This is a genomic window from Flagellimonas sp. 2504JD1-5 (genome assembly GCF_053618295.1).
The window spans coordinates 1,912,841-1,970,511 of sequence record NZ_JBSIOU010000001.1; the positions used below are offsets into that span (position 1 = coordinate 1,912,841).

At 42.5% G+C, this 57,671-nt stretch carries 48 protein-coding genes (2 of these 48 running past the window's edge); 34 read left to right on the forward strand and 14 right to left on the reverse strand.

All coding sequences use genetic code 11. From position 1 onward, the window contains the following. The 8 genes from ACULLG_RS08500 to ACULLG_RS08535 all read left to right on the forward strand — a co-directional run. Positions 1 to 1,732, forward strand: partial view of a DUF7933 domain-containing protein gene (locus ACULLG_RS08500; RefSeq protein WP_452126326.1) — the 3' portion only. It extends 518 nt beyond the left edge of the window; 1,732 of the gene's 2,250 nt are visible here — the last part of the coding sequence; its start codon lies beyond the left edge, outside the window; it ends in the stop codon at positions 1,730 to 1,732. Positions 1,733 to 2,158: 426 nt separating this feature from the next. After that, a complete protein-coding gene (locus ACULLG_RS08505) occupies positions 2,159 to 12,718 on the forward strand; it encodes a hypothetical protein (RefSeq protein WP_452126327.1) in 10,560 nt (3,519 codons plus the stop codon). 83 nt (positions 12,719 to 12,801) lie between these two features. Then, positions 12,802 to 14,763, forward strand: coding sequence for an Ig-like domain-containing protein (locus ACULLG_RS08510; protein ID WP_452126328.1), 1,962 nt, complete (start codon positions 12,802 to 12,804; stop codon positions 14,761 to 14,763). A 29-nt stretch (positions 14,764 to 14,792) separates the two neighbouring features. Continuing rightward, the gene (locus ACULLG_RS08515) at positions 14,793 to 15,725 is read left to right on the forward strand and encodes a PorP/SprF family type IX secretion system membrane protein (protein WP_452126329.1); all 933 of its coding nucleotides are present in this window, start codon (positions 14,793 to 14,795) and stop codon (positions 15,723 to 15,725) included. Positions 15,726 to 15,795: 70 nt separating this feature from the next. Next, entirely contained in the window at positions 15,796 to 16,329 is a 534-nt protein-coding gene (gene idi / locus ACULLG_RS08520; RefSeq protein ID WP_452126330.1) for an isopentenyl-diphosphate Delta-isomerase, read from the forward strand. Further along, complete coding sequence (locus ACULLG_RS08525; protein ID WP_452126331.1) at positions 16,326 to 16,733, forward strand: 6-pyruvoyl trahydropterin synthase family protein; 408 nt, start codon at positions 16,326 to 16,328, stop codon at positions 16,731 to 16,733. Before idi ends, ACULLG_RS08525 begins: the two co-directional genes overlap by 4 nt. A gap of 10 nt (positions 16,734 to 16,743) precedes the next feature. Continuing rightward, positions 16,744 to 17,706 carry a type I phosphomannose isomerase catalytic subunit gene (locus ACULLG_RS08530; RefSeq protein WP_452126546.1) on the forward strand — a complete coding sequence of 321 codons (963 nt, stop codon included), beginning with the start codon at positions 16,744 to 16,746 and terminating at the stop codon, positions 17,704 to 17,706. Between the two features lie 25 nt (positions 17,707 to 17,731). Beyond that, entirely contained in the window at positions 17,732 to 18,004 is a 273-nt protein-coding gene (locus ACULLG_RS08535; protein ID WP_452126332.1) for a hypothetical protein, read from the forward strand. Positions 18,005 to 18,011: 7 nt separating this feature from the next. Here the strand turns inward: ACULLG_RS08535 and ACULLG_RS08540 are convergent, their stop codons facing one another. From ACULLG_RS08540 to ACULLG_RS08560, 5 genes are all read right to left on the reverse strand, one after another. Then, positions 18,012 to 18,707: a DUF4369 domain-containing protein gene (locus tag ACULLG_RS08540; RefSeq protein ID WP_452126333.1), complete on the reverse strand. Its 696-nt coding sequence runs from the start codon at positions 18,705 to 18,707 to the stop codon at positions 18,012 to 18,014. Between the two features lie 108 nt (positions 18,708 to 18,815). Continuing rightward, complete coding sequence (locus tag ACULLG_RS08545) at positions 18,816 to 19,700, reverse strand: tetratricopeptide repeat protein (protein ID WP_452126334.1); 885 nt, start codon at positions 19,698 to 19,700, stop codon at positions 18,816 to 18,818. Between the two features lie 155 nt (positions 19,701 to 19,855). Then, on the reverse strand, positions 19,856 to 21,118 hold the full coding sequence (locus ACULLG_RS08550) for a DUF819 family protein (protein WP_452126335.1): 1,263 nt from the start codon (positions 21,116 to 21,118) through the stop codon (positions 19,856 to 19,858). 36 nt (positions 21,119 to 21,154) lie between these two features. Next, positions 21,155 to 21,952 carry an HAD family hydrolase gene (locus ACULLG_RS08555; RefSeq protein ID WP_452126336.1) on the reverse strand — a complete coding sequence of 266 codons (798 nt, stop codon included), beginning with the start codon at positions 21,950 to 21,952 and terminating at the stop codon, positions 21,155 to 21,157. Position 21,953: 1 nt separating this feature from the next. Beyond that, a complete protein-coding gene (locus tag ACULLG_RS08560; RefSeq protein ID WP_452126337.1) occupies positions 21,954 to 24,155 on the reverse strand; it encodes a DUF5916 domain-containing protein in 2,202 nt (733 codons plus the stop codon). Positions 24,156 to 24,323: 168 nt separating this feature from the next. Between ACULLG_RS08560 and ACULLG_RS08565 the strand changes: the two genes are divergently transcribed. Continuing rightward, positions 24,324 to 25,091: a S1/P1 nuclease gene (locus ACULLG_RS08565; protein ID WP_452126338.1), complete on the forward strand. Its 768-nt coding sequence runs from the start codon at positions 24,324 to 24,326 to the stop codon at positions 25,089 to 25,091. Here the strand turns inward: ACULLG_RS08565 and ACULLG_RS08570 are convergent, their stop codons facing one another. Further along, positions 25,092 to 25,688: an alpha-ketoglutarate-dependent dioxygenase AlkB family protein gene (locus ACULLG_RS08570; protein ID WP_452126339.1), complete on the reverse strand. Its 597-nt coding sequence runs from the start codon at positions 25,686 to 25,688 to the stop codon at positions 25,092 to 25,094. A 1-nt stretch (position 25,689) separates the two neighbouring features. Further along, positions 25,690 to 26,577, reverse strand: a complete 888-nt coding sequence (locus tag ACULLG_RS08575) for an AraC family transcriptional regulator (protein WP_452126340.1) — start codon at positions 26,575 to 26,577, stop codon at positions 25,690 to 25,692. Between the two features lie 191 nt (positions 26,578 to 26,768). Here ACULLG_RS08575 and ACULLG_RS08580 point away from each other — a divergent pair, with 191 nt between their 5' ends. Further along, positions 26,769 to 27,119 carry a hypothetical protein gene (locus ACULLG_RS08580; RefSeq protein ID WP_452126341.1) on the forward strand — a complete coding sequence of 117 codons (351 nt, stop codon included), beginning with the start codon at positions 26,769 to 26,771 and terminating at the stop codon, positions 27,117 to 27,119. A 54-nt stretch (positions 27,120 to 27,173) separates the two neighbouring features. On the opposite strand, the gene ACULLG_RS08585 is transcribed toward ACULLG_RS08580, so the two are convergent. Both ACULLG_RS08585 and ACULLG_RS08590 read right to left on the reverse strand, forming a co-directional pair. Then, the gene (locus ACULLG_RS08585; RefSeq protein WP_452126342.1) at positions 27,174 to 27,806 is read right to left on the reverse strand and encodes an MOSC domain-containing protein; all 633 of its coding nucleotides are present in this window, start codon (positions 27,804 to 27,806) and stop codon (positions 27,174 to 27,176) included. A gap of 63 nt (positions 27,807 to 27,869) precedes the next feature. Next, a complete protein-coding gene (locus ACULLG_RS08590; protein WP_452126343.1) occupies positions 27,870 to 28,223 on the reverse strand; it encodes a DUF6249 domain-containing protein in 354 nt (117 codons plus the stop codon). A 135-nt stretch (positions 28,224 to 28,358) separates the two neighbouring features. Here ACULLG_RS08590 and ACULLG_RS08595 point away from each other — a divergent pair, with 135 nt between their 5' ends. Then, positions 28,359 to 28,937: an RNA polymerase sigma factor gene (locus ACULLG_RS08595; protein WP_452126344.1), complete on the forward strand. Its 579-nt coding sequence runs from the start codon at positions 28,359 to 28,361 to the stop codon at positions 28,935 to 28,937. Further along, a complete protein-coding gene (locus tag ACULLG_RS08600; protein WP_452126345.1) occupies positions 28,930 to 29,343 on the forward strand; it encodes a hypothetical protein in 414 nt (137 codons plus the stop codon). The genes ACULLG_RS08595 and ACULLG_RS08600 overlap by 8 nt, the downstream gene beginning before the upstream one ends. A 69-nt stretch (positions 29,344 to 29,412) precedes the next feature. Here the strand turns inward: ACULLG_RS08600 and htpG are convergent, their stop codons facing one another. Further along, on the reverse strand, positions 29,413 to 31,299 hold the full coding sequence (htpG, locus tag ACULLG_RS08605; RefSeq protein ID WP_452126346.1) for a molecular chaperone HtpG: 1,887 nt from the start codon (positions 31,297 to 31,299) through the stop codon (positions 29,413 to 29,415). A 500-nt stretch (positions 31,300 to 31,799) separates the two neighbouring features. On the opposite strand from htpG, the gene ACULLG_RS08610 reads away from it, so the two are divergent. Beyond that, on the forward strand, positions 31,800 to 32,807 hold the full coding sequence (locus ACULLG_RS08610; protein WP_452126347.1) for a 3-oxoacyl-ACP synthase III family protein: 1,008 nt from the start codon (positions 31,800 to 31,802) through the stop codon (positions 32,805 to 32,807). 6 nt (positions 32,808 to 32,813) lie between these two features. Next, positions 32,814 to 33,350 (forward strand): pyridoxamine 5'-phosphate oxidase family protein, encoded by a 537-nt coding sequence (locus ACULLG_RS08615; RefSeq protein WP_452126348.1) that lies wholly within the window; start codon positions 32,814 to 32,816, stop codon positions 33,348 to 33,350. A 101-nt stretch (positions 33,351 to 33,451) separates the two neighbouring features. Here ACULLG_RS08615 and ACULLG_RS08620 read toward each other — a convergent pair whose 3' ends face one another. Beyond that, positions 33,452 to 35,905 carry a TonB-dependent receptor domain-containing protein gene (locus ACULLG_RS08620; RefSeq protein WP_452126349.1) on the reverse strand — a complete coding sequence of 818 codons (2,454 nt, stop codon included), beginning with the start codon at positions 35,903 to 35,905 and terminating at the stop codon, positions 33,452 to 33,454. Positions 35,906 to 36,230: 325 nt separating this feature from the next. Between ACULLG_RS08620 and ACULLG_RS08625 the strand changes: the two genes are divergently transcribed. Continuing rightward, positions 36,231 to 36,590, forward strand: a complete 360-nt coding sequence (locus ACULLG_RS08625) for a CoA-binding protein (protein WP_452126350.1) — start codon at positions 36,231 to 36,233, stop codon at positions 36,588 to 36,590. Here ACULLG_RS08625 and ACULLG_RS08630 read toward each other — a convergent pair. Then, on the reverse strand, positions 36,574 to 38,055 hold the full coding sequence (locus tag ACULLG_RS08630; protein ID WP_452126351.1) for a sodium:solute symporter: 1,482 nt from the start codon (positions 38,053 to 38,055) through the stop codon (positions 36,574 to 36,576). The two genes, ACULLG_RS08625 and ACULLG_RS08630, sit on opposite strands and share 17 nt — an antisense overlap. 76 nt (positions 38,056 to 38,131) lie before the next feature. Here ACULLG_RS08630 and recR point away from each other — a divergent pair, with 76 nt between their 5' ends. From recR to ACULLG_RS08725, 19 genes are all read left to right on the forward strand, one after another. Next, positions 38,132 to 38,752 carry a recombination mediator RecR gene (recR, locus tag ACULLG_RS08635; RefSeq protein ID WP_452126352.1) on the forward strand — a complete coding sequence of 207 codons (621 nt, stop codon included), beginning with the start codon at positions 38,132 to 38,134 and terminating at the stop codon, positions 38,750 to 38,752. Positions 38,753 to 38,846: 94 nt separating this feature from the next. Beyond that, positions 38,847 to 40,205: a dihydrolipoamide acetyltransferase family protein gene (locus tag ACULLG_RS08640; RefSeq protein WP_452126353.1), complete on the forward strand. Its 1,359-nt coding sequence runs from the start codon at positions 38,847 to 38,849 to the stop codon at positions 40,203 to 40,205. Positions 40,206 to 40,271: 66 nt separating this feature from the next. Further along, positions 40,272 to 41,054, forward strand: coding sequence for a carboxylesterase family protein (locus tag ACULLG_RS08645; RefSeq protein WP_452126354.1), 783 nt, complete (start codon positions 40,272 to 40,274; stop codon positions 41,052 to 41,054). A 4-nt stretch (positions 41,055 to 41,058) separates the two neighbouring features. Next, a complete protein-coding gene (locus ACULLG_RS08650; protein WP_452126356.1) occupies positions 41,059 to 41,835 on the forward strand; it encodes an exonuclease domain-containing protein in 777 nt (258 codons plus the stop codon). 21 nt (positions 41,836 to 41,856) lie between these two features. Next, on the forward strand, positions 41,857 to 42,468 hold the full coding sequence (locus ACULLG_RS08655; protein ID WP_452126357.1) for a fumarylacetoacetate hydrolase family protein: 612 nt from the start codon (positions 41,857 to 41,859) through the stop codon (positions 42,466 to 42,468). Next, positions 42,468 to 42,806 carry an Hpt domain-containing protein gene (locus tag ACULLG_RS08660; protein WP_452126358.1) on the forward strand — a complete coding sequence of 113 codons (339 nt, stop codon included), beginning with the start codon at positions 42,468 to 42,470 and terminating at the stop codon, positions 42,804 to 42,806. The genes ACULLG_RS08655 and ACULLG_RS08660 overlap by 1 nt, the downstream gene beginning before the upstream one ends. Beyond that, positions 42,807 to 44,054 carry a competence/damage-inducible protein A gene (locus tag ACULLG_RS08665; RefSeq protein ID WP_452126360.1) on the forward strand — a complete coding sequence of 416 codons (1,248 nt, stop codon included), beginning with the start codon at positions 42,807 to 42,809 and terminating at the stop codon, positions 44,052 to 44,054. 73 nt (positions 44,055 to 44,127) lie between these two features. Then, the gene (gene rpmB / locus ACULLG_RS08670) at positions 44,128 to 44,355 is read left to right on the forward strand and encodes a 50S ribosomal protein L28 (protein ID WP_452126361.1); all 228 of its coding nucleotides are present in this window, start codon (positions 44,128 to 44,130) and stop codon (positions 44,353 to 44,355) included. Positions 44,356 to 44,381: 26 nt separating this feature from the next. Continuing rightward, a complete protein-coding gene (gene rpmG, locus ACULLG_RS08675; RefSeq protein ID WP_073181589.1) occupies positions 44,382 to 44,564 on the forward strand; it encodes a 50S ribosomal protein L33 in 183 nt (60 codons plus the stop codon). Positions 44,565 to 44,608: 44 nt separating this feature from the next. After that, positions 44,609 to 44,761: a DUF4295 domain-containing protein gene (locus ACULLG_RS08680; RefSeq protein WP_073181591.1), complete on the forward strand. Its 153-nt coding sequence runs from the start codon at positions 44,609 to 44,611 to the stop codon at positions 44,759 to 44,761. Between the two features lie 143 nt (positions 44,762 to 44,904). After that, positions 44,905 to 45,861: a signal recognition particle-docking protein FtsY gene (gene ftsY, locus ACULLG_RS08685; protein ID WP_452126362.1), complete on the forward strand. Its 957-nt coding sequence runs from the start codon at positions 44,905 to 44,907 to the stop codon at positions 45,859 to 45,861. Positions 45,862 to 45,924: 63 nt separating this feature from the next. Next, entirely contained in the window at positions 45,925 to 46,704 is a 780-nt protein-coding gene (locus ACULLG_RS08690) for a hypothetical protein (protein WP_452126363.1), read from the forward strand. Further along, the gene (locus tag ACULLG_RS08695) at positions 46,704 to 48,848 is read left to right on the forward strand and encodes a GDSL-type esterase/lipase family protein (protein ID WP_452126364.1); all 2,145 of its coding nucleotides are present in this window, start codon (positions 46,704 to 46,706) and stop codon (positions 48,846 to 48,848) included. The genes ACULLG_RS08690 and ACULLG_RS08695 overlap by 1 nt, the downstream gene beginning before the upstream one ends. 11 nt (positions 48,849 to 48,859) lie before the next feature. Next, on the forward strand, positions 48,860 to 50,260 hold the full coding sequence (locus ACULLG_RS08700; protein WP_452126366.1) for a sialate O-acetylesterase: 1,401 nt from the start codon (positions 48,860 to 48,862) through the stop codon (positions 50,258 to 50,260). 8 nt (positions 50,261 to 50,268) lie between these two features. Continuing rightward, a complete protein-coding gene (locus ACULLG_RS08705) occupies positions 50,269 to 51,123 on the forward strand; it encodes a DUF2911 domain-containing protein (RefSeq protein WP_452126367.1) in 855 nt (284 codons plus the stop codon). Between the two features lie 80 nt (positions 51,124 to 51,203). Beyond that, positions 51,204 to 52,862 carry an amidase family protein gene (locus tag ACULLG_RS08710; RefSeq protein WP_452126368.1) on the forward strand — a complete coding sequence of 553 codons (1,659 nt, stop codon included), beginning with the start codon at positions 51,204 to 51,206 and terminating at the stop codon, positions 52,860 to 52,862. Between the two features lie 56 nt (positions 52,863 to 52,918). Continuing rightward, positions 52,919 to 54,226, forward strand: a complete 1,308-nt coding sequence (gene rimO / locus ACULLG_RS08715; protein WP_452126369.1) for a 30S ribosomal protein S12 methylthiotransferase RimO — start codon at positions 52,919 to 52,921, stop codon at positions 54,224 to 54,226. An 88-nt stretch (positions 54,227 to 54,314) separates the two neighbouring features. Next, positions 54,315 to 54,782, forward strand: a complete 468-nt coding sequence (locus ACULLG_RS08720) for a DoxX family membrane protein (RefSeq protein WP_452126370.1) — start codon at positions 54,315 to 54,317, stop codon at positions 54,780 to 54,782. A gap of 16 nt (positions 54,783 to 54,798) precedes the next feature. After that, positions 54,799 to 56,421, forward strand: a complete 1,623-nt coding sequence (locus ACULLG_RS08725; RefSeq protein ID WP_452126371.1) for a Gfo/Idh/MocA family protein — start codon at positions 54,799 to 54,801, stop codon at positions 56,419 to 56,421. Between the two features lie 64 nt (positions 56,422 to 56,485). Here the strand turns inward: ACULLG_RS08725 and ACULLG_RS08730 are convergent, their stop codons facing one another. Both ACULLG_RS08730 and ACULLG_RS08735 read right to left on the reverse strand, forming a co-directional pair. Beyond that, positions 56,486 to 57,382, reverse strand: coding sequence for a hypothetical protein (locus ACULLG_RS08730; protein WP_452126372.1), 897 nt, complete (start codon positions 57,380 to 57,382; stop codon positions 56,486 to 56,488). A gap of 29 nt (positions 57,383 to 57,411) precedes the next feature. After that, positions 57,412 to 57,671: the 3' portion of an SRPBCC family protein gene (locus ACULLG_RS08735; RefSeq protein ID WP_452126374.1), read on the reverse strand. It continues 253 nt past the right edge of the window; the window shows 260 of its 513 coding nt (coding positions 254-513); its start codon lies off the right edge, out of view; its stop codon occupies positions 57,412 to 57,414.

Consider the following 57,671-nt stretch of genomic DNA (forward strand, 5'->3'; position numbering starts at 1 on the left):
AATTGACGATGTAGTCGTTGATGAAGATGCAGGGACGGTCTCGCTAACGGCAACACATTCAGGGCCGGATGCCTCCGGTGCATTTACCGTTGATTATCAAACCAATAACGGGTCTGCTTTGGCTGGTTCTGATTACACAACAAATACGGGCACCCTCAGCTTTAATGGTACCTCAGGGGATACTGAACAGATTATTATCACCATTTTGGATGATCTGATTTTTGAGTCCAGTGAAGACTTTACCGTTTCCTTCACCACAACCTCAGACCCGTCGGTCGTAATAACAGATACGGCAACAATTACCATCAACGATGACGATAATGACCCAAACTCAACTCGACCTTATGAGGAAAGAGTGGCGGTAAACCTCATGGGTAACTTTAAAATGCTAGGGAATACCAATTTATTGTGTACTTCAGGATGTCCAGCTACACCGGTAACCAATAACCCTTCAGTTGTAATGGGATACGCTGATGTAGATAGTGATGGCTCAACAGTAAATTCCAGTAGCAGTAACCTTAATTTGCCTGCAGGGTCCACGGTAGAATGGGCAGGATTGTACTGGGGGGGAGTTTATAATAGTACAAATGGGGGCATCACTAACCCAGCAGGGACATTGAATATAGATCAAGTCAAATTTATGGATCCCGCTTCGGGGTTGTATAGTACAATAAACTCAGATGTTAGAAATATTGAAACAACCACTTTTGGGGGGTGGAATACATTTATGTCTTACGCAGATGTTACTTCCGTTGTACAATCAGGAGGAAATGGAAATTATTTTGTGGCTGATATAGCCCTGGTTACAGGAAGCTCTTTTACAGGACCTCATGGTGGATGGACACTAGTGGTTGTTTACAATGACCCTGCAGATACTTCAAGAAATGTTAGTGTTTGGGACGGATTTGACTTCTTTGGCTTTGGTGCCAACGATACTTTTACCGTTACCGGACTTTTAACCCCTTCAATAGGAGCTTTCGAAACCCATGTAGGGTATTATGGAATGGACGGAGAAGCAAGTAATACAGGTGATTTTGTAAGTGTGGAAGGAACATCGCTGTCCAATGCGCTGAACCCTGCAAACAATACATTAAATGGTACAATTTCAGAATTCGGCGTGGATTTGGGAACAAGAAACCCCAATTTTACTTACAGCTGGGGTGTCGATATTGATGTATTTGATGCCTCTGGATTGGTTCCTAATAATGCTACCGACATGGATGTTGTTTTAGGAAGTAGTAGCGAAGGTATATGGGGAGGGGTATTCGTTACCTCAAATGAAATTGCCTTTCCAACGGTCGCCACATCATCGTTCAATCCCACCAGTATTTATACCGGAGAGGAATCCACAGTGACCATTACTATAGAAAATCCATCAAATGGGGTGTCTTTGACTAATTTGGCCCTCACCAACAACCTTCCTACCAATATGGTAATAGCTCCCACGCCAGATGCTTCATCTACCTGTGGAGGTACAATCTCGGCAATTTCTGGAGCTACTAGTTTTTCCATTACAGGCGTTAGTTTGCCTGCGGGAACCACATGTACCTTTACTTTTGATGTGACTGCATCCACTGCCGGGGTGTTTACAAACACAATTTCCCCGTCAGATATAACAAATGATCAGAACATCCCACTTTCAGGTACTACAACCTCAGATTTGACGGTTCTGGCAAGACCAGCAACACTCATCACAAATCGTCAAATTACTTACAGGGTAAATAAGGATTGAAAATTGAGTCAAAAATAAAATGCCTTGTATCATATCCCTATAAAAAATGGACATTTTTTCGGTTTAAATCATCATAATAAAAAAAGGTCTGACGATACATCAACCTATCACATTTAAAATAAAAAAATGTGGTCGTCAAAGCATGGAAAACCACTCGGTATCCCGAGGACTAAAGCCTGAAAACCGTTTAAACTACTGGTTTTATCGATGAACTGTTTTTGTGGTTTTTTAAAGTTGAAACCTCAAAATTTAACAACTAGACAGTGCTAATTAACACTTACACAACAAATATTTTCTCCCCCTATAAGTAAAAGTAATTTTGTAAAGTGTAGTAGTGTTCAACAAGCTTATTAAGCGGAATTTACACACGAAAGCATAGTAGATTACAATAAACACATACCAACAATGTCATTTAACAATAACCCCATGAAAAAGAGCATTATAGTTGTTGCATTACTGTTTTTCTCTGGATTTGCCTATTCTCAGACTACGGTAACATTGCAAGATCAATGTAACTGTGAAGTTTTGAGCGGTACAGCAGTGTCCAGCCCTGGAGTAACCACTCCTAGTGGCGCAGACGCAGGAGATATATATGTAAATACCAATACCGGTACCATTTACTTTTGGGACGGTGATTCTTGGGAATTGACTGCTACAGATGATCAGCAATTAACCGGTTTTACCTTCAACGGTGCTACAAACGAATTGACATTGACCTTGGAAAATGGGGGGAGTGTAAATGTCGATTTAAGTAGCCTCAGCGATACCTTAACAGATACAAATACGACCATCACGTCTTTTGGTATAGATGGCACGAACACGAATTTGGTAATTACAGATTCCGATACCAACACCTATGCAGTTGCCTTGGCCGATATAGCTGCTTTAGTAAATACCGACGACCAGACCGCTGCTGAGGTCACCTATGACAACGCAACATCCGGCCTTACGGCCACCGACACCCAGGCCGCCATCGACGAGGTCGCTTCGGGAAGCACGGACGACCAGAACATCGAGAGCCTTGGCGTTGACCTTGGCACCAACGTATTGACGGTCGGGATAGAGAACGGCACCAGCCAGACAGTCGACCTGTCCCATCTGGACGATGCCGGTACCGACGACCAGACAGCATCCGAGGTGAACATTACCGATGCGGGCGGCAACTTTACCGCTACGGAGGTCGAGGGGGCACTTGCGGAACTAGCGGCTGGGAGCACCGATGACCAGAACATTGAGAGCCTTGGTGTTGACACGGGTACAAATATATTGACAGTCGGTATAGAGAATGGTACCAGCCAGACAGTCGACCTGTCACATCTTGACGATGCCGGGACTGACGACCAGACAGCATCCGAGGTTAACATCACCGACGCGGGCGGCAACTTTACCGCCACGGAGGTCGAGGGGGCACTTGCGGAACTAGCCGCTGGCAGCACGGACGACCAGAACATCGAGAGCCTTGGCGTTGACCTTGGCACGAACGTATTGACGGTCGGGATAGAGAATGGCACCAGCCAGACAGTTGACCTGTCCCATCTGGACGACGCCGGGACTGACGACCAGACCGCTGCGGAGGTCACCTATGACAACACAACATCCGGCCTAACAGCCACCGACACCCAAGCAGCCATCGACCAGGTCGCTGCGGGTAGCACCGATGACCAGAACATCGAGAGTTTGGGAGTTGACCTTGGCACCAACGTATTGACAGTTGGTATCGAAAACGGCACCAGCCAGACAGTCGACCTATCACATTTGGACGATGCCGGTACCGACGACCAGACCGCTGCGGAGGTCACCTATGACAACACAACATCCGGCCTTACGGCCACCGACACCCAGGCCGCCATCGACGAGGTCGCCGCTGGCAGCACCGATGACCAGAACATCGAGAGCCTTGGCGTAGATGTAGGAACCAATGTATTGACAGTTGGTATCGAGAACGGCACCAGCCAGACAGTCGACCTGTCGCATTTGGACGATGCCGGAACGGACGACCAAACAGCATCCGAGGTGAACATCACGGACGCAGGTGGCAACTTTACCGCCACCGAGGTGGAAGGTGCACTTGCGGAACTTGCCGCTGGCAGCACGGACGACCAGAACATCGAGAGCCTTGGCGTTGACCTTGGCACGAACGTATTGACAGTTGGTATCGAGAACGGCACCAGCCAGACAGTCGACCTGTCGCATTTAGACGATGCCGGGACCGACGACCAGACCGCTGCTGAGGTCACCTATGACAACACAACATCAGGCCTAACTGCCACCGATACCCAAGCAGCCATCGACGAGGTCGCTGCGGGTAGCACCGATGACCAGAACATTGAGAGTTTGGGAGTTGACCTTGGCACGAACGTATTGACGGTGGGCATCGAGAACGGCACCAGCCAGACAGTTGACCTGTCACATTTGGACGATGCGGGCACGGACGACCAGACAGCATCCGAGGTGAACATCACCGATGCGGGCGGAAACTTTACCGCCACCGAGGTGGAGGGAGCACTTGCGGAACTAGCCGCTGGCAGCACCGATGACCAGAACATTGAAAGTTTGGGAGTTGACCTTGGCACGAACATATTGACGGTCGGTATCGAGAACGGAACGAGCCAGACAGTTGACTTATCACATTTGGACGATGCCGGAACGGACGACCAGAACATCGAGAGCCTTGGCGTAGATGTGGGAACCAACGTATTGACAGTGGGCATCGAAAATGGCACCAGCCAGACTGTGGACCTATCACATTTGGACGATGCGGGGACGGACGACCAGACTGCTAGCGAGGTGAACATTACCGATGCCGGTGGCAACTTTACCGCCACGGAAGTGGAAGGGGCACTTGCGGAACTTGCAGCTGGCAGCACCGATGACCAGAATATCGAGAGCCTTGGTGTTGACACAGGTACAAATATATTGACAGTGGGTATCGAGGACGGTACCAGCCAGACAGTAGACCTGTCACATCTTGACGATGCGGGGACCGATGACCAGAACATCGAGAGCCTTGGTGTGGACGTTGGAACCAACGTATTGACCGTCGGGATAGAGAACGGAACGAGCCAGACAGTTGACCTGTCGCATCTGGACGATGCCGGAACGGACGACCAGAACATTGAAAGTTTAGGAGTTGATCTTGGCACGAACGTATTGACAGTTGGTATCGAGAACGGCACCAGCCAGACAGTTGACCTGTCACATTTGGACGATGCGGGCACGGACGACCAGACAGCATCCGAGGTGAACATCACCGATGCAGGAGGCAACTTTACCGCCACCGAGGTGGAAGGGGCACTTGCAGAACTTGCCGCTGGAAGCACTGATGACCAGAACATCGAGAGCCTTGGAGTTGACCTTGGCACCAACGTATTGACGGTGGGTATCGAGAACGGCACCAGCCAGACAGTCGACCTGTCGCATCTGGACGATGCCGGAACGGACGACCAGAATATCGAGAGTTTGGGAGTTGACCTTGGCACGAACGTATTGACGGTGGGTATCGAGAACGGCACCAGCCAGACAGTCGACCTATCGCATTTGGACGATGCGGGCACGGACGACCAGACAGCATCCGAGGTGAACATCACCGATGCGGGCGGAAACTTTACCGCCACCGAGGTGGAAGGGGCACTTGCAGAACTTGCCGCTGGAAGCACTGATGACCAGAACATTGAAAGTTTAGGAGTTGACCTTGGCACGAACATATTGACGGTCGGGATAGAGAACGGAACGAGCCAGACAGTCGATCTATCGCATCTGGACGATGCCGGTACCGACGACCAGACCATAGACAACTTTTCTATAGTAGGGGGTGAGTTGAACATTTCATTGGAAGATGATGGTGTTGCACCATCCACTGTTGACTTGATAAGCGCCAATGCTAATAACGATATTTCATCAGGTACGGATGGAGGACTTTACCTGAATGTTGCATCCGTGAGCATTTCGGAAACTATAACGACTTTGGCCGATAACCTTGATGGGACATACACCTACACAAGTGAGAATGGTACACCAACCACATTTACAGGAACGGACGATCAGATAGCATCCGAGGTGAACATCACCGATGCAGGAGGCAACTTTACCGCCACCGAGGTGGAAGGTGCACTTGCGGAACTAGCCGCTGGCAGCACGGACGACCAGAACATCGAGAGTTTGGGAGTTGATGTTGGCACGAACGTATTGACGGTGGGCATCGAGAACGGCACCAGCCAGACAGTCGACCTATCACATTTGGACGATGCCGGAACGGACGACCAGACCGCTGCGGAGGTCACCTATGACAACACAACATCCGGTCTAACGGCCACCGACACCCAAGCGGCCATCGACGAGGTCGCTGCGGGAAGCACGGACGACCAGAACATCGAGAACCTTGGCGTTGATCTTGGCACGAACGTATTGACCGTTGGTATAGAGAACGGCACCAGCCAGACAGTTGACCTGTCACATCTTGACGATGCAGGTACTGATGACCAGACCGCTGCTGAGGTGAACATCACCGATGCGGGTGGCAACTTTACCGCTACAGAAGTAGAAGGTGCACTTGCAGAGCTTGCAGCTGGCAGCACGGATGACCAGAACATCGAGAGCCTTGGTGTGGACGTTGGCACGAACATATTGACGGTAGGTATAGAGGACGGTACCAGCCAGACAGTCGACCTGTCACATCTTGACGATGCGGGGACCGATGACCAGACCGCTGCGGAGGTCACCTATGACAACACAACATCCGGTCTTACGGCCACCGACACCCAGGCCGCCATCGACGAGGTCGCTGCGGGTAGCACCGATGACCAGAACATCGAGAGCCTTGGTGTGGACGTTGGCACAAACGTATTGACGGTAGGTATCGAAAACGGCACCAGCCAGACAGTCGACCTATCACATTTGGACGATGCCGGAACGGACGACCAGACAGCATCAGAGGTGAACATCACCGATGCAGGTGGCAACTTTACCGCCACCGAGGTGGAAGGTGCACTTGCGGAACTAGCCGCTGGCATCACCGATGACCAGAACATCGAGAGCCTTGGCGTAGATGTAGGAACCAACGTATTGACCGTCGGGATAGAGAACGGAACGAGCCAGACAGTCGACCTATCGCATCTGGACGATGCCGGAACGGACGACCAGACCGCTGCGGAGGTCACCTATGATAACACAACATCGGGCCTTACGGCCACCGACACCCAAGCGGCCATCGACGAGGTCGCCGCTGGCAGCACGGACGACCAGAACATTGAGAGCCTTGGCGTAGATGTAGGAACCAACGTATTGACCGTTGGAATAGAGAACGGCACCAGTCAGACAGTTGACCTGTCGCATTTGGACGATGCCGGGACCGACGACCAGACCGCTGCGGAGGTCACCTATGACAACACAACATCGGGCCTTACGGCCACCGATACCCAAGCGGCCATCGACGAGGTCGCTGCGGGAAGCACGGACAACCAGAACATTGAGAGCCTTGGCGTAGATGTAGGAACCAACGTATTGACCGTTGGAATAGAGAACGGCACCAGTCAGACAGTTGACCTGTCGCATTTGGACGATGCCGGGACCGACGACCAGACCGCTGCGGAGGTCACCTATGACAACACAACATCCGGTCTTACGGCCACCGATACCCAAGCGGCCATCGACGAGGTCGCTGCGGGTAGCACCGATGACCAGAACATTGAAAGTTTAGGTGTTGACCTTGGCACGAACGTATTGACCGTTGGTATCGAGGACGGTACCAGCCAGACAGTAGACCTATCGCATTTGGACGATGCCGGAACAGACGACCAGAACATTGAAAGTTTAGGAGTTGATCTTGGCACGAACGTATTGACGGTCGGGATAGAGAACGGCACCAGCCAGACAGTTGACCTGTCACATCTTGACGATGCAGGTACTGATGACCAGACCGCTGCTGAGGTGAACATCACCGATGCGGGTGGCAACTTTACCGCTACAGAAGTAGAAGGTGCACTTGCAGAGCTTGCAGCTGGCAGCACGGATGACCAGAACATCGAGAGCCTTGGTGTTGACACAGGTACAAATATATTGACAGTTGGTATCGAGAACGGCACCAGCCAGACAGTGGACCTATCACATTTGGACGATGCCGGTACCGACGACCAGACCGCTGCGGAGGTCACCTATGACAACACAACATCGGGCCTTACCGCCACCGATACCCAAGCGGCCATCGATGAGGTCGCTGCGGGAAGCACGGACGACCAGAACATCGAGAGCCTTGGCGTGGATGTAGGAACCAATGTATTGACAGTTGGCATCGAGAACGGCACCAGCCAGACAGTCGACCTCTCACATTTGGACGATGCGGGAACGGACGACCAGAACATCGAGAGCCTTGGTGTGGACGTTGGCACGAACATATTGACGGTAGGTATCGAGGACGGTACCAGCCAGACAGTTGACCTGTCACATCTTGACGATGCGGGCACTGACGACCAGAACATCGAGAGCCTTGGTGTGGACGTTGGCACGAACATATTGACAGTTGGCATCGAGGATGGTACCAGCCAGACAGTAGACCTATCACATTTGGACGATGCCGGTACCGACGACCAGAACATTGAAAGTTTAGGAGTTGACCTTGGCACGAACGTATTGACCGTTGGGATAGAGAACGGAACGAGCCAGACAGTGGACCTATCACATTTGGACGATGCTGGAACGGACGACCAGACAGCATCCGAGGTGAACATCACCGATGCCGGTGGCAACTTTACCGCCACGGAAGTCGAGGGTGCCTTGGCCGAATTGGCCGCTGGCAGCACGGACGACCAGAACATCGAGAGCCTTGGCGTGGATGTAGGAACCAATGTATTGACAGTTGGCATCGAGAACGGCACCAGCCAGACAGTCGACCTCTCACATTTGGACGATGCGGGAACGGACGACCAGACCGCTTCTGAGGTTAACATCACCGATGCCGGAGGCAACTTTACCGCCACGGAGGTCGAGGGCGCACTTGCGGAACTTGCAGCGGGCAGCACCGATGACCAGAACATCGAGAGCCTTGGTGTGGACGTTGGCACGAATATATTGACGGTAGGTATCGAGGACGGTACCAGCCAGACAGTTGACCTGTCACATCTTGACGATGCGGGCACTGACGACCAGAACATCGAGAGCTTGGGAGTTGATGTGGGCACTAACGTATTGACGGTCGGTATAGAGAATGGTACCAGCCAGACAGTGGACCTATCGCATTTGGACGATGCAGGTACTGACGACCAGACAGCATCAGAGGTTAACATCACCGATGCGGGCGGAAATTTTACCGCCACGGAAGTCGAGGGCGCCTTGGCCGAATTGGCCGCTGGCAGCACGGACGACCAGAACATTGAGAGTTTGGGAGTTGACCTTGGCACGAACGTATTGACCGTCGGGATAGAGAACGGCACCAGCCAGACAGTCGACCTATCACATTTGGACGATGCCGGTACTGACGACCAGACAGCATCCGAGGTGAACATCACCGATGCAGGTGGCAACTTTACCGCCACCGAGGTGGAAGGTGCACTTGCGGAACTAGCCGCTGGCAGCACCGATGACCAGAACATCGAGAGCCTTGGCGTAGATGTAGGAACCAACGTATTGACCGTCGGGATAGAGAACGGAACGAGCCAGACAGTCGACCTATCGCATCTGGACGATGCCGGAACGGACGACCAGACCGCTGCGGAGGTCACCTATGACAACACAACATCGGGCCTTACGGCCACCGACACCCAAGCAGCCATCGACGAGGTCGCTGCGGGTAGCACCGATGACCAGAACATCGAGAGTTTGGGAGTTGATGTGGGAACGAACATATTGACTGTGGGTATCGAGAACGGTACCAGCCAAACGGTCGACCTGTCCCATTTGGACGATGCAGGGACCGACGACCAGACCGCTGCTGAAGTGAACATCACCGATGCAGGTGGCAACTTTACCGCTACGGAGGTAGAGGGCGCGCTTGCAGAATTGGCAGCTGGCAGCACCGATGACCAGAACATTGAGAGTCTAGGCGTAGATGTTGGCACGAACATATTGACGGTGGGTATCGAGGACGGTACCAGCCAGACAGTAGACCTATCGCATTTGGACGATGTCGGAACAGACGACCAGAACATTGAAAGTTTAGGAGTTGATCTTGGCACGAACGTATTGACCGTCGGGATAGAGAACGGCACCAGCCAGACAGTTGACCTGTCACATCTTGACGATGCAGGTACTGATGACCAGACCGCTGCTGAGGTGAACATCACCGATGCGGGTGGCAACTTTACCGCTACAGAAGTAGAAGGTGCACTTGCAGAGCTTGCAGCTGGCAGCACGGATGACCAGAACATCGAGAGCCTTGGTGTTGACACAGGTACAAATATATTGACAGTTGGTATCGAGAACGGAACGAGCCAGACAGTTGACCTGTCGCATCTGGACGATGCCGGTACCGACGACCAGACAGCATCCGAGGTGAACATCACCGATGCCGGTGGAAACTTTACCGCCACGGAGGTCGAGGGCGCACTTGCGGAACTTGCAGCGGGCAGCACCGATGACCAGAACATCGAGAGCCTTGGTGTGGACGTTGGCACGAACATATTGACGGTAGGTATCGAGGACGGTACCAGCCAGACAGTTGACCTGTCACATCTTGACGATGCGGGCACTGACGACCAGACCGCTGCGGAGGTCACCTATGACAACACAACATCCGGTCTTACGGCCACCGACACCCAGGCCGCCATCGACGAGGTCGCTGCGGGCAGCACCGATGACCAGAACATTGAAAGTTTAGGTGTTGACCTTGGCACGAACGTATTGACCGTTGGTATCGAGGACGGCACCAGCCAGACAGTCGACCTGTCGCATCTGGACGATGCCGGGACCGACGACCAGACCGCTGCGGAGGTCACCTATGACAACACAACATCCGGTCTTACGGCCACCGACACCCAGGCCGCCATCGACGAGGTCGCTGCGGGTAGCACCGATGACCAGAACATTGAGAGTTTGGGAGTTGATGTGGGAACGAACGTATTGACAGTTGGTATCGAGAACGGTACCAGCCAAACGGTCGACCTGTCACATCTTGACGATGCGGGAACGGACGACCAGAACATTGAAAGTTTAGGAGTTGATCTTGGCACGAACGTATTGACAGTTGGTATCGAAAACGGTACCAGCCAGACGGTGGACCTATCGCATCTGGACGATGCCGGGACCGACGACCAGACCGCTGCGGAGGTCACCTATGACAACACAACATCCGGTCTTACGGCCACCGACACCCAGGCCGCCATCGACGAGGTCGCTGCGGGTAGCACCGATGACCAGAACATTGAAAGTTTAGGTGTTGACCTTGGCACGAACGTATTGACCGTTGGTATCGAGGACGGTATCAGCCAGACAGTCGACCTGTCACATCTTGACGATGCGGGAACGGACGACCAGAACATTGAGAGCCTTGGCGTTGACCTTGGCACGAACGTATTGACGGTCGGGATAGAGAACGGGACCAGCCAGACAGTCGACCTATCACATTTGGACGACCCCGGTACGGATGACCAGACCGCTGCGGAGGTCACCTATGACAACACAACATCCGGCCTTACGGCCACCGACACCCAGGCCGCCATCGACGAGGTCGCTGCGGGTAGCACCGATGACCAGAACATTGAAAGTTTAGGTGTTGACCTTGGCACGAACGTATTGACCGTTGGTATCGAGGACGGTACCAGCCAAACGGTCGACCTGTCACATCTTGACGATGCGGGAACGGACGACCAGAACATTGAAAGTTTAGGAGTTGATCTTGGCACCAACGTATTGACCGTTGGGATAGAGAACGGCACCAGCCAGACAGTCGACCTGTCGCATCTGGACGATGCCGGAACGGACGACCAGACAGCATCCGAGGTGAACATCACCGATGCCGGTGGCAACTTTACCGCCACGGAGGTCGAGGGCGCACTTGCGGAACTTGCAGCGGGCAGCACCGATGACCAGAACATCGAGAGCCTTGGTGTGGACGTTGGCACGAATATATTGACGGTAGGTATCGAGGACGGTACCAGCCAGACAGTTGACCTGTCACATCTTGACGATGCGGGCACGGACGACCAGAACATTGAGAGTTTGGGAGTTGACCTTGGCACGAACGTATTGACCGTCGGGATAGAGAACGGAACGAGCCAGACAGTCGACCTGTCACATCTGGACGATGCCGGAACGGACGACCAGACGGCTTCGGAGGTGAACATCATCGATGCAGGTGGTAATTTCACTGCCACCGAGGTGGAGGGCGCTCTTGCTGAGCTTGCTTCACAGACAGATGACGATGTAAGTGTGACCAATACGGTGACAGGAAATAGAATTGCAAGCATTTCAGAGCCCGGAATTGTATCAGTAGATATCAATGAAACAGTAACATCCTTGTCTCAAAATACAACAACGGGTGTAATTAGTTATACCGACGAAGATGGTGGGGCTGCCGAGACAGCCAATGTGGTAAGCACAGATGCAAACAATGAACTAACTGTTGGTGCGGATGGTGGAGCCTCTTTTGAAATGACAGATATTGATGTGGATGGGGATGGCGCAGCAGAAACTACTGTTGATGAAGCCATGGCGGATATTGCCAAAATAACTGCTACCGCTGGAAGAATCTTCTATCCTCCTTCAATCGCAGTAGATGCATCAACAACAGGAATAAAGAATATCGATTTATATCAAGAATATCTAGATCAATTTGGAACGCCGACCGCAGGAAGCTCAGGAGCTCCTGTAGCAATCCCGACGTACGCTCGAACAGATTTGTATTATTATGTTACCTATGCAGATCCTACAGTTTTCGAAACGGACTCAGGTGACCCTAATTTCATGACAATTGATGCAAACGGTAACTTGACCATTGAAGTTGAGAATTTACCAACGGATTACAATTCACTTATCAACGTGGTATTTGTAGTTAAGTAATAACAATAAAGACTAGCTAAAAGTTGAAATCAAATATTCTACATAAGTCTTTATTTATAGGGTTGTTCACGCTTCTCTTAGGAATGAATACCATAGATGCCCAGTTTTTACTTCAAGCACCAAGTGGTGGAGATGAGAGTAATTATCAATGGTTTGAGGCGTCGGATTTAGGAACTGTGCTAGGTACCAATTCCTTCTATGAGGCTACACAACCAGGGGTATATTTTGCAACCTATGACGGGACACTTTGTGGGTCCAATGCAACCGGTTATTTTATTTTAACGGATTGTAGGGCTCCAGATAACGAGGTGACCCTGGATATTTCGGCAAGTATTCCAGCAGGGGCAACAGTCAGTTGGAATCCACCACTAGCAGGAGATCAAACCCAACCAACTGTTATCAGTACAGAAACGGTTGCTAGATATACCGCAACAATCACAAAAGCCGGGAATTCTAGCGAACTTCCGCGGTTTACCGTTGTTTGTATGACTGAGGCAGCGACCCTTGTGGATGACCTTGTTTCAGTGGACGAAGATAGTTCTGTAGTAGTGCCAATCTATGCAAATGACACAGATTTGCCTTCCGCAGGCACTTTAACGACCACTAATCCACCAAATGGGTCAATTAGTATTAATGACAACGGTACGCCAAATGACCCATCTGATGATATAGTGACCTATACTCCTGATCCAGATTATAATGGAACAGATACATTCGATTATACCGTATGTACATCAACCGGAGCGTGCAGCACAGCTACTGTGACGGTCGATGTGATTCCAATTGTTGATGCTTTGGATGATTCGGTCGCAACGGACCAGGATGTAGCTTTGGATATTGATGTCCTGGCCAATGACAATGACCTTCCAACTAGCGGAACGTTAACTTCAACAGTTCCAACAAATGGAACATTGGTAATAAATGATGGTGGTACGCCAACCGATCCATCCGATGATTTCATTACCTATACACCCAATGCAGGGTATTTGGGTCCAGATACTTTTGATTATACCATTTGTGATTCACTTGGCAACTGTAGCACGGCCACAGTTACCATATTGGTGAACGTTCCTGCAGTCAATTTGGATGCGGACAACGATGGTATTGTGGACAGTTTTGAAGATTTGAATACCGATAACGATAATGATCCAAGTACTAATCCAACCGATACTGATGTTGATGGCATACCGGATTATTTGGATATTGATAGCGATAATGACGGTATTCCCGATAATGTGGAAGCTCAGACTACTCTTGGATATATTGCCCCAAGTTTGGTAGATGCCAATGATAATGGACTAGACGATGCTTATGAAAATGGCGGAAATATAGGATTGATTCCCGTAGATACCGAAGGTGATGGTATTCCTGATTATGTAGATCTAGACAGTGATGATGATAACATTCCTGATAATGTTGAAGCACATGATCAAGATCAAGATGGAATTGCCGACGTAACTTTTATTGGCTCCGATAAGGATAATGATGGTCTTGACGATGCCTACGAAGGAAGCACAGTAATAGATATTGATGTCAATGATGAAATTGATGATCCAAGTACCAATTTAATGGACACGGATTCCGACGGTGAATTGGATTATAGAGACTCGGACGACGACGATGACGGTATTGAAACTATTGATGAAGACATAGATCTTGATGGAAACTATGCCAACGATGATTCAGACGGAGATGGAATACCAAATTATTTAGATCCAGATCTTGGACCAACGCAAGTAGATCCAATAGATGTCATAAACGTAATTACGCCAAATGGTGATGGCATACACGATGTGCTTACCATTAGAAACTTAGAAGATTATCCAAACAACACAGTAAAAATTTATAACAGGTGGGGTGTGCAGGTCTATATGACCAAAGCATATAACACCAACGGAAATGTCTTTGATGGCACTTCCGAAGGAAGGGTAACTGTGGATAAAGACAACAAACTTCCGGTGGGTACATATTTCTACATTATAGATTATGAGGACCCCAGCGGAAACATGAAACAATTATCAGGTTACCTATACATTAACAGGTAAAAGAATAGCGTACTGTGGAAGGAAAGGACATGGCAAAGAAAATAAGATTACTGATTTGGATATTGGCATTAAGTTTTGGAACAGTGGTCCATGCGCAACAAGATGCCCAATATACCCAGTATATGTATAATACGGTAAGTGTAAATCCGGCTTATGCAGGATCAAGAGGTCATTTGAGCATAGCCGGGTTATATAGAAATCAATGGTTGGGATTGGATGGAGCTCCAGAAACCCAAACCTTGAATATTCATACTCCATTGGGATACCGAGGTGTCGGTTTAGGGGTTTCTGTGGTCAATGATAAAATTGGACCAACATCGGAGACCTACTTTGATGTAGATTTCTCCTATACCATTCGTACCTCGGTTGATGGGAAGTTGAGTTTCGGGTTAAAAGGAAGCGCCCATATGCTGGATATTCGATATTCCGAACTGGACGAATTTGATATTGACCCCCAACTACAATCACAACAAGACATACAAAACAAATTTTCGCCAAATATTGGAGCTGGAGTATATTACCATACCGAACGATTCTATACAGGAATTTCAGCACCAAGATTATTGGAGACCACTCATTTTGACGAAGCTTCAATCTCGGAAGCAAAAGAGCAAATGAACTGGTATTTTATTACCGGATACGTATGGGATTTGAATCCTTTCCTGAAATTCAAGCCCACCCTTTTGACCAAAGTGGTTCAAGGGGCTCCACTGCAGGCGGATATATCGGCCAATTTTATGCTGAATGAAAAATTTATTGGAGGAATTGCATACCGATGGGATGCAGCATTCAGTGGTTTGGTCGGATTTCGGTTATCTGACGAAATGTTCATAGGCCTTGCCTATGACCGAGAAATAACCGACTTGGGTGCAGCTACCTTTAACGATGGGTCTTTTGAGATCATAGTGCGGTACGATTTCTTAAAGAATGTTGGCAACCTTAAATCCCCACGATTCTTCTAACAGGCCAACTTTAAGAACATTTTAGCCCAAACATCTGAATATTTCCTGACAAACGTCATATTTTTACTCCATGAAAGAGGAAAATGTGATTTTGGTGAACGAGGCCGATGAACCTATTGGCCTGATGCCCAAAATGGAAGCCCATGAAAAAGCAGTTTTGCATCGGGCTTTTTCGGTATTTGTAATGAACCATAAAGGTCAGACCATGTTGCAACAAAGAGCCAAGGATAAATACCATTCTCCTTTGTTATGGACCAATACCTGTTGCAGCCATCAAAGGGAAGGAGAGAGCAATGTTGAGGCTGGAAAAAGGAGGTTGCAGGAAGAAATGGGATTTCAAACCGAACTTGAAGAACTATTTTCCTTTATTTATAAAGCACCTTTTGACAACGGTCTTACCGAACACGAATTAGATCATGTAATGATAGGTAGCTATGAGGATGCTCCTGCCATTAATCCAGAAGAGGTAGAAAACTGGAAATGGATGTATCCATCGGAAATCAAAACTGATATTGCTAAGAGCCCTGACCAATATACAGCCTGGTTCAAAATTATTTTTGAACGCTTTTATGATCATATTATCAACAACAATTCAAAAAAATGAGCGTAAAAGTTAGTAGAAAAGCAAGTTTCAATGCTGCACATCGGTTGTTTCGTAAAGACTGGACCCAAGATAAGAACCGAGAAGTATTTGGAAAATGCAGTTACCCAAACTACCATGGCCATAACTATGACCTCATTGTAAGTGTTGAAGGCGAAATTGATGAGGAAACCGGCTTCGTAATGGATTTGAAAGTACTTAAAGATTTGATTAGGGAACATGTTGAGGAGGCATTGGATCACAAAAATCTGAACACCGATGTTCCTGAATTTAAAAATTTAAATCCTACTGCCGAAAACATCGCTGTAGTGATTTGGAACAAACTCAGACCCCACATAAAACAGACCAATAAATTGGAGGTGGTCCTTTATGAAACACCTCGTAACTTTGTAACCTATTCCGGCTAAAAAAATGAACTTGTACCCGTTAAAATTCAAACCCATCCTAAAAGAACGTCTTTGGGGTGGAACCAAACTCAATGATGTTCTTAAAAAACCGATTGAAAGTGATATCACAGGGGAAAGTTGGGAGCTTTCAGGGGTGAGTGGAGACATTTCTGAAGTTTCCGAAGGAGAATTGCAGGGAACTTCCCTAGCAACACTGATCCAGGATTTTGGTGGAGAACTACTTGGTAAAAGCGTAGTAGAACGATTTGGCAATGATTTTCCAATTCTTATCAAGTTTATTGACGCTAAGCAGGACCTATCCATACAACTGCATCCAAATGATAAACTGGCCAAAGAGCGCCACAATTCCTTCGGAAAAACCGAAATGTGGTACGTAATGGATGCAGATCCCGGCGCTAGACTCATAGTTGGATTCAATAATGATGTTGAAAAAAGGGAATATATAGAGAGCTTGGAGAATGACACTTTGCTTGATCTTTTGAATTATGAAGAAGTTACCGAAGGCGACACTTTCTTTATCAATACCGGTAAGATTCATGCCATTGGAGCTGGAGTTTTATTGGCGGAGATCCAACAGACTTCCGACATTACTTACAGAGTGTTCGATTTTAACCGTAGGGATAAGGATGGAAATTTAAGGGAATTGCATACCCAACTGGCCATAGATGCCATAGATTATTCCAAAAAGGAAGATTTTAAGGTCAATTATTCCAAAGCGGAAGATCAGGTAAATACTATGGTGGATTGCCCATATTTTAAGACCAATATCCTTGATCTTACAAAATCAATATCCCAAGAAGTTGAACAGCGAGATTCATTCACAATTTATATGTGTGTTGGCGGAGAAGCCAAAATTAAAAACGACTGGGGTGAAACTTCAATTAAAAAAGGGCAAACAGTTTTGGTTGCTGCTTCAAGCACCTTTATCGAAATAAGCACCGATGGTGCAAAACTTTTAGAAGTTACCATTTAATAGTACATTTGAAAAAAATATTAGCATGGCAAGCATTCGTGACTTAAAGAAAGATGTCAATTTTGTTTTGGGAGATATTATTGAAGCGGTTTATCTATGGGAAGCCGGTTCTAACAATGTTGATTCAAAAGAAGGTACTGCTATAATAGACAAGGCTATTTCAGTTTTTGATGAGCTTATGTCCAAAATTCACACTAAGGATGTGGATAACCATAAGGCCCATTTTAAAGATATTCGGGTTCAACTGGAAGACAGGGCTACCAAACTTATTGAAGAGTTGAACAAACTGTCCAGCTAAACCAGTTTTATTTTCCCAAATACGATTTTAAGGCTTTTCCATATTTGGAAGCGGCCACTTCTTCGGATAATGTTCCAAAAATCGAATCCAAGTATTTCGGATTTGCATCGTTAGCCTGTGTCAATAACACATAAGGGGTAACATGGGAATCACCATTGTTCAAACCGAAATTTAGAATGTACCGATATCTAGCAATGATATTGCGGTCAATTAATTGTTGCAATGAATCCAATGAAATGGGAGGGTTTTCTTCATTTTCTTCGGGTTGGGCCTTTTGAACCAGCTCTAGTTCGCGAATATTGAAATTGGAAATCATGGAGTTGAATTCCTCGAATTTCTCATGACTTTCTGAACCTAGAATTTCGGGCTCAATATCAAAAGTGTTCCAAGAGGTGTTTATGGTAATTTCACCAGATTCCCCGAAAAAGATAATGCGGTCATTAATATCGTTGTTATCTTGTTTTTTAAGGTAGAGGTAAAATATTTCTGGACTTTCAACTTCTTGTGAAAAGGCAAAGTTTCCATCACCTTCAATCTCGAGTGAATCTAAAGCTACCAAACTAGAGTCCTTAAAATGTTGCAAAAACAAGGTTCCTTTTTTTAGCCCTTTGATATTGCCTGATACCCTCATGGTATTCGCGGTATTCGAATCACATGAAGCAATTAAAATGGTAAGTCCCAATAAATATAAAATCCTCCTCATTCTTAAAATTTTAGCGAGGCAAATATCAAAATATTTATCGAATTAGTTCAAATCAAATGCACTGAATCCTAAGGAATGCATTTAAAAAAGAAAAGTATATTGAAAAATTCAATGGTAGGCCATGGCCTCATTCGAATAATCTTCCAGTTTTGCAAGGCTTTGCTGTGTTGACTGTAGTTCCGGATTTAGGTTCAAGCCTGTTTTTAGAATTTTAATTGCTTTTTGCGATTCTCCAAGTTTGGCATAAGCCAAGCCCAAAAGTAATCTTGCTCCAGAAAGGTCATTTTGCATTTGAACCGCTAAATTGGCGTGATGTAAAGACTGTGCGAACCTTTTCTTTGCATACAGTTCTTTGCTAAGTATTAGATGGTTGAGTGGCGAAGGGTCATTTTTTACTGTTTCCTTCATGACATCAATTACAGTTGTTCTTTTTCTGGCGATCTTCAGATATTTTATCGCATCTGAAATGTCGGTTTTGGTTCCTGTCAATTCCGTAGATAACTTTTGGAGTTGTGTCCAATTTTCAGACCTGTGATACACGTCCATCAGTAAAAGTTCAGATTCACCGAAGGAAGGGGATAAAGCAATGGCTTTTATCAAATGTTTTTCGGCCTCAGCATATTTTCCTTTGGCAAGCAGGAATCTTGCATGGTTATGTAGATGTTTTGGGTTTTCAGGTCGTTGTTTGCACGAAACAGTAAGTTGCTGTTCCACGGCTTTGGTTGTGTGGTGTAGTTTTTGAAACGTCTCCAAATTAGATTGTAGATGTGCATTAAAAGGATTCTGCACAAGGGCGGATTCCAATAAATCGTTTGCACTGGAAAAGGCAACAGAATCTAGAAGGGCTAATTTGGATGTGTTAATGCCATCATCTGTGAGTTGGTCATCAATTGTGGAAAACTGCCAATAGAGTAAACATGCAAAAACATATAGAATAAAATAAAAAATGCTAGTTGCCTTGTTTTTATTTGAAATGAATTTGGACCGGGCCATGGCGCAATATTGGAACTGCAAAACCCAAGAAATGGGAGTCGCAATTTGTCATATTGACCAAGGTAAATTAGGAACTAGTCATTAAGGATAACCAATTTATGGATGCATAGTTTGAATTGACGAATCGACTAAAAAAGTATGTTTGCTCCAGCAAACTACATTGTGGAGGCTACTTCCATCAACAAGGCACAGAGATACGCTCCCGCCGTTCCGACCACATAGCCAAAAACAGCCAACAGGATTCCAACAGAAGTCAACGATGGGTGAAATTCTGCTGCAACAACAGGTGCTGAAGCGGCACCACCCACGTTGGCTTGACTTCCCACGGCAAGGAAGAAATAAGGAGCTTTAATTAACTTGGCCACTAAAATTAAAAGGCCTGCATGTATCGTAATCCATATAAATCCAACCAAGATCAAACCTGGATTTTCCAATACACGACCCAAATCCATTTTCATTCCAATGGTGGCAACAAGTATATAAATGAACATCCCACCAATTTTACTGGCCCCGGCTCCTTCATAATTTTTGGCCTTGGTAAATGAGAGTCCAATACCAATGGTTGCGGCAAAAACAACCATCCAAAGAAATTTAGAACCTAGGGAAGAAAGTATTTTTTCTTTATTTCTGATGACTTCAAAATTGTTTTCCAGAAATTCCGCAAAGTGATGCCCCAAAAAATGCGCAATCCCCACTCCTGCAAAAGCATATAAAAGCATCATCATAAAATCATGTAGCGAAGTTACCCTTGCAATTTTTGCGGTATGGGTTGAAACTTTTTCTTTAAGTTCCTCGATGGAGGAAGTGTCGGCCTTAAGCCATTTATCAATCTTTTTGGTTTTTCCAATACCCAACAGAAGTATTGCCATCCAAAGATTGGCCATTACAATATCGACCAATACCATTTTTGAGAATTCTTTAGGATTGTATTGAAAAACTTCGAGCATTGCCGCCTGGTTTGCACCACCCCCGATCCAACTTCCAGCAATGGTGGAAAGTCCGCGCCAAACCGCATCAAAGCCATTTCCTCCGACAGTTTCGGGTGAAAAAATGGAAACTATCAATATGGCAACTGGCCCTCCTATGATTATTCCGGCAGTTCCTGTCAGGAACATGATTAGTGCCTTGGAACCTAAATTGGCAATGGCTTTGAGATCAATACTGAGTGTCATTAGAATTAATGCCGCAGGTAATAAATAGCGACTTGCAATATAATAGGTTTGGGATTTGGTTTCATCCACGATTCCTGTACTTGCAAGAATTGCAGGTAGTAAATAACACATAAGAACGGTGGGGACGATGGTATAAAACTTTTTCCAAAAACCTTTTTTTATAGCGGAGGTGTAAAAGACAAAACCTAAACAGAGACAAAGAAGTCCGAAGATTACAGTGTCTTCGGTAAATGGTAGTTGGTTCATAGAATTTTAATAGTGGTATGCTCAAATATAGGAAAATCAAAGATGGTCTTTGATAAATTGTGCCACTCCGTGGTCTTTGTTGCTCAATGTTACTTTATTTGCTGCTTCTTTAGTTTCTTGTCTGCCGTTGGCGACGGCAACCCCAAATCCGACTTGTTCCAACATTTCAACATCGTTGTAATTATCGCCAAACGCTATAACATCTTGCAAGGACTCTCCAGTTTTTAAAATAGACTGTATGCCCTTAAGTTTGGAGGACGATTTTGGAGCGATTTCGATAAGGGTGTCATTGGACCGGTAGCAGTTCATGGATGCTAAAAAATGCCGTTCCAAAAGTGGACTTATATGATCCATATTTTCCTTGTTGCCCATAAGCATGATCTTGTGCGCCCCAAAATTTTCTTTTTGCCACCTTTGCAGTGTAGCTGCGGTAGATTCAAAACTGGGATTTGCTTTGGTATTGAAAATTTCCTTTTCAACCCTTTCTGAGGTTTCCGAAACCAACCACTCATCATTCTGGTATAGCCCAAAACGAATATTTTGTTCTTGGCAGATTTTATAAAGTGCCAATGTGTTGGCCATGGGAATGGTTTCACTGTGCAAAATTTTACCTTTCTCCATGATCAGCGCTCCGTTATAGGCAATTATGGGATGTTGCTCGATGCCCATTCGGTTTTGGAGATAGGTAATGGATTTTGGCATTCGGGCAGAAACCAATACAATTCGAGTGCGATGCTTAATACGATTGATTTGCGAAATGGTAAATTCGGAAACGTCATTTTTTGTGGATAGTAAGGTTCCATCCAAATCCGAACATAGTATTTTAAAATTCATCCTAGATGTTTAGCCAATAGGTCAGCTTTAAATTGATGGACCTATTTCTGGGCATAAAGGTATTCACAAAATAATTGTCGTTATAGACCAAAAACAAATCCGAAAGTGGAGCGAAACGCCATTGTAAACGGGAATTAAAGCCCAAATTATCACGCTGGTTGCTATACTGTACCAGGGTAGACCAAAATATGGACTTGCTAAACGTAATGTCAACTCGAGGGGCTACCAACCAAATATCTGCTTGCGAATGTGGGGCAGGCAAATCCAAATTGTCATAGTTGAGATTCATGGATACATTTACCTTGGGTTGAAGTCTAAGGTTTAAAAACGCTTCCAAAGAATATCTTTTTCCATTAAAAAAATCTCCAATTGAGGGTTCAAAGCCATAAGAAAATACTTTTCGATGGTCTGATCGGAATTCCAGTCCAAACGAATTAAAGTAATAGCCTGTATTTCCAGGTAAAGCTACTGCTCCATCTTTTCCAGTGGGCTCAAATTCATCGGTTAAAAAGACAAACCGATTGGTATAGGAGGTTTCAAGCATTGAAAGATTATTGAACTCAGCACGCCAGCTCATGTCAATCATATGATCTGTATTCTGATAATCCAGGTTGGGCCTCCATGTAAAAATAGAGAACACCTCAAAACCATGGTTGTTTATGGCACCTTGTTGTTTGGGCCAAAAGCTGCGTCTTATGTTTCCTGCGAGCTTAAAAATGTCTTTTCTTGGGATAAAACCAAGGTCGGATTGGAATTCTTCATCAATATAGACCACATCCAAAAATGAGCCATAATTCCGAGTGTTGAACCCTAAAGTTGCACCTCCTGAAAAATTTCCTTGGCTATCCCCGGGTTGAAAGGATTTATGACCATAAGCCTTCCCCTGCCAAACATTATTGGCAGATGATAAATTATAATCGATTCCCACCACACGATTGTATTCTTCACTTTCATCCAAAAATTCAGGAGCGTTGAAAGATTGTCGGTTGATAAAGAACATTCCAATATTTGACCTTGAAAACACCTTCTGTTGCAGTGAGAACATCATATTATTGTTCGATGCAATTTCGTTGGCGGCGTCTTCTTCGGTTTGAATGTTTAAAAATCCAAGTCGAAGGTTATTGTTGAGTTTACCACTTAACCTAACCCCTCCTATTATCCTGTTCTCAATGGTATTGTCTGCCGTGTCCCTTGCGATTCCTATTCGTCGCGAAAAGAAGGGATTGGCATCCCTTCGGCCCCCAAAATTTCCAAAAAGATCATTGTTATCGATGAAAAATTGACGACGCTCGGGTAGGGAAACCTCAAAACGGGTTAGATTGGTGATGAAATTGTCGACCTCTACTTGCGAAAAATCAGGATTAAGGGTAATGTCCAAGTTCATTCCGTTGCCTATGGCAATTTTGGCATCCCCACCTACCTTTACATTGTTTTCGGAGATATCGTTTTCAAAATCCCTCCCGGAAATTCCATTTACATAAGGTATTATGGCCAAGGGTGTTCGCGATTTGCCCAAAGGCTTCTCAAAAACCATGTCGCCCATAAAGGCAAGGCTGACAATGAATTGGTTTTGAGGTATTCTAATCCACGTACTACGCTCATTGGTCTGCATGTCGAATCGATAGCTGTTGAATCTCCATTTGGTCTCGCCTTCGCGAAATTTAAAGGAGGTCAACGGAATAGCTAGTTCAGAGATATAATAATTGTCATGAATTTTGGATTCGCCCCGCCATTTAACATCCCAAGAGGTCACAAAGCCACTAATGTCGTTTCCACCTCCCGAAATGAGTGCTTCTCGGCGAACCCCAAGTGGGTTTATTCCAAATAGAAACGCATTTGTTCCGTCGTTGAAGGTATCAAAAAGTAAGCTTATGTTGTCACTATTACCTGCGCGGTAATCCCTGCGTAAAGAAGGAGTTAGATAATCCCTTCCTTCCGCATCTTGTCGAATACCAATGTAGAGGGTGGTATCATCAAAAAGCATTTTGATTTCCGTTTTTTGCGTGGCCAAAATGGAATCGGACGGAAAGTTTTGCTGAAAGTCATGGGCGCTATCTGCAGTTTCCCAGACAGACTCATCCAGTATACCATCTACTACGATAGGTTGGTCTATATATTTGACTGTGAACGACTTTTTGGGTGATTGGGCAAAAAATAAGATGGGAAATAGTGATGCAGCGAGTACAAAACGGATTTTCGACATAGGTCAATTTGAGTTAGCTGCCCAAATTTAAGCTTAAGGTTCGTTAAAAAAATCCCAAAAGATGCTAATAAATTCATGAAATTTTTTCTAGGGTTTGCTGATGTATTTTGAGCTATTTTTTGTGCTGTAATTAAGGTCAGTTTTCTACTTTTGAACAAATCCTGAATTATGAGAAAAACCCTTTTACTATTTTTGCTTCTACCCATTATGGTTTCGGCAAATTATTGGGGAAAAACGGGACACAGAGTGACCGGACATATTGCCCAGAACCACTTGACCGGAAAGGCAAAACGGGCTTTAAACGATCTACTGGATGGGCACAGTCTTGCGTTTGTATCCACATTTGCGGATGAGATAAAGGCAGATAGGTCGTTTTCTAAGTTTTTTGCATGGCATTTTGTGAATTATCCTTTGGATGTTCGATATGAAGATTCAGAGAAGAGCAAACATGGAGATTTAATCACGGGCATTGAAGAATGCACCCGAATTGTGAAAGACAAAAATAGGTCGAGGGAAGACCGGGTTTTTTATCTTAAAATGTTAATTCATTTAATTGGTGATCTACATCAACCGATGCATGCCAGTAGGGCCGAGGACAAAGGAGGCAACGATATCCAAGTGCAATGGTTTGGAGAAGGAACAAATTTACATAGGGTATGGGACAAAAATTTAATTGTTTCCTACGGAATGACCTATACGGAGCTGGCCGACGAACTCGACCAGGTCTCCCGAAAAGAACGTAAAAAAATTCAAGAAGGGACAATCTACGATTGGGTACAGGAATCGCATGAAATTTGTGGAGAGATATACGGGTCGGCAAAGGTTGGCGAAAAATTGGGCTACCAATACAGCTACAAATACAATAAAGTACTTTTTAGCCAATTACAAAAAGGGGGATTACGGTTGGCAAAAGTACTGAACGACCTTTTTGGTTGATTATTTAAGGATTCGAAAAGTGAGGTTGATTCGGCCTCCAATGGGTTTTGAGGTCTTGGGAATTTGATGCTGCCAATGGTGCTGTGTTGCTCCCTTCATAAGCAACAAACTTCCATTTTCCAGCAAAATCTTATGTTTATTGGTTTTATCCATTTTATTCCTCAAATGGAAAAAACGAGGAGCGCCAAAAGATACAGATGCTATTATTGGATTGGTTCCAAGCTCTTTTTCATCATCAGAATGCCAACCGTTACTGTCTTTGCCATGACGATAATAGTTGAGCAAGCAGCTAGTGAAATTAGCGTTTGAGGCCTTTTCAACCTGGTTTTTAATTTGGGTCAGCTCCGGTGTAAAAACTTGGGGATACATGGTGATACCCGAATAAGAATAGGATTTTAGATTATCCCCAAATAAAGCGGTAAGTCGAGGTTGATCATGAATTTTACCAAATACTTTGATTTTGTCCTGTTGCCAGGGAATGGAATCTTTTAGGGATTGAAAGTAATTGTTTGATAATTCTTTGGAAAAGAAATTTGGAAAATACGTGACATCACCATCGTCAAGATCCAAAATGACTTTTTCATTGAATAGCCCCATTTTATTGAAGAACGGTTTTTAACTGGTTTCGGTATTCGGAGGGGTTTTGACCCGTGAATGCTTTAAAGGATTTATTGAAATGGGAAAAATTGTTGAATCCACTGTCGTAACAAACTTGGGTTATGCTCATGGGTTGCTCGGCCAACAATTTGGATGCATGCACCAATCGATATTCATTTACAAATTGGGTAAAGGTCTTGTTGGTGATCTTCTTAAAATATCTGCAGAACGATGGTACTGTCATGCTAACCATATCTGAAATCTCCGCCAAACTGATTTCCTCCTTGAAATTGGTCTTAATATGATTGAATACCACATTTATGCGGTCGTTGTCCTTTACTTCGGTCTCCATGGAAAACCCTTCGGCATTCAGTACATTTATATCCTTGGAGCTGGCCAATAGGTTTAGAATATTTAAAATGGACAATAAACGTTGAAAATCGGTTTGATATTCCAAAACCTCCATCTTTTCGCCAACTTTTGTTTTGGTTTTTCCGGAAAATGCAATACCCCCTTTGGCCATTTCAAATAAGGTTTGAATGTTTTTCATTTCTGGGATTCTGAAAAAATCATTGCCCAAAAAGTCGGCCTTCATATGAATTAAGGTCTCGCTCTTGTTTCCTGTTAGCTTATCGGTAAACCCGCAATGGGGAAGATTGGAACCGATCAAGATAAGATCACCTTCAGTGAAATAGGAAACATGGCTCCCTATCTGCCTTTTACCTGAACCACCGTTGATATATACCAACTCCATTTCTGGGTGATAATGCCAGCTTCGGCCCTTGTTTTCACTACTTGAACTAAATCTTTGATAAGTGAACGAGTTGCCAAAATCTGGTGCGATTGCTTCAAACGCTGGTTTTTGAGCCATCCTGATCTGTTTATTCATTTCAAAACAAAGTTAGCTATGCAAACACTGCAATATCTATGCAAAATTACCTATAATCTATGGTATATTAACATTTATTTGATTTTTATGGATAATATCAGTTAATATTCCATATATATTGGAAAAGATGGTGGTGTTTTTGCCCTTATTTCCAACATACATTTGTCCTGTAATCTTAAAAACGAAATGTTATGAAATCAGTTTTAAATTATGTTACAGTAGCGGCACTTTTATTGGGAACAATGGGATTTGCCAACGGACCTGCAAAAAACGAGGTAGAACGCAAGATGATCAATATTGAACTTGATCCAGTCTTTGTGAAGAAAGGAGATAAACTTTTAATTAACCTTTTGAATATTTCACAAGGAAAGGTGATTTTAAAAATATACGATAGTCAGAAAAGATTGGTTTACAATGAATCCATTAATGGAGAACTTGTGGTTGAAAAAGCCTTCAATTTTGAAAAAGCGTTCAAAGATGATTATACCCTTGTTGTTACCGATGAGACGGGTACCTATAAAACAACAATGGAGGTAAAATAGTTGGTTTAGTTAATTTAAATGTTGATTCGATGGGCCCCAGAAATGGGGCCTTTTTTATATAAATCGTTTAAGTCGTTCCCTTTTGTGGGGAGGCAAGGCTTCATTTTTAATGGCCATCTCCACAATGGCTTTATCTTTTTTTCTTGAAAACAATAGTTGGTAAAATTGTTGGGTTGTTAGTGTATTTTCTGATTCTTCCATCAGTTCAAGAACATCACCGACCTTAACCTGACCAACTTCGAGCACTTTTACATAGGTACCTGGGAAACCATGGTCAATGAATTCCTTTAAGATATCTTGATCGTCAAACCTGATTCCAAGTTTAAAACAGGGTTCTCTTGGCTGTGTAATTTGCACCAGAGCTGTACCAAGTTTATAAATATTCCCAATTCTTAGTTTAGTTTCATCCAATCCTTCTACCGTCAAATTTTCACCGAACATACCCCAATCCCAATCCAAATTCGAATATTTTTTCTTCCAGTATGGATATTGGTCAGCCGAAAAAAGATAACATGCCTTATAAATGCCACCATGTACTTTGCGGTCGCTAATGTTATCGTTGGAAACGCTTTCTGTTTCCAAAATAATTGGTTGGTTGACAGGATATTTGAAAATCCCCGTAGTGCTCTCTTGTCCGTTCCAGGTAATAGGTGTTGGCTTGCCAATGTTGGTGCTTATAACTTTCATGGTATGAAAATAAAAAAACCATCGCAAAGGACGATGGTTTTCTTAATTCAGTTTAGTTGCGTATTACCTTTCCTCATCATACATCTTTTTGGTAATGAAGAACCCTATCAAAAGGCCTGTTCCTGCCAAAAGAAAAATGGAACCTGGCATTGCAACGTCCGCATTAAGGTCAAGGTTTTTCCGGAGTATCCCGCCAATAACAATTCCTGCACCGATTCCCATGAGCAATAGAGCAAGGTTAAGGATGATGATCTTCCACACAGGAAATGCCCTATCTCTTCCCTTAACAAAAATACTTGCATCGGCCCCCTTTTCAATCAAAGCCAATCGCTCTTTGTTCCTTGTGGAATAATGGAGGTATGCAATTGCAAATACTGCCCCAAAAATGATTGGTAAAATAATAACTTCTGATCCCATGATTGTTCGTTTTAATGATTTTTGGTTTTTTACTTTTTAAACTATGACGACCTTTTTTGAGTTGAGGTTACATTTTTTCAAAAAAAAAGTAAAAAATAGTGTAACCCTAGTGGACTATTTAACGTCAAACGGTCAATGACCGCCAGCAACGAAGCATCACTGATTAGGGAAATACGTCTTGGAAACTCCAAGGCCTTTGCGCAATTGGTAGAGGAGTATAAACAATTGGTATACACATTGGCCTATAGAATGATAAAGGATAGGGAGGAGGCTGAAGAGGTTTCGCAAGATGCTTTTGTGAAGGTGTATAGATCCATCGACAGCTTTAAAGGGGATTGTAAAATTTCCACTTGGATTTATAGGATAACCTACAATACCTGTTTGGATAAAATTGGACAAAACAAGAAAAACAGGGCTTTTGTTAATTTGGAAGATCAGGCCAATGTTTCGGTAGCAAATGTTGATAATGCATTGGACCAACTCATTGCGGAAGAAAGGGGACAGGTGATAAAGAGGTGTTTGGATAAACTTCCTTCAAAAGATGCTGCTTTGCTCACGCTTTTTTATCTTGAGGAGAAAAATTTACAGGAAATTGAGGGAACACTAAATGTGTCAATAGATGTTTTAAAAGTGAGATTGTTTAGGGCTAGAAAAAAATTGGCCAAGATATTTGAAAATCATTTGGTTAAAGAAAAACTCCAGGATTATGGATAAGAATCAGGAAAAGGAATTGATGGATTTTGTAGATAAAGTTATGAGGGAAACACCAGCGGAATCTCCTTCACCGAACTTCACAGATCAGGTGATGCTTAAGATTGCCCATGAGGCAGAGCTGCAAGCAACTTCATACAGGCCACTTATCCCAACAAATGTACTTGTGGCCATTGGTGTTGCCCTTATCATAGTTTTGGGGTATGCCGTAGGGTTTTATAAAGGCGAGGGAGGAGGTTGGTTTGCCCACGAAGCAATAAGTTCAGTTTTTACAAAATTTCAGGGATGGGGTGAGCTATTGCCATTTTCCAGAACTAGCTTGTATGCCATTGTTTTGTTTGGAATTTTATTTTTCATCCAGATTCCTCTTTTAAAAAGATATTTGGACCGCAACTGGATGGTCCATTGAAAGGAAGCGTTTTATCAATAAAAAAGGCAGACTCTAAAAGTCTGCCTTTTCTTTGTTTCCTATCAACCTTTATTTGATCATCTCATAGCTTCGGGCTATAAAGCTGGTCAGTTCCTCTCCTTTTAGCAATCCTTTGGACAATCGGGCCAAATCGAGTGATTGATTGATCAATCGTTCACGTTTTTTAGCTGTTTTTGTATTTAAGATTTCACCTACCAACTCATGATTGGTATTAACAATGAGGTTATACATTTCCGGCATATTTCCCATTCCGAACATACCTCCACCTCCGGTCTGCTGCATTTCTTTCATTCTTCGCATAAACTCCGGTTCAGTAATGATAAATGGAGAAGCGCTGCTGTCCATAGCTTCCATTTGAATGGTATATCCTTTTTCTTTGATTACCTCTTCGATTTCGACTTTTAGCTTTTCCCTCTCCTCATCGGATAATTTTGAAATGGCATCATCCTCTTTTTTAATAAGATTATCAACATGGTCGGCATCTACACGGGCAAAGGACAATTTTTCCTTGGAAGTCTCCAATTTTTGCATCAAGTGGGACACAATTGGAGAATCTAGCAACAATACTTCATAACCTTTGGTTTTGGCAGCTTCAATATAACTGTGCTGGGCTTCTTTGTCCGAAGCATAAAGCACCACCAGTTTATCGTCCTTGTCGGTTTGGTTCTCCTTTATCTGCTTTTCAAGTTCTTCGAAAGTGTAAAACTTACCATCAACCGTAGGGTAAAGCGCAAATTTGTCAGCCTTTTCAAAGAATTTTTCATCAGAAAGCATTCCGTATTCAATTACCACTTTGATGTCGTTCCATTTTTGCTCAAAATCTTCACGATTATTTTTAAACAAGGAATTCAATTTATCGGCAACCTTTCTTGAGATGTAAGAAGATATCTTTTTTACGGCACCGTCAGCCTGCAGGTAAGACCTTGAAACATTCAATGGAATGTCAGGAGAATCGATGACTCCACGGAGCATGGTCAAAAACTCAGGAACAATACCTTCGACATTGTCGGTGACAAAAACTTGGTTTTGGTAGAGTTGGATCCTGTCTTTTTGAATGTTAAGGTCGTTGGTCAACTTTGGAAAGTAAAGGATTCCTGTTAGGTTGAACGGATAGTCCACGTTCAAGTGAATGTTGAACAACGGCTCCTCAAACTGCATTGGGTATAACTCTCGATAAAACGACTTATAATCTTCATCCTTTAGGTCCGCTGGTTGCTTGGTCCAAGCCGGATTTGGATTGTTTATGATGTCATCGACTTCTTGGGTTGGAGCAGGGTCATCCTCTTTTGCATCCTCTGGCTTTGGAAGTGTTTCTGTTTTGGTACCAAATTTAATGGGGATTGGCATAAACTTGTTATACTTGGTCAAAAGCTCCCTGATTTTGGCATCTTCCAAAAATTCAGTGGAATCATCAGCCACATGAAGTATGATTTCCGTACCTCTATCTTTTTTCTTTGATTTTTTTAGATCGAACTCGGGAGAACCATCACAAGACCAGTGAACCGCAGGCTCATCTTTAAAACTCTTCGTAATAATTTCTACCTTATCCGCAACCATAAATGCAGAATAGAACCCAAGACCAAAGTGACCTATGATTCCCGCATCCTTACCAGAATCCTTATACTTATCCAAGAATTCCTCTGCACCTGAAAAAGCAACTTCGTTGATATATTTTTTGACCTCATCCTCGGTCATCCCAATACCCTGGTCAATGATTTGGATACGTTTTTTGTCCTTATCCACCTTTACCTCAATCATCGGATTTCCATACTCAACTTTAGCTTCACCTATCGAGGTAAGATGTTTTAGTTTTAAAGTTGCATCGGTTGCATTGGAAATTAGTTCGCGCAAAAAGATTTCGTGATCACTATATAGAAATTTTTTGATCAAAGGAAATATGTTCTCTACAGAAACATTGATTTTACCTGTTGCCATGTTTTTAGTTTTCTTTTGTTTTTTTCAGTGTGACAAAAAAAATACCAGACTTACGTATATGACAAACTGACATTTTGTGGCATTTTGAGGGGAAATTAAAACTTTAACATTATTTTGTTTAATAAAAATGTATAAATATTAAACAAAAATATTATATTTGAAGTGTTGTAGAAATTGCTATGAAATTGAATCATGCTACAACAAGTTTGTTTATTTATTGGTTAGGTTGTTGAAAACGCATTTTCGCCAGGAGATGCGTTTTCTTTTGTTGTGAATAATTGTTTTACTATAAAATAGTATAAATGAACAAATGTTTGGTTAAAAAATTGAGATTCGTTAATGTTGACGTTATTAGAGTACCTTATTTTGTGTTTTCTTAAACTAAAATTGGCAAGGAAGATGAACTATTTTTATGCTATCTTCATACTACCTTGGATATATTTTTTACTTTTCCATTGAATAGCCAAGAGCTTTGTAAGTAATTACCTAAAGTATATTATATGTACAATTCAAAAATAGCAGGCCTCGGTTTTTATGTGCCTGAAAATGTGGTGACCAATGAGGATCTATCAAAATTGATGGAGACCAGCGATGAATGGATTCAGGAGCGAACCGGTATAAAAGAGCGAAGACATGTTGTTAAGGGAACCGATACCACCACATCTATGGGGGTTAAGGCGGCAAAAATCGCCATTGACCGGGCTGGAATTGACAAAGATGACATTGATTTTATTGTTTTTGCCACACTTAGTCCAGACTATTACTTTCCAGGGCCTGGTGTTTTGGTTCAGCGTGATTTGGGACTAAAAACTGTCGGCGCATTGGATGTTCGAAACCAGTGTTCGGGCTTTGTTTATGGCGTTTCCGTGGCGGACCAATATATTAAAAGTGGAATGTACAAAAACGTTTTGGTAATTGGTTCTGAGCTGCATTCACATGGGTTGGACATGACCACAAGAGGTAGAGGAGTATCGGTTATTTTTGGTGATGGCGCCGGAGCTGCTGTGTTGACCAGGGAAGAAGATACCTCAAAAGGAATTTTATCCTCCCACTTACATTCCGAAGGGCAGCATGCCGAGGAGCTTTCATTGATCGCACCAGGAATGGGCAAAAGATGGGTGACCGATATTATCAATGATGAAAATCCTGAGGATACTTCCTACTATCCCTATATGAATGGTCAATTTGTGTTTAAAAATGCGGTGGTACGTTTCAGTGAAGTGATTATGGAAGGCCTGCAGAAGAACAATTTGGGCCCGCAAGATATTGATATGCTGATTCCACATCAGGCCAATTTACGTATATCCCAATTTGTGCAGAAGAAATTCGGACTTTCCGATGACCAGGTGTTCAACAACATCATGAACTATGGAAACACTACGGCAGCTTCAATCCCAATTGCTTTGACGGAAGCTTGGGAGTCGGGGAAAATCAAGGAAGGAGATGTTGTGGTATTGGCTGCTTTTGGAAGTGGATTCACATGGGGGAGTGTCATCATAAAATGGTAGGGTTTTATGGCCAGAAAACTTGATAAACTCAATCAACCCCTTATCGATTTCATACAACAGCAAAGAATCTTTTTTGTGGCCACGGCCATGGAAGAAGGTTCCATCAATCTTTCTCCGAAAGGACTGGATTCCTTAAGGATTATTAATGAAAATAAAGTGGTTTGGTTGAATCTGACCGGCAGTGGCAATGAAACAGCGGCTCATTTAGGCCATAATGACCGAATTACCATCATGTTTTGTGCCTTTGATGGTGACCCCATGATTCTAAGGTTGTATGGCGCAGCCAAAACACACACCCATGCATCCAAGTTTTATAAAGACAATATTCATATGTTTCCACCGATAAAGGGAGGCAGACAGCTTGTTGATATCCATATCGAAATGGTTCAGATTTCTTGCGGAATGGGTGTACCTCTAATGGAGTATAAACGGGAACGCCAAGGTTTAGTGGACTGGGCTGAAAAACAAGGCGATGATGGACTAAAAAAATACTGGAAGACTAGAAATAGCACAAGTTTGGACGGGCATTCCATAGAAAATTAGTATCAAAGTAAAACCCCGATCCGTAGGATCGGGGTTTTTAAATGATAAACCTTGAAAAGACTAACCAACCAACATGCTATTCAAGGAATACCAAATACATTTTATAAGATTCCACCACCGGATTGCTTGGTGTTATTATCTCTTCGCTTACGTTGTTTGGCCCTGTATTTGCCACCGCCAAATCGGTAGTTGAGCCCCACATAAACATTGTTGCTTTCCCAGTTGAACCCACCTTCTTGCAGGTACGGGCGTTGACCGTCAAATCCAAATCGCATCGTATTGAAAATGTCGTTGTAGTTAAAGCTCAATGTACCTTTGCCCTTAGCGAAACTATATCTGGCCCCAAGGTTTACAAAATACATGGGTCTTATCTCGAACTGAAGGGTCCTGTTCTGTCCTCGGTAAAAACCAAAGGCCTGCAGTGTAAGCTTTTTATTTACTGTGAAGCTGTTGTTCATTCGTAGATTCCAAGCGGTGTTGTCCACTTCTACATTCTCTACGGTAATGTCCGCTTCCGTAGGATTGGGGACATCCGGATTTAAACTTTCCGTTATACCACGTTGGGTTTGGGAATAAAAGTCAAAGCTTCCATTGATGTTCCACCATTTTGTGGGTTTATAGTTTGATGAAAATTCAAAACCATAGGCCGAGGTGTTGTCAAAATTGTCAAATGTCAATATCAATTTGTTGAAATCCAATCTGTCCACATAAACCGCTCTATTGATTTCATCTGATATGGATCTATAAAAAACTCCAGTAGTAATACTTCCATTTTTGATTCTTCGCGTATAGTTGGCCTCATACGAATTTGTAAATTGAGGCTCCAAGCTTGGATTTCCAAAGGAAGAAATCAAAGGAGTGGCCCATTCTCGAATAGGATTTACCTGTCCCAGACCTGGTCTGTCTACCCGTTTGCTGTAACTCACTTGCCATTGGTCTTTTTCATTGGGGTTATACGTTAAGAAGGCAGACGGATAAACCTGAGTGTATTTATCGGTAAACGCTCTCACCGTATTAGTATCCGCTTTAACTTCAACATCCTCAATTCGTACTCCTACCTGATAGGACCATTTGTCTCTTTTTTGACTAAAGGTAGCATAGGCCGAATAAATATCCATATTGTACACAAAGTCGGTACTTGGTGTTGGAATCAAATCTCCATCGGAATTAAATGATAGGCCAGTTGAGGAGTAATCCACATCGGTCTCAAAGTTTCTGGATTCCAGTCCCACTTCGATTTTGGAAATGCTATCAAGCGGATTTACATAATCCAAATTGGCAATGGTCTGTGTTCTTTCTGTGTCCACAAAGTCCATGTAGTTAGGGAACAATGATGCTCCTGATGTTCTGAAATCGGCATCCTGTCCACTTTCAAACTGGTTATGGTCCACTTCCAGTTCTATATTATGACCCTCTTTTTCAAAATCGAGCTTATAGTCAAAGTTGTATTGCTCACTTCTGTTGTCGCTCACATCGCTGAAGAATTGGGTCACATTTCTAGGCAGGTCATTAAAATATGTTACTCCCGTGATACCCGTTCCTGTTCCATCAAATATGTTCTGATTGGTAAATACTGAAATGGTGTTCTTGTCATTCAAATAAAAATCCACCCCTACTTTATACAAATGGGATTTATTGTTGTTGAAGAAATCAAATTTCTGCAATGAGTTTTCGTCCAACCTCAATATGGTCCCGTCGTTTACGTATTTACCAATATTGTTACCATAATTCCCATAAAAATTGAATTTTCCATTGCGGTAGTTCATGTCGATTGAAGAATTGAATTTGGCCTCGATACCTTTGGTAAGCCCTGTTGTAATACTTCCATTGAAACCAATATTGGCATTTTTGTGCAAAACTATATTGATGATTCCGCTCATGCCTTCAGGATTGTACTTGGCAGAAGGATTGGTGATCAATTCAATCGATTTAATGGATGTTGAAGGTATTTGTCTCAATAATTGAGCTACGGGGACATTGGATAACTTTCCATCGACCATAACCCTTACGTTGGAATTACCGCGCATGGTGATGTCACCAGTTTGCGAATCCACATTAACCGAAGGAATGTTGTTCATAATATCCGATGCAGTGGCGCCTGCAGTGGTCAAATCTTTGCCTACATTGATTACTTTACGATCTACGCGTTGTTCAATCGTGGTACGTTCCGCAACCACCTCAACCTCGTCAAGTTCGGAGGTTTCTTCCATTAGAGTGATGGTGCCGACATTGACTTTCCGATTTCGTTTATCAATGACCAATTTCTGGGAATGTGTCTTATAACCAATAAATTGAACTTCAAGAACAAAAGAGCCCTCAGGCAATTTTTTGATTTCAAAGGTACCGTCATCGGCAGTAATTCCACCGGTAATGGTCTCGGAACCATCTTCAGATTTTATTACAATTGCCGCATAGGCTACGGGTTGATTTAATGCATTGTCCAAAACAACCCCAGAAATGCTACCGATAGGAGGTTCATTGTTGTTTGTTGTTGCCCAAAGATTAGAATGTGCGCCATACAAAAACAGCGCGAAAAGTAGAAATACTCTTTTCATGAGTTCGTTTTTTTGATTGATTGATGTTGTCTACAAGACGAGGATATTTCTAAAATGTTACATCAGAAATACGCTTTAACATTTTTTAACAGAACACCTCAGAACTTTGATGTGTAAGATAGTTGGGGAAAACCCTACAAAAGATAACCCTGACTCCCGATATTAATCAGAACGCCAGGGTTTTTACATTGATAAGCTATACTAAACACTAACCATTAACTATAAAAAATACAGACTTACCAATGATTAAATTTATACGTACAATAGACGGTTTTTTTTTGGAATAGTTACACGGTTTCGTTTAGTTTAACACATAAATTAACAAATGGATAACACACTTGTTTTCGGAGCATCATTAAATCCAAGTAGATACAGTAATTTGGCAATCCATAGATTGGTTGCAAACCAAAAGGAAACTGTCGCGTTTGGGGTGCGCAAGGGAACTGTTTCCGGTATACAAATTACGGACAACCTTGATGATTTACAAAATATCCACACCATTACTTTGTATTTGAATCCGCAAAGACAAAAAGAATACTACGATAAAATACTTGATCTTAAGCCCAAAAGAGTGATTTTTAATCCCGGTACCGAAAACTCTGAGTTTGCCCAAATGCTTTCAAATGCAGGTATTAAGGTCGAAAATGCTTGCACCTTGGTTTTATTGGCTACGGGGCAGTATTAGGATTAGGATTCTTGGTGCGTATCAGCCAAAGTCCTATAAATGTGAGAATCCCATTTAAAGGCAACAGTTCATAACCCATTATATATCCTCCCAAATGTTCTGAAGGAATGTTGGCAATGGCCCAAATGATCAAGACAGAGAATAAACCAACCAACCAAACATATTTGTCCCTAATTTGGTGTTTGGTAAAGATTCCGAACGCAAAAAGTCCTAAAAGTGGGCCATAGGTGTATCCTGCAACGGTTAGAAGGCTATCAATTACATTGCTGTTTAAAATGTATTTAAAAGAGATAATGACCAAAATGAGCATCAGGCTCATGACAATATGCGTACGTTTTCTTGTTTTCTTCTGGTTTTCTTCAGCTTGTTGTTCCACATTTAAAAAATCCACACAAAAGGAAGTTGTCAAAGAAGTTAATGCGCTATCGGCACTGCTATAGGCTGCTGCGATGAGTCCTAACATAAAAGTAATTGCCAAAGTCAATCCCAAACCACTGTTTAGGGCAATTTCAGGGAATAAAAGGTCAGATTTTGGTTTTTCGTCCATTAATGGGATGGAAATCCCATTTTGATTTGCATAAATAAAAAGTAAAGCTCCCAATAACATAAAAAGGAAGGTCACACCCACTAGCACCAAACTAAAGGAGACCATATTTTTTTGTGCATCTTTTAAGGTTTTACAAGTGAGGTTTTTTTGCATCATGTCTTGATCCAATCCTGTCATGCATATGGTCACAAACATTCCCCCAATAAAAGATTTGATAAAATGATTCCTATCTAACAAGCTATCGGTGAAAAGAAATTTGTTGTAGGTCTTTAATTCTTCAGAAGCTAAAAATTCACCAAAACTCCAATCGAGTTCTCGATTAATGAATATTATTGACAATATAACGGCCAGAATCATAAACAAAGTTTGCAGCGTATCGGTCCAAACAATGGTTTTAATTCCTCCTCTATTTGTATAAACCCAGATTAGGGCAATTGAAATAATAACGGTGAACTCGAACCGAATACCCAAATCGTCAAAAACAAACTGCTGCAGTACTATCGCGACCAAGTATAACCGAAATGCTGCACCCAAAACTCTGGATATAAAAAAGAAAAAAGCCCCTGTTTTATGGCTTACAGTACCGAATCTGTCCAGCAAATATTCATATATGGAAGTGAGGTTATATTTATAATATAAAGGCAAGAGCACATATGCCACTACAAAGTATCCAAAAAGATAGCCAAGCACTACCTGCATATACCCAAACTGGGAAGCTTCGACCCATCCCGGTACTGAAATGAAAGTGACCCCAGAAAGTGAGGCTCCCACCATTCCGAAGGCTACCAAATACCAGGGTGATTGTTTTCCTGCCTTAAAAAAATCTGAATTGGAATCATTCTTTCCCGTGAAATAGGAAATGATCATCAACACTAAAAAATAGGCGCCGATGAGCAAAAGAATCTGAGTGGCCGACATAGATTGTATTTGATTTGCAAAATACAAAAGTAAATCGGTAACTCTAAAATTGTAATTTTGCCAAACAATAGGAGGTATGGAGTTTTCATCGAAAATCTTGGAAAATGCAGTTTACGAAATGTCGCAATTGCCCGGTATTGGTAAACGCACTGCATTGAGACTGGTGTTACATCTGCTCAAACAGCCTGAAGAACGCACAAATCTACTGGCCAATGCCTTGGTGAAATTGAGAAGTGAAATCAATTTTTGCAAGACCTGCTCCAATATTTCCGATACGGAAGTATGTGAAATCTGTTCCAATAGTAAAAGAGATAGGACACTGGTATGCGTTGTGGAGGATATCAGGGATGTAATGGCCATTGAGAATACCTCACAATATAATGGTCTTTATCACGTACTTGGTGGTAAAATATCGCCAATGGAAGGCGTAGGTCCACAAGATTTGAATATTATTTCCCTAGTGAAAAGGGTTAAGGAAGAAGAGGTGAAAGAGCTTATTTTTGCGTTGAGCTCTACCATGGAAGGGGATACCACCAATTTTTATATTTACAAACAGCTTGAGGGAATGGATGTTGTAACATCTACCATTGCCAGAGGGATTTCGGTTGGTGATGAATTGGAGTATGCAGATGAGGTTACTTTAGGAAGAAGCATATTGAACCGGGTTCCCTTCGAAAACTCGATTAAGGCGAGTTAAATTTGAACGAAATAATACACATAAATTAAAAATATGAGGATTTCTTTAGTATTTTTGCAAAATATAAGTCGATATTACCTCGTTAAATAAGAATATGTCAAAGTTTGAGTTGAAATTACCGCAGATGGGAGAAAGTGTTGCCGAAGCAACATTGACCACTTGGTTGAAAGAAGTTGGAGATACCATTGAATTGGACGAAGCTGTATTTGAAATTGCAACGGATAAGGTTGATTCTGAAGTGCCCAGCGAGGTAGAAGGAGTGTTGTTGGAGAAACGATTTAATATCGATGATGTCATCAAAGTAGGTGAGGTAGTAGCCGTAATCCAAATAGAAGGAGATGCTCCTGAGGTAAGTAGCAATGGTACCGACATGGTTGAGGAAATAGAAGATGTGGAAGAACCGGTTGCCGTGTTGGAAACCCAAATGGCCCAGGTTCAAGAAACCGTTTCTAGTACTACTCAAGATTTTTCCAGCTCTGAGCGTTTTTATTCCCCATTAGTGAAGAACATTGCCAAAGAAGAAGGAGTTTCAATGGAAGAGTTGGAATCCATTATTGGCACAGGAAAAGAAGGCAGGGTCACTAAAAATGATATAAAGGCATTCCTTAAAGATAGGTCTGCCAATGGTAGTGCTCCTGTTGAGGCTGCACCTACTGTGGATAAAGTGGTTCAGGCTCCAACGGCGATGGAAACAACTAAAACCACTCAAACAGCGCCTAAGGTTGCAGCTGTTACAGTTGCTGAAGGCGATGAAATTATTCCATTGACAAGAATGGGCAAACTTATTGCCCAACATATGGTTGATAGCGTATCCACATCGGCCCATGTCCAAAGTTTTGTGGAAGTTGATGTGACCAATGTGGTCAATTGGAGGAACAAGGTCAAAAAAGAATTTGAGCAAAGAGAAGGAGAAAAACTAACCTTCACTCCAATATTTATGGAAGCTGTTGCAGTGGCTTTGAAGAAATACCCGATGATGAATATTTCCTTGGATGGCGATAATGTCGTAAAAAAGAAAAATATCAATTTGGGGATGGCAGCAGCACTTCCCGATGGCAATTTGATTGTTCCTGTAATTAAAAATGCCGATCAGCTCAATTTGGTGGGAATGGCTAAAACCGTGAACGATTTGGCAAATAGGTCACGTAACAACCAATTAAAGCCCGATGAGATTAAGGGAGGTACCTATACGGTGACCAATGTTGGTTCCTTCGGAAGTGTTTTTGGTACGCCCATTATCAATCAACCCCAGGTTGGAATTTTGGCTCTGGGAGCCATTCGAAAAATACCATCGGTCATAGAAACCGATCAGGGAGAGTATATTGGTATACGAAGCAAAATGTTCCTTTCCCATAGCTACGATCACAGAGTGGTAAATGGAGCTTTGGGTGGAATGTTTGTAAAGACCGTGGCCGATTATCTCGAAGCTTGGGATATAAATAGGGAAATCTAAATCGAAAAAGCAACTTTTTTCTTTCCACTATTATTAACTTAGAGGCGTAATTCAATGCATTTGTCAATGAAATATTTTGCCTCTATAAATTTGGCCTTACTTTTTTTATTTAGCGGTTCAATGTTGGCTCAGGACCATTCCGACTATCAGAAAAAAACCTTTGAAAAGGATGGTGAATCCATCCCCTATCGGATACTTTTTCCTAAAGATTACAATCCTGCCGAAAAATATCCATTAATTCTGTTCTTGCATGGTTCAGGAGAGCGGGGAAGCGATAATGAGGCCCAATTAGTTCATGGTTCCAAATTGTTTTTAAAAAACGAAGTAAGAGATAACTATAAAGCGATTGTGGTTTTTCCACAATGCAAGGCCCAGAGCTCTTGGGCAAAAGTGGACTCAGAAGGAGAATTTCCCAATAGAGAGTTCATTTTCTATAAAAATGGTGAAGCCACCAATGATATGATATTATTGGAAGGGCTGCTAAAGCATCTGAAAAAGACCTATAAACTGGATAAAAATAGAATGTATGTCGGTGGACTTTCCATGGGGGGAATGGGCACTTTCGAATTGGTAAAAAGAAATCCAAAGGTTTTTGCCGCTGCATTCCCGATTTGCGGGGGAGCCAACCCTGAAATTTCCAAGAAACTTAAAAAACCACATTGGTGGGTCTTTCATGGAAGTGCTGATCAGGTGGTACCTGAAAAGTATTCGTCCCAAATGGTAGATGCCATGAAAAGAAAAGGAATCAATGTCAAGTATTCCGTCTACGAAGGGGTGGGGCATAATAGCTGGGACAACGCCTTTGCCGAACCCGAATTGTTATCATGGTTATTCTCTAAATCCAAATAAATACATGGAATTACAACTTACAAAACCAATTTGTTTTTTCGATTTGGAAACAACAGGTACCAATGTTGCAAAAGATAGGATTGTTGAGATTTCAATTTTAAAGATTTTTCCCAACGGCAATAAAGAAAGTAAAACGTGGTTGGTGAACCCGGAAATGCCCATTCCGCCAGAAGTGATTGCCGTGCACGGAATTTCGAACGAAAAAGTGGCCAATGAGCCTACTTTCAAACAACTGTCCAAGGAAATCTATAAAATGGTCAAGGACAGTGATTTGGCTGGATTTAACTCCGACAGATTTGATATACCCTTGTTGGCCGAGGAAATGTTAAGAGCTGAGGTGGATTTTGATATGAAAAATATGATGTCCGTAGATGTGCAGACAATCTTCCATAAAATGGAAAAGCGCACCTTGGGCGCTGCCTATAAATTCTATTGCAATAAAGAGCTCGAAGATGCCCATAGCGCAGAAGCAGATACAAATGCTACCTACGAGGTGCTAAAGTCGCAGTTAGATCGATACCCTGAATTGGAAAACAATGTTAAGAAACTGTCCCAATTCACGACTCGCAAACAATCATTGGATTTTGCCGGATTTATAGGCATAGATGAAAATGAACAGCCCATTTTTGCCTTTGGAAAGCACAAAGGAAAGACCGTAGATGAGGTCATGGAATCGGAACCGGGCTATTTTGGATGGATTTTAAATGCCGATTTCCCATTGTATACTAAAAAAGTACTTACCCAAATCAAGCTAAGCAAGCTGAATAATAAACTGTCTTAATAATAATTAAATTGATTGGTGATGAAGCTGATATGTATCGGTAGAAACTATGCTGCCCATATTGAAGAATTGGAAAATGAACGACCCAAGGAACCCGTGGTTTTTATAAAACCGGATTCCGCCATTTTACCAAAAGAACAGGATTTTTATATCCCGGAATTTTCAAACGACATACATTATGAGGTCGAAGTTTTGGTAAAAATAAAAAAAGTGGGAAAGCATATTGCGAAGCAATTTGCCCATACCTATTATGATGAAATAGGACTGGGAATTGACTTCACGGCAAGGGATGTTCAAACTGAGTTAAAAGCCAAAGGTTTGCCTTGGGAAAAAGCTAAAGGATTTGATGGGTCAGCCGTTGTTGGTAAGTGGTTGCCAAAGAATAAGTACGAAAATATGGACAAACTGGGGTTTTCCTTGTTAAAAAATGGGGAAAATGTGCAAAAAGGCAATACATCCTTGATGCTGTGGAAGATAGATGAACTTATTGCCTATGTATCCACCTATTTTATGCTCAAAAAGGGCGATATTTTGTTTACTGGCACTCCAGCAGGTGTTGGTAAAGTAAGTCCAAATGATTACCTTTCAGGTACACTTGAAGGAGAGCAAATGTTTGAAATTACTGTGAGATAATGATTTACAACCTTGACAAAGTAAATGAAATGGCAGAAGGGGACCAGGACTTTATAACCTCTGTTATTTCTGTATTTTTGGAAGAAGTCCCGGCCGATTTGGAAAGCTTGGAAAAAGCAATAGAAGAAAGAGACTTTGAAAACATGTACAAGCTTGCCCATAAGATAAAACCCAATGTGGATTTATTGGGAATGGAGCAAACCAGGGCCACTGCACTTGAAATAGAGACCCTTGGAAAAAATACTACCAGCATCGATGAAATTGAGAAGAAATTTCCTTTGCTAAAAAAAGATGTACTTCAGGTAGTGTCCGAGCTAAAAAAAGATTTTAATCTGTAAATGCAGGCCGAGATCATCACCATTGGGGATGAGATTCTCATTGGTCAGATAGTGGACACCAATTCTGCTTTTATTTCTAAAGAATTAAACAAGATTGGCGTTTCGGTCTATCAGATCACCTCTGTGCAAGACAGTCGGGATCATATTTTGGAAGCGATGGCCACTGCGGGAGCACGTTCGCAATTGGTGATTATCACTGGGGGCCTTGGTCCTACAAAAGATGATGTGACCAAGCATACCCTATCTGAGTTTTTCCAAGATGAATTGGTAATGAATCAAACTGTGCTGGAGCACATTGAATTATTGTTCGAAAAGTATATTTCTACACCAATCTCTGATTTAAACAGAAAACAGGCGTTGGTTCCCTCAAAGGCAACCGTTTTAAAAAATTCCTACGGAACCGCTCCTGGATTGTGGATGAAGAAGGAAAGTACAGTCTATGTATCGTTGCCCGGAGTGCCCTTGGAGATGAAATATCTGATCAAAGATGTAGTGGTCCCAAAAATTGTAAAAGAATATGAGCGACCCCATATTTTACATAAGACCATACTTACACACGGGCTTGGAGAAAGTGCCATTGCGGAAAAAATTGAAACATGGGAAGATAATCTTCCTGACTTTATAAGTTTGGCCTATCTTCCAAATTTGGGCCGTGTAAGACTTCGATTGACTGCAAAAGGGAACGACAAGGAAGTATTGGACATAGCCGTTAAGACTGAGGTTGAAAAATTGTATCCTTTAATAGGGGATATTATTTATGGTGAAGATGATGAAGATACCATTGAAGGTCAAATTGGGAAATTGTTGACCCAAAAAGCAATGACTTTGGGAACCGCCGAAAGTTTTACCGGAGGTAAATTGGCAGAGCGAATAACCTCTGTCCCAGGTGCTTCAGCCTATTTTAAAGGAACTGTGGTAAGTTATGCGACAGAAGCCAAAATCCATCTTTTGAATGTTCCAGAAGAAGTGATAGACCAACATTCCGTTGTCAGTGAGGAAGTGGCCATTTGTATGGCGGAAAATGTTCGCAAAATCCTTAAAACGGATTTTTCTATTGCGACCACTGGTAATGCCGGACCTACCAAAGGAGATTCAGACGCGGAAGTAGGTACCGTGTTTATCGCCATTAGCTCACCAAAGCATACTTTTGCAAAACAATTCACCATGGGAAATGAGCGAAAACGCATTGTTCAAAAGTCTGTAAACAAAGCATTTGAATTGCTGGCGAAAGAAATTTTAAATTTCTAAAAAAGAATTTTGTGCATCCGATTAAATTGCCATAAATTTGCAGCCTCAATAAAATCACTCAAAAGTTAGGGAGATGTCTAAGATTTGTGAAGTAACAGGTAAAAAGGTGATGTTTGGAAACAACGTTTCCTTCTCTATCAATAAAACCAAAAGAAGATTCGATGTAAATATTTCCAAAAAGAGATTTTACATTCCAGAGGAAGACCGTTGGGTTACCCTTAACGTTTCATCAAGAGGTTTAAAGATCATCAACAAAAAAGGAATCGCTGCTGTTTTAAAGGAAATCAATTCCAAGAAATAAGTAGATAAGATTTTAAGTACGATACAATGGCAAAGAAAGGAAATAGAATTCAGGTTATTTTAGAGTGCACAGAGCATAAAGACTCTGGTATGCCCGGTACTTCAAGGTACATCACCACAAAGAACAAAAAGAACACGCCAGACAGGATGGAAATTAAGAAATTTAATCCAATCCTTAAGCGTATGACCATTCATAAAGAAATTAAGTAATTAGGTTTTTTACGAAGTAAAAGCCAAATCATAAAAAGTAAGCCATGGCAAAGAAAACAGTAGCAACACTTCAGTCATCATCAAAAAGATTGACCAAGGCCATCAAAATGGTAAAGTCTCCAAAAACGGGCGCTTATACATTTGTAGAATCGGTTATGGCACCAGAATTGGTCAACGACTGGTTGAACAAGAAATAATTCAATACAACATAAAGATTTCAAAGCCGCTTTAATAGCGGCTTTTTTCGTTTTAAAGCTTATTTTTTATCTGGAAAACTGAAATTGGCTTTAACAAAAACTCCCCTTACTTTCCTATCTTTGGCGATTGATGATGAATGCATATGAGCTTGTTTAAAAAAATATTCTCTTCAGATAAAAAGGAGACCTTGGACAAAGGTCTGGAAAAGTCAAAGACCAGCTTTTTTGGTAAACTGAGCAAAGCTGTGGCCGGCAAATCCAAGGTTGATGATGAGGTGTTGGACAATCTGGAAGAAGTTTTGGTCACTTCCGATGTTGGTGTGGATACGACCCTGAAGATAATTGAACGTATTGAAGAACGTGTTTCCAAGGATAAGTACATGGGGACGGAAGAACTCAATACCATTCTTCGAGAAGAAATTGCCGGTTTGCTTTCTGAAACCCATGTTGGTGAGGATACGGAGTTTACTGTTCCGTCCGATAAAAAGCCCTATGTAATTATGGTGGTCGGCGTAAATGGTGTAGGGAAGACCACTACCATAGGTAAATTGGCGCATCAACTCAAAAACCAAGGTTTAAAGGTTGTGTTGGGCGCTGGAGATACGTTTAGAGCAGCGGCCATAGATCAGCTGGAAGTTTGGGCCAAACGGGTGGATGTCCCAATCGTGAAACAAAAAATGGGAAGTGACCCCGCTTCCGTCGCCTTTGATACATTAAGCTCAGCAGTGGCAGATAATACCGATGTGGTTTTAATCGATACCGCAGGACGATTGCATAATAAGGTGAATTTAATGAACGAACTTTCCAAAGTAAAACGGGTGATGCAGAAAGTGGTTCCCGATGCTCCGCATGAGGTTTTGTTGGTTTTGGATGGTTCCACTGGACAAAATGCCTTTGAACAAGCAAAACAATTTACAAAGGCCACCGAAGTTACCAGTCTGGCCGTCACCAAATTGGATGGTACTGCAAAAGGCGGGGTGGTCATCGGAATTTCAGACCAATTTCAAATTCCTGTAAAATATATTGGGGTAGGTGAAGGGATAGAGGATCTTCAGGTCTTCAATAAATACGAATTTGTAGATTCCTTTTTCAAAATCTAGCAATTGGCCTTCTTACTTAAATAGGCAAATATTCCCTAAATTTAGTCGGCATAGCACTAAACCATGGGAAGAGTACATTTGTTCGAATTTGAGGATCAAAAATGGTTCCCAAATTTTCTACGCGATTACGGTACTGATTTCCTTCAGTTTTTATCCAATAAAACCAAGCTTTACAAACCAATTATCCCTGTAATCGAAAAGGGATTAAAGGCCTCAGGAACTAATAAAATAGTGGATTTGGGCTCAGGAGGTGGAGGTGGATTACTTTGGTTAAATTCAGAACTTAAAAAGACACATCCAAACCTAAAAATTGTACTCACCGATTATTACCCGAATATCAAAGCTTTTGAATATACCAAAAAGCAGGCGGAAAATTTTGAATATATCACCACTTCGATTGATGCTAGAAATGTTCCGGAAAGTTTGATGGGGTTTCGAACCCAGTTCCTATCCTTACATCACTTTAAACCTAAGGATGCCAGACAAATATTACAGAATGCGATGGACTCCAAAAGCGCAATTGGCGTTTTTGAAGCCCAAGAGCGAAGCGTTCCCAGTATTTTGGCCATGCTTTTCTCACCCATTTCTGTTTTATTGACGACTCCATTTATAAGGCCTTTTAAGATTGGTAGGCTGATTTTTACATACTTAATTCCCATTGTTCCGCTGTTTGTACTTTGGGACGGTGTGGTTTCCTCCTTACGAACGTATTCTGTTGAAGAAATGAAGACTTTGGTAGATGGTTTGAAAAACATGGAAAGCTACAACTGGGAAATTGAAAGGATAAAATCTGGCCCAGGAGTGTTGCTGTACCTTTTAGGAACCCCAAACCCAACAAGTTGATGATAAAAAAATATGGCTTACTCTTTCTTCTTGCCTTTAGTATTTGTAGTTGCACAAAAAGTAAGAGAAATCCAACTTCAGATTCAAAGGTCATCAAAATTGCCTGTGTAGGTAATAGCATTACATATGGAGCAGGAATGGCCAATCGCGAAAACAATGCCTATCCGGTGCAATTGCAACATATGTTGGAGAACACGTACGAAGTAAGAAATTTTGGAATCAGTGGCAGAACATTACTTAAAAAAGGAGATTTCCCCTATTGGGAGACCAAGGAATACCAACAAGCATTGGATTATGACCCCGACATCGTGTTGATTAAATTGGGCACGAATGACTCCAAATTGCAAAATAGAGTTCATTTGGAAGAATTTGAAATAGACTACAAATCGCTAGTGGACGCTTTCAAAAGTCGAAACAAAAAAACAAGGGTAATTTTGATGTTACCGTTGCCCTCACATGCAAATGACAGCGCTGGAATTTGGAACCCAATAATCAAGGATGAAATTATTCCAAAAACCCAAAAAGTAGCTTATGATTTGGGATTGGAAACTATTGACTTTTATCAACTGTTCGCAGGTAACCCAGGTTTAATGCCCGATAAAATACATCCTTCCTCGCTTGGAGCAACCATAATGGCCAAAAGAACTTATGAAGTGGTAAAACAGGAATCCAAAACTTTTGAGTTGATTCAGGAATTACCGATTGAAAACCCCAAAAAATCAAATTTTTATGGTTTTGATCAATATGATTTTGAACTAGAAGGACTCCAGCTTAAGGTTGTTCAACCTAAAAATGCGTTAAAAGATAAACCTTGGGTTTGGAGGGCGCGTTTCTTTGGACACGAACCCCAAACCGACATTGCGTTATTGGAAAGAGGGTTTCATGTAGTCTATTGTGAGGTGGGCACCTATTTTGGCAATTTGGAAGCTGTGGAACGATGGAACAAATGTTACAATATCATGATAAAGGCTGGCTTGAATCCAAGGCCCGCTTTGGAAGGAATGAGTCGAGGAGGTTTGATCATCTATAATTGGGCTGCACAAAATTTGGATAAAGTTACATGTGTTTATGCCGATGCCCCCGTTTTGGATGCACAAAGTTGGCCTGGGGGTTTTGGAGAAGGAAAGAGTAGCCCTTCTGATTGGGAACAGGTCAAAATAAGATACGGATTGACTTCCGACACCTTGCCATCTAATTTTGATGGTTGGCCGATGTACAAAGCAGAACTTTTTGCTCAATCGGGTATTCCAATGCTACATGTGTGCGGGGACGTAGATGAGGTGGTTCCTGTTAAGGAAAATACACTTCCTTTTGAAAAGAAAATTGATTCACTAGGCGGTAATATCACAACTATTTACAAAAAAGGAGTGGGTCATCATCCCCATAGTTTGGAGAACCCGACTCCTATTGTCGATTTTATTCTACGTTCAACCGGCCATAAAACCAACTTTGCTGTCATTCCCGCTCCGGGCTCGGAATATAGGTCGGCTGCAGGATGGGCCGAAGGCAAGGGTTGGTGGTCTCAGGCGAGACAAATTGATTCGCTCTGCCAAGTATCAAAAGATGTTGATTTATTATTGATTGGCAACTCCATTACCCAAGGTTGGGGAGGACCACGAAGCTACGTTACCTACAAGCCGGGACAGGCCGCGGCCGATTCAATTTTTAAAAACCTGAAATGGATAGGTGCTGGTATTTCGGGAGACCGAACACAACATATTGCTTGGCGCCTTCAAAATGGAAAATACGAAGCTTGTAAGCCAAAAATGGTAAGTTTGGCTATTGGGGTTAACAATTTTCCAGATGATTCGGTGGATGAGATTGTTGAAGGACTTAAAAGTACATTGAAAATCGCAGAAGAAAAATTTCCCAAAGCGACCATTCTTTTCTTTGGACCCCTTCCAACAGGTTTGGACCCGATATCGGATAGAAGGAAGAAATACAGAGCAATTCATACCAAGCTTGCAACTTTGGATTATTCAGAAAATGTGAAATACCATAATTTGGAGGAATATTTCAGCAATGCGGATGGCACCTTAAATGGCAATGATTTTAGCTTGGATGGAATTCACCTTCAACCCAAAGGATACGAAACTTGGGCAACCTATATTCAGAAACAGATAGATGAAATTAACCAACAATAAAACCTTATAAGATGAAAAAATTACTCTTTTTGATTTTTGTATTACTGGCCAATGTCAGTTTTGGCAAGATATGGACCCCTACGATTCTATCCGATAATATGGTACTGCAACAGCAATCTGAAGCTACCATATGGGGTTGGACAACAGCAACCAGTGAAACCATTACGATTATAGGTTCCTGGAACAATATGGAAGTCACAGCCAAGGCGCATCAAGGCGTTTGGTCTGCGCAATTGCCAACTCCGATAGCTGGAGGGCCTTACACATTGACTATCAAGGGCCATGAAGAACTTGTATTTTCAAACGTAATGATCGGCGAAGTGTGGATTGCCTCCGGGCAGTCCAATATGCAGTGGACGCCCAATATGGGGTTGGATAATTCTGAAGAAGAAATACAAAAGGCAAACTATCCCAATATACGCTTCTTTCAAGTGCCGCAACGGAAATCAACCACGCCCCAAGATGATACTCCGGGAGAATGGGTTTCTTGCTCACCTGAGACTATGCAGAACTTTAGTTCCGTGGCTTACTTCTTGGGAAGAAAACTTCATAAAAATATGTCGGTGCCCATTGGTTTGATCAGTTCCAATTGGGGAGGTACACCCGTGGAGGTCTGGATTCCCGAAGAGCGAATTGCAGCGGATAAAGAACTAAATGATGCGGCCAAGCAAATTTCCGAGTTCGAATGGTGGCCGCACCTTCCGGGAACAGCTTATAATGCTATGATTCATCCCTTGCTAAAATTCAATATAGCCGGAGCTATTTGGTATCAAGGCGAATCGAACCGTGCAAATTCAAAATCCTATTATAAATCATTCCCATTTTTAATTGAATCTTGGAGAGACCTTTGGAAAAACGATTTTCCATTCTACTTCGCCCAGATTGCTCCGTTTGATTATGACAAGGATAAAAAGGACATTAAGGCAGCGGTAGTCAGAGATGCACAGTTACAAACTATGCTTACTGTTCCAAACACGGGAATGGCCGTTACCAACGACATTGGAAACTTAAAGGATATTCATCCTACAAACAAACAAGAAGTGGGAAGACGATTGGCGCTTTGGGCCTTGGCCAAAACCTATGGCGTCAAAGATGTGCCGTATAGCGGACCTGTTTATAAAAGCATGGAAGTCAAAAAGAATAAAATCATATTGACTTTTGACCATGCCGATGGTTTAAAAATGAAAGGAAAGGCATTAAAAGAATTCTATATAGCTGGTTCGGACAAGCAGTTCCATGAAGCAAAGGCTAGAATCAAAGGAAGCACCGTAGAGGTATCCTCCTCAAAAGTAAAAAAGCCAATGGCGGTCCGATTTGCCTTTTATGACAAGGCCTTGCCAAATCTGTATAACGCTGCAGGATTACCAGCCTCCGCCTTCCGGACAGATGATTGGGAAATTAATATTGATTGATGAAAAACATGGCTCTAAGACTTTTGACCTTGGTTCTTTTTTCTTGTTTTCTGCATAGCAATGCTCAGATCAGGCATCCAAAGGCAAGTCCTTTTTCAATGGTGGAACAAGAAATTGGCTTATCAAAAATAACCGTCAAATATTCCCGTCCCGCTGTAAAAGGCCGCCAAATATTTGGTGGACTCGTTCCTTATGGTAGAATTTGGAGGGTGGGAGCCAATGAAAGCACCAAAATTACGGTAAATGCCAATATGACCATTTTGGGCAATACCTTACCAAAAGGCACATACGCTTTGTACGCTTTCCCAGAATTGGATACCTGGGAGATAGCGTTTCATGCCAATACCACACATTGGGGTGACGGTAGAAAAAATTACAACCCAGAAGAAGATGTATTTCGTATTTCCGTTAAACCTCAAAAAATACCCTATCACCAGGAGAATTTCTTGATTTCTTTTGATTCTATCACTCATAATTCCGCCCAAATGTACTTGGTATGGGCCAATGCTAAAGTCGCCATTCCCTTTGAAGTGGATACGCACGCCCAAATGCAGTTGGAAATTGTTAAGCAGATTGTGGAAAATCCGACTGCGCAAACCTATTATGAAGCTGCCCGATATCTTCAGGAACAGGACATGGATTACCAAAGAGCTTTGAATTATTTGAGCAAGGCGCTGGAATTGGGCGGCGACACCTATTATTTCCATCGCGTTAAATCTTTGGTAGAGGCCAAATTGGGAGATTACAGGTCTGCAATTAAATCGGCCAAAAAATCATTAAAAATTGCAGATGGATTGGGCAAGGACGAATTTGTTCGGATGAATCAAAAAAATATTGATGTCTGGAAAAAACAATTAAAATAGCAATGCTTTTTAAAAAGAAAACATATCGATTCACGTGGGCTGTCACCCTACTTTTTTTTACGCTTCAATCCTGTCAATTCTTGGAAAAGAAGGATGAGAAGGTCAAAGAAGAGACTGTTACACCTGTTGAGGTAAAAGAAATAGAAGAAGTTACAGAAGAAAAACCACTCTGGATTCCTTACAATGATTCGACTGAGGTCGCTCAAAATGCCAATCATGAAAAGGAACGAATGCGTTATAAATTCATTCAATCCAGGGTATTGGATAAAAATGAGGTTTTTACCCCATTGCATGTCAAAGTTTCTGGGTTCTCCATGGAGAAATATGAAACGATGAAGCCTTTGGTCTTGGAACAAAATATACCGACTATCCAAAAACACATTTCCGAAGAAAAGTTTAGTTATGAGGATTTGGTTCTCTTTTATCTACATCGCATTTATACTTACGAATTACCCAATGAAACTACCTTGAACACTATCATCGCCCTGAATAGAAATGTTTTGGAGGACGCCAGAGCTCTTGATAAGAATTCGGAGGGCCACCATCCCATTTATGGCATGCCAATTTTGTTGAAAGATAACATCGGGGCGGATGGCATGAATACTACCGCTGGGTCCCTTGCTTTGCAACACAACCGAACGGATGATGCATTTATAGTAAAACGACTCAAAGAAAATGGTGCCCTGATATTGGGCAAAGTCAACCTAAGTGAGTGGGCCAACTTTATTTGTGAATGTCCGAATGGGCAGAGTGCCGTCGGTGGTCAAACCTTGAACCCATATGGACGACGGGTTTTTGATACTGGAGGCTCAAGCGCGGGAAGCGGAACTTCAATTGCTGCAAACTATGCCGTTGCGGCTGTGGGTACCGAAACATCCGGATCCATTTTATCTCCATCCGGCCAAAATTCTGTTGTTGGGATGAAACCAACCGTTGGCCTTCTGAGTCGAACGGGAATAGTTCCAATTTCGAGTACGCTGGACACCCCTGGTCCAATGACTAAAAATGTGATTGATAATGGAATTTTATTGGACGCCATGCGCGGGTTTGATATCAGCGATGACAAATCCGTTCAAGCTGCCTGGCCCGAACAATGGTACGCAGAAAAAACTATCCTTAAGGGTAGGCGATTTGGGGTTTTTAAAAACTATATGGAAAATGACTCCACCTATCGTGCAACAATGGAGAAGTTGAAAGCAGCAGGAGCGACCATCATTGAATTTGAGCCACCAGAGGTGAAATTTGACGATTTTCTTTCCATTTTGAATATTGATATGAAGAACGACCTACCGGCATATATTGAAACCCAAATAAAGAATAGGGATTCCATTGCCATAGCAAATGTGCAGGATGCTGTGGAATTTAACAAACAAGATAGTACGGTTCGAATACCTTATGGACAGGCTCGTTTTAATGGAATTTTAGCCGACACCACTTCTGCAGAGGGACTTATGGAGATAAAAAAAAGATTGAGAACCAATGGCCGCACCTACTTTAATGTTCCCATGAACGAACACGGATTGGATGCCATTTTATCTATCAATAATTATGATGCGGGAGCAGCGGCTGTAGCTGAATATCCAGCGTTGACCATTCCTATGGGATATAAGAATTCTGGCGAGCCCGTTAATCTTACGTTTATCGGAAAGCAATATCAAGAAGGAAAACTCTATAGTATGGGAGCCGCATTTGAGTCATTGATCCAAGCCCGAAAAATTCCTGATGGGTATAAGGAATGACCTCATGGTTTCAATGGGATTAACTTTTGTACTTTTGCACCCCATTTATAGGAATTATGCGAACAAAATCCCTTAAAAAGAACAAAATCAATGTGGTTACCCTGGGTTGTAGCAAAAATGTCTACGATTCTGAGGTGCTTATGGGCCAATTAAAGGCCAATAACAAAGATGTGGCACATGAAGAAGAGGGCAATGTGGTGGTCATCAATACCTGTGGGTTCATCGACAATGCCAAAGAAGAGAGTGTCAACACCATTTTGGAATATGTTCAAAAAAAGGAAGCAGGGGATGTCGACAAGGTTTTTGTAACCGGATGTCTAAGTGAGCGCTATAAACCAGATTTGGAAAAAGAAATCCCCAATGTGGATGAATATTTTGGAACCAGTGACCTTCCAAACTTACTAAAGGCGCTTGGAGCGGACTATAAACATGAGTTAATCGGGGAACGATTGACCACAACCCCCAAGAACTACGCCTATTTAAAAATTGCGGAGGGTTGTGACAGGCCATGCTCGTTTTGTGCCATTCCCTTGATGCGGGGAAAGCACAAAAGCAAGCCCATTGAAAAACTAGTGGAAGAATCGGAAAAACTGGCTGCTAAAGGAGTTAAAGAATTGGTTCTAATTGCCCAGGATCTAACTTATTATGGGTTAGACCTTTATAAAAAGAGAAATCTTGCCGAATTGCTTCAGGCATTGGTCAAAGTCGATGGCATCGAATGGATTCGTTTACATTATGCATTTCCCACTGGTTTTCCGATGGATGTGCTGGAGGTCATGAAAAATGAACCAAAGATTTGTAATTATATCGATATCCCCCTTCAACACATTTCAGACTCCATCTTGAAAAGCATGCGAAGGGGAACCACCAAGGCAAAAACAACAAAGTTGTTACAGGATTTTAGGGAGGCCGTCCCTGAAATGACAATACGTACCACTTTGATTGTTGGATATCCTGGGGAAACCGAGGAGGACTTTCAAACCTTAAAAAATTGGGTAAAGGAAATGCGTTTTGAGCGATTGGGATGTTTTACCTATAGTCATGAGGAAAATACACATGCCTATTCTCTTGTCGATGATGTCCCTGAGGAAACAAAACAACAACGGGCCAATGAAATTATGGAACTACAATCGCAGATTTCTTGGGAGTTGAATCAAGAAAAAGTGGGAAAAACGTTCCGTTGTATTATCGACAGAAAAGAAGGTAACCATTTTGTTGGGCGAACAGAGTTTGATTCTCCCGATGTGGATAACGAAGTATTGATCGATGCAACAAAGCACTATGCGCAAATTGGTTCTTTTATCAACATTGAAATCATTGAAGCTTCGGATTTTGATTTGGTTGGCGTTCCAGTCGGTCAATAATCGATAAATTTTTTGATAAATATCATAATTGGTTTTTTGAGTTTATTGTAGATTTGGTAGGTTCAATTCTAATCAAAAACACCAAATTATGGTCACCACAGCCAACGACCGTAGGGTCAAAATTAGCATTACACTTTTACGAATTTTAATCGGATGGCACTTTTTGTATGAGGGCATCGTAAAATTGTACAATCCAGAATGGACTTCATTTGGGTACCTCGCCTCTGCGCAAGGGCCTTTTAAATCGATTTTTCATTCCTTGACCGCACCTTCATTGATAGATTGGGTGGATACCATGAATGTTACAGCACTTTTGGTCGTGGGAATTACATTCCTTCTTGGAATTTTTGAAAAGAAAGGGGCTTTGGTCGCTATTGCCCTTTTGAGTTTATACTATCTGGCCCATCCATCTTTTCCTGGGATCCAGCAAATCAATGTGGAAGGTAATTATTGGTGGGTAAACAAAAATTTGATTGAACTAGTGGCCTGCGTTGTTATTTACAACTATCCGACCGCCCGTTTTTTTGGGCTTGGGCATTTTAAAAAGGACAATTAACCAAAACACAATAGCTATGAACTGGACACGAAGAGATTTATTGAAAGGTTTGGGTGGACTTCCCATTTTGGGCGCTGTCTGGTGGGCAGGTGCCGCATCTGTGGTCAACCGTAAAAAGAAACGGTCTGAAATTCTGAATCAATTGAACATTAGTCCATCCTTACCACCTGCCGTGCCAGGAATAGGAGGTAATCCTGTCAAAATTGGTATCATTGGCTTTGGAATCAGAGGGGAACAACTTTGTAGGTCTTTGGGATTTGCCACGGAGGAATGGAAAGAAGAAATGAGATTGGCGGCGGAAGAAGACCCCAATAACAAAGCATTGGAAGACTTTCTGGCACAAGACAAACTCAATGTAAAATTGGCAGGAATATGTGATGTTTTTGATGTTAGGGCCGAGAAGGCCATAAGATCATTTTCAACATCAGAAAATAAGATTAAAAGGTACTCCAACTATAAAGAAATGATACATAGTGAAGACATAGATGCAGTTGTAATTGCTACACCGGACCATTGGCATGCCCCGATGGCCATTGAAGCATTGAACAACAACGTTCATGTTTATGTGGAAAAGCCCATGACCCATACCGTTGAAGAAACCTATCAATTGCGCGATGCTGCCAAAAAATCTGATGCGATTCTACAAATAGGACATCAACACAGACAAACCTTAAGTTTTAGAACGGCAAGAGATATTGTTGAAAAAGGAACATTGGGTCATATTTCCCTGATCCAAACCAATACCAACAGAAATGATGATAATGGAGCATGGAACTACGATATCCATGATCAGGCCAATACCAATACCATTGATTGGGACCAGTTTTTGGGGTCCGCTCCCAAGGTTCCCTTCAACAAAAACCATTTTTTCAGATGGCGTAAATGGTGGGCCTATGGTTCAGGGCTTTCTGGCGATTTGTTGACCCATGATTACGACCGTTTGAACTGTGTGCTCAATATGGGTATTCCAGAATCTGTTTCAGCATCTGGCGGTATATATACTCATAACGATGGCAGAAACGTGCCTGATGTACTTCAGGTAAATATGGAATTCCCCAATTTTTCAACAGGAAGTAGTCAGGCAAAGGGCAAAGAAAAGGGAATGACTTTTTGTTATAGTGCTTCGCTCGGAAATTCATTTGGTAGACCAACAATTTTAATGGGGCATGATGCCACTATGGAGCTAGGCAACAAACTTACCATTTGGCCTGATATTGCTTCTACCAGGTATGCTGAAATGTTAGAGACTGAGAAAATGAAGCCGCAAATTCCAATTTATCAATACAATCCAGCTGCAAATGTGCCCGATGCCATATCCTCTGCCACATCCCAATATTTTGCAGACAAAGGCCTTATGTGGACCTATATTGATGGGGTTCGGGTTGATTCGACCTTTCTTCACATGAGAGAGTGGCTGAGTGTCATTAAAAATGGTGGAAAGGTTAGCTGTGGAATCAAAGAAGGCTTTGAAGAGGCAATAGCGGCCCACATGGCAGGATTATCGTGGAAATTAGGAAGAAAAATTGAATGGGATTCTGAAAATCAAACACTCAAACACATAGAAGGAATTGATTTTGATGAGGTTTTGTTGTACAATGGAAGATGGGAAATGAAACCTGAGGATGCGACCTTGGGTTGATATCTTTTTCAAGATCGTTGATTGAAAGGGCAAATGTGGGTTTTGGCCTTATGGGTTAACTTGTCTAATCGATGGTGTTGCGGGTTTCAATAAAAAAGGTGTTGGTTTCTTTATTTCCCCTGGCAATGGACAACTTTTTTTGGGATACTAAATAATCTAAATCACCAAAATAACCTCCTCCAGAGGCCATTTCTTTTACCTCAAGGTTTTCATTTATGTACCAGAGGGCACTATTTTCCACAGTAGTTGCATATAGTCCTCCTATTCCATCGGAAACTATCCCATCAAAGTCTGCTATGGAAGGTTTTAGTATCAATACGTCAATTTTCTTTGATGCAATGTCAATTTTTACCAGATTCGTGCCGCCCACTATCAAATCTTTCCCAACAAACGTAATGCCGTTGGCCCATTTTAATTTTTCGTCATCTTCGATGAAAATTTCTAAATGCTCCTGTTCTAATTTAAAGATGGAGTGCACAAATGAAGCAGTTATGAATAGGTCACCTTTATGATTGACAGCTACATCATTCAACCCGGAATTCGGAATTGGTTCTGGGATACTTTCCATGACTTGGCCTTTAGCGATGTCAATAATTAAAAGTCGATTGATATCCGCTACATATAGTATATTGTCCCTGATTGCCATTCCCGTGGGACGATTAAGGTTTTTTATCCATGTTGCTTCCAATAATTCCCCTGTCGATGATATTTTGGAAATGTATCCATTCGTCCCCAGTTTGTAGTCCTTTCCGCAAGATGCATAGTAAACATGGTTCACGGGGTCGTAGGCAACACTTTCCACATTTTGCAAAAGGTCACCCGTAACCCATTGAACTACAGCAGGATTTGTGCTTCCCTTGGCTTCATCCAAATCCGTTGCTTGCGATCCCTTTTCATTGGGATTCAATTTGCAAGAGCAAACGATAAAATATACAGCAATTATAGATAGTAGAACCTTCATAGAATCTTATTGCCCAAATGTGATTGTTATTACATATTTACGAACTCAAAACCGGAGAGGGGGATATTCCTTAAATCAAATTCGGTTTCGTTCAGCAATATTCCGTGCTCCAAATAGGCCTTAAGATTGGCCAACCAAAAGGTCCAACCATTACTACATCCATGATGGATATTAAGCTTGCTCTGGTCGTCTGTGGGGATATCGAATTGTTTTAATGTAAGCAGCACCGCTTTGTCATGATCTTCCAGAGCTACCGAGACATTGCTGTCGGCAAAGGAAATTTCCAAAA

Coding starts and splice junctions, on each gene's coding strand:
- ACULLG_RS08655 (WP_452126357.1), top strand. CDS start 41,857: ATGAAGCTGATATGTATCGGTAGAAACTATGCTGCCCATATTGAAGAA.
- ACULLG_RS08705 (WP_452126367.1), top strand. CDS start 50,269: ATGGCTCTAAGACTTTTGACCTTGGTTCTTTTTTCTTGTTTTCTGCAT.
- ACULLG_RS08680 (WP_073181591.1), top strand. CDS start 44,609: ATGGCAAAGAAAACAGTAGCAACACTTCAGTCATCATCAAAAAGATTG.
- ACULLG_RS08540 (WP_452126333.1), bottom strand. CDS start 18,707: ATGAGGAGGATTTTATATTTATTGGGACTTACCATTTTAATTGCTTCA.
- ACULLG_RS08630 (WP_452126351.1), bottom strand. CDS start 38,055: ATGTCGGCCACTCAGATTCTTTTGCTCATCGGCGCCTATTTTTTAGTG.
- ACULLG_RS08625 (WP_452126350.1), top strand. CDS start 36,231: ATGGATAACACACTTGTTTTCGGAGCATCATTAAATCCAAGTAGATAC.
- ACULLG_RS08515 (WP_452126329.1), top strand. CDS start 14,793: ATGGCAAAGAAAATAAGATTACTGATTTGGATATTGGCATTAAGTTTT.
- ACULLG_RS08585 (WP_452126342.1), bottom strand. CDS start 27,806: ATGAAAGTTATAAGCACCAACATTGGCAAGCCAACACCTATTACCTGG.
- ACULLG_RS08620 (WP_452126349.1), bottom strand. CDS start 35,905: ATGAAAAGAGTATTTCTACTTTTCGCGCTGTTTTTGTATGGCGCACAT.
- ACULLG_RS08700 (WP_452126366.1), top strand. CDS start 48,860: ATGAAAAAATTACTCTTTTTGATTTTTGTATTACTGGCCAATGTCAGT.
- idi (WP_452126330.1), top strand. CDS start 15,796: ATGAAAGAGGAAAATGTGATTTTGGTGAACGAGGCCGATGAACCTATT.
- ACULLG_RS08575 (WP_452126340.1), bottom strand. CDS start 26,577: ATGAATAAACAGATCAGGATGGCTCAAAAACCAGCGTTTGAAGCAATC.
- ACULLG_RS08525 (WP_452126331.1), top strand. CDS start 16,326: ATGAGCGTAAAAGTTAGTAGAAAAGCAAGTTTCAATGCTGCACATCGG.
- ACULLG_RS08595 (WP_452126344.1), top strand. CDS start 28,359: ATGACCGCCAGCAACGAAGCATCACTGATTAGGGAAATACGTCTTGGA.
- ACULLG_RS08725 (WP_452126371.1), top strand. CDS start 54,799: ATGAACTGGACACGAAGAGATTTATTGAAAGGTTTGGGTGGACTTCCC.
- rimO (WP_452126369.1), top strand. CDS start 52,919: ATGCGAACAAAATCCCTTAAAAAGAACAAAATCAATGTGGTTACCCTG.
- rpmG (WP_073181589.1), top strand. CDS start 44,382: ATGGCAAAGAAAGGAAATAGAATTCAGGTTATTTTAGAGTGCACAGAG.
- ACULLG_RS08665 (WP_452126360.1), top strand. CDS start 42,807: ATGCAGGCCGAGATCATCACCATTGGGGATGAGATTCTCATTGGTCAG.
- ACULLG_RS08660 (WP_452126358.1), top strand. CDS start 42,468: ATGATTTACAACCTTGACAAAGTAAATGAAATGGCAGAAGGGGACCAG.
- ACULLG_RS08690 (WP_452126363.1), top strand. CDS start 45,925: ATGGGAAGAGTACATTTGTTCGAATTTGAGGATCAAAAATGGTTCCCA.
- ACULLG_RS08545 (WP_452126334.1), bottom strand. CDS start 19,700: ATGGCCCGGTCCAAATTCATTTCAAATAAAAACAAGGCAACTAGCATT.
- ACULLG_RS08610 (WP_452126347.1), top strand. CDS start 31,800: ATGTACAATTCAAAAATAGCAGGCCTCGGTTTTTATGTGCCTGAAAAT.
- ftsY (WP_452126362.1), top strand. CDS start 44,905: ATGAGCTTGTTTAAAAAAATATTCTCTTCAGATAAAAAGGAGACCTTG.
- ACULLG_RS08645 (WP_452126354.1), top strand. CDS start 40,272: ATGAAATATTTTGCCTCTATAAATTTGGCCTTACTTTTTTTATTTAGC.
- ACULLG_RS08640 (WP_452126353.1), top strand. CDS start 38,847: ATGTCAAAGTTTGAGTTGAAATTACCGCAGATGGGAGAAAGTGTTGCC.
- ACULLG_RS08510 (WP_452126328.1), top strand. CDS start 12,802: ATGAATACCATAGATGCCCAGTTTTTACTTCAAGCACCAAGTGGTGGA.
- rpmB (WP_452126361.1), top strand. CDS start 44,128: ATGTCTAAGATTTGTGAAGTAACAGGTAAAAAGGTGATGTTTGGAAAC.
- ACULLG_RS08560 (WP_452126337.1), bottom strand. CDS start 24,155: ATGTCGAAAATCCGTTTTGTACTCGCTGCATCACTATTTCCCATCTTA.
- ACULLG_RS08590 (WP_452126343.1), bottom strand. CDS start 28,223: ATGGGATCAGAAGTTATTATTTTACCAATCATTTTTGGGGCAGTATTT.
- ACULLG_RS08615 (WP_452126348.1), top strand. CDS start 32,814: ATGGCCAGAAAACTTGATAAACTCAATCAACCCCTTATCGATTTCATA.
- ACULLG_RS08720 (WP_452126370.1), top strand. CDS start 54,315: ATGGTCACCACAGCCAACGACCGTAGGGTCAAAATTAGCATTACACTT.
- htpG (WP_452126346.1), bottom strand. CDS start 31,299: ATGGCAACAGGTAAAATCAATGTTTCTGTAGAGAACATATTTCCTTTG.
- ACULLG_RS08695 (WP_452126364.1), top strand. CDS start 46,704: ATGATAAAAAAATATGGCTTACTCTTTCTTCTTGCCTTTAGTATTTGT.
- ACULLG_RS08535 (WP_452126332.1), top strand. CDS start 17,732: ATGGCAAGCATTCGTGACTTAAAGAAAGATGTCAATTTTGTTTTGGGA.
- ACULLG_RS08730 (WP_452126372.1), bottom strand. CDS start 57,382: ATGAAGGTTCTACTATCTATAATTGCTGTATATTTTATCGTTTGCTCT.
- ACULLG_RS08570 (WP_452126339.1), bottom strand. CDS start 25,688: ATGGGGCTATTCAATGAAAAAGTCATTTTGGATCTTGACGATGGTGAT.
- ACULLG_RS08550 (WP_452126335.1), bottom strand. CDS start 21,118: ATGAACCAACTACCATTTACCGAAGACACTGTAATCTTCGGACTTCTT.
- ACULLG_RS08505 (WP_452126327.1), top strand. CDS start 2,159: ATGAAAAAGAGCATTATAGTTGTTGCATTACTGTTTTTCTCTGGATTT.
- recR (WP_452126352.1), top strand. CDS start 38,132: ATGGAGTTTTCATCGAAAATCTTGGAAAATGCAGTTTACGAAATGTCG.
- ACULLG_RS08580 (WP_452126341.1), top strand. CDS start 26,769: ATGAAATCAGTTTTAAATTATGTTACAGTAGCGGCACTTTTATTGGGA.
- ACULLG_RS08650 (WP_452126356.1), top strand. CDS start 41,059: ATGGAATTACAACTTACAAAACCAATTTGTTTTTTCGATTTGGAAACA.
- ACULLG_RS08555 (WP_452126336.1), bottom strand. CDS start 21,952: ATGAATTTTAAAATACTATGTTCGGATTTGGATGGAACCTTACTATCC.
- ACULLG_RS08565 (WP_452126338.1), top strand. CDS start 24,324: ATGAGAAAAACCCTTTTACTATTTTTGCTTCTACCCATTATGGTTTCG.
- ACULLG_RS08600 (WP_452126345.1), top strand. CDS start 28,930: ATGGATAAGAATCAGGAAAAGGAATTGATGGATTTTGTAGATAAAGTT.